Origin of the sequence: Pseudomonas sp. SED1, assembly GCF_034044025.1 — a bacterium.
Lineage (GTDB): Bacteria > Pseudomonadota > Gammaproteobacteria > Pseudomonadales > Pseudomonadaceae > Aquipseudomonas.
Genome location: NZ_JAXCIS010000226.1, coordinates 1 through 47340 on the forward strand (window position 1 = coordinate 1; position 47340 = coordinate 47340).

Here is a 47340-nt window from a genome sequence, read left to right on the forward strand (position 1 = left end):
TTGCTTTCAATGGCGGCGTGGCAGGTCGACAACTACCTTTAACCCGCCCAGCTCGCTCTCCTGCAACAAAAGCACCCCGCCCCACACCTCAACAATATCCCGCACGATCCCAAGCCCCAGACCATGCCCGTCAGTCTGCTCATCCAACCGCGTGCCTCGGCTGAACACCTGGTCGCGCTGGCTCTCGGGAATCCCCGGCCCGTCATCTTCCACCACCAGCCGAAAGCATTCCGGGGTTTCGCTGATGCTCAACACAATCTCCTCGTCCGCCCATTTACAGGCGTTGTCCAGCAGGTTGCCCAACAACTCCAGCAGGTCTTCGCGGTCCCACGGCAACTGCAAACCAGGCGGTACGCGGTAACTCAAATCCAGGTGTTCGCCATGGATCATGTTCAGGGTCGCCAGCAACCCCGGCAATTCGCCATCGCAGTCAAACAGGGCCCCGGGCAGCGTCTCGCCGGCCAGGCGCGCACGATTGAGTTCGCGATTAAGCCGTTGTTGCACCTGCTCCAGCTGTTCGCGCAGCAGCTTGCTCAGTTGCGGATGGTCCTTGAGCTGCTCACTGGATGCCACGCTCAGCAACACCGCCAATGGGGTTTTCAACGCATGGCCAAGATTGCCCAGGGCATTGCGCGAACGTTTAAGGCTGTCTTCGGTGTGGGCCAGCAAGTGGTTGATCTGCGCCACCAGCGGTTCCAGCTCTACCGGCACCTGGGTGTCCAGTTGCGAGCGCTGACCTTGCTGCAGTTGCGCGATCTGGTTGCGCGCGGTCTCCAGCGGGCGCAAGGCGCGGCGCACGGTGACCCGTTGCAGAAGCAGGATCAGCAACAGCGCCGCCAGTCCCAGCACCAGGCCGATCTGGCGCATCAGGCGAAAGCTTTCCCTGACCGGGGTGTAGTCCTGGGCCACGCTGATGGAAATCGATTGGCCAAAACGCTTGTAGTCCGAACGCAGTACCAGCAACTGCTGGCCTTCCGGCCCCAATTGCAGGTTGCCCTTGAGCCCGGCTTGGGGCAGTTGTGGCAGTTCCTGGTCCCATAACGAGCGGGAACGCCAATGGGTGTCGGCAAAATCGATACGGAAATAGTGCCCGGAAAACGGCCGTTGATAGGCGGGAGACAGCCGCTGTTCATCCAGTTGCACGCCCATAGGCCCGCGCACCAACGCCACCAGCAGGTTTTCGCTGTCGTTGCGCAACCCCGATTCCAGGTAGCGTTGCAGGCCCATTTCGAACAGCCACAGGCTGGTCTGGGCCAGCACCAGGCCGACAATCACCATTACGCTGATCAGCCCAAGGCTCAGGCGCCGCTGGATCGACTTCACGCAGGGCTGGCGCCGAAACGGTAACCCTGGCCGCGCCGGGTCTCGATCACGCTGCGGCCCAACTTGCGGCGCAGGTGATTGACATGGACCTCAAGCACATTGGAGTCACGCTCAGTCTCGCCATCATATAAATGTTCGGCCAAATGGCTTTTCGAAAGGATTTGCTCGGGGTGCAGCATGAAATAGCGCAGCAGCCGAAACTCGGCGGCTGTCAGTTGGATCTCCTCGCCATCGCGCATCACGCACTGGCGGCCCTCATCCAGGTGCAAGCCGGCAGCTTGCAAGGTGGGCTGATTGGCCTGGCCATGGGAACGGCGCAGCAAGGCCTGAACACGCAGGTGCAGCTCTTCGGGGTGAAAGGGTTTGCTCAGGTAATCGTCGGCGCCCGCCTTGAGGCCTTCGATGCGCTCGGCCCACGAGTCACGAGCGGTGAGGATCAATACCGGCGTGGCCAGGCCGGCGGCACGCCACTGTGTCAACACTTCAAGCCCGGGCAAACCCGGCAGGCCGAGGTCAAGAATGATCAGGTCGTAGGGTTCGCTGCGCCCCTGATACACCGCGTCGCGCCCGTCCGCCAGCCAGTCCACGGCATAGCCCTGGCGATTGAGCCCGGCCATCAGCTCATCGGCCAGGGGTACGTGGTCTTCCACCAGAAGCAGGCGCATCAGTCGTCTTCCTTGTCTTTGAGCAGTTGACCGGTGTTGGCGTCGAGTTCGATCTCGCGCACCACGCCTTCGACCGTTAACAGTTCGATTTCATAGATAAAGCGCACAGGACGATCCTTGTGCTCTTCAAGCTCTGCATCCAGCAGCTTGGCGCCCGGGTAGCGCTCGAAAGCCGGGCCCAGCAGATGCTCAAGCGGCGCGATCACGCCCTTCTGGCGCAGGCGCAGTGCTTCATCCTGGCCCAGGTCCCGAGCGGCCAGGCCTGAGCAAAATGCCAGGAGCACCAGCGCCACTTGAACGCTGGTGCGTAGATTTACCTTCATTACGTATCCTGATGATCCTTGAGGACGGCGCCGGTGACAGCGTCCAGTTCCAGGTCCCACTCAACGCCCTGGGCGTCGCGCAGTTCAACCTGGTAAAGGTATTTGCCGTATTCCTCTTCAAGCTCGGTTTCATGCACGGTGGCACCGGGATGTTTGGCCAGTGCGATAGCATTGAGCTTCTCGAAAGACACAATGGTACCAGCGTCGCGCAACTTCAGTGCTTCGTCCGGCCCCAGGTCGCGAGCCTGGGCGACGCCAGCGGTGAGGGCAATGATACTGCTGGCGATCAAGGCTGTGAGGGTTTTCATGGTGAGTCTCCGTTTCAGGATATTTTGCCTACGGGGCTCACCGTACTGGATCCAACTTAACTGAAACTGAATTGCCACCATGGCAATTCTCTGCGAGACCTTTGCCTGCAACCAGGCCAGATTTTCTATACTGCCCTGCTCGCGGTAAATGAGACCGGTATGACTGCTATCCATATGAAGTTCCCCGCCTTGACCCTCAAGGCCGGTAAACGTGCGTTCTCGCGCATTCGCGAACAAGGGCTTGCGCCTGCGGACGTCGGCATCCTTCCCGGCGCCGCCGGTGGCCCCAAGGCCCTGGGCATCCAGGGTCTGGACCTGGCGCTGTTCGGCGACTGGCTACCCCGCGCGCCACGGGAACGCGCGCTGATCGGCGCCTCGATTGGCTCCTGGCGGTTTGCCAGTGCGTGCCTGCCCGACCCGGTACAAGGCCTGCTCGACCTGGGCCGGCTGTACAACGAACAGCGCTTTGCCAAAGGCGTGACCATGGCCGAAGTCAGCCAGAGTTGCGTGCGCATGCTCGATGATTTGCTGGCCGGCCGTGATGCCCGGGTGCTTGATAACCCGAACTACCGGCTGAACATCATGGTGGTCAAAAGCCACGGCCTGCTGGCGGACGATCATCGCGGTCGCCTCGGTTTGGGGCTGTCATCGGTGATCGCCGACAACCTGCGGGGCCGCGCGCGGCTGTCCCGGCACTTCGAACGGCTGATCGTCCACGACCCACGCCAGGCGCCTCCACTGCATGCGCTCAAGGATTTCCCCTCGCGGTTCCTGAATCTGGAACTGGGCAACCTGCGCCAGGCGTTGCTGGCGTCGGGCTCGATCCCCATGGTGATGCAAGGCGTGCGCGACCTGCCGGGCGCCGGTGCTGGCACCTATCGCGATGGCGGCCTGCTGGACTATCACCTCGACCTGCCCTACCACGGTGATGACATTGTGCTGTACCCGCACTTCACCGACCGGGTCATTCCCGGCTGGTTCGACAAAGGCTTGCCGTGGCGCCGCGCCAATCAACAGGGACTGCAGGATGTATTACTGCTGGCACCGTCGAAGGAATACCTGGCCCGCCTGCCCCACGGCAAACTGCCAGACCGCAGCGACTTCAAGCGCTTCATGGGCGATGACCCGGGCCGCAACAAGTACTGGCAAACCGCGATGAGCGAAAGTCAGCGGCTGGGGGACGAGTTTCTGCAACTGGCCGAAACCGGGCAATTGGGCGAGCGCCTGCAGGCCCTCTGATCAAGCGGTGTGCGCGGCGAGGTCACAAACTGTTAAACTCGCCGCCTGCCAGACACCTCACCGAGCTGAAAAACCCTGTGGAAATCTTCAAAGAGTTTACCTTCGAGTCCGCCCACCGCCTGCCCCACGTTCCGGAAGGCCACAAATGCGGGCGCCTGCATGGCCATTCGTTCAAAGTGGCGATCCACCTCAGCGGCGACCTCGACCCGCATACCGGCTGGATCCGTGACTTCTCGGAGATCAAGGCGATTTTCAAGCCGCTCTACGAACGCCTCGATCACAACTACCTCAATGACATTCCGGGCCTTGAAAACCCCACCAGCGAAGTGCTGGCCAAGTGGATCTGGAATGAGTTGAAACCGTTGTTGCCGGAACTCAGCGCGATTCGTATCCATGAGACTTGCACCAGCGGATGCATCTATCGCGGCGAATAAGCCGGCGAGGTAAAAAAACCACCCTTGAGGTGGTTTTTTTATGCCAGCGAGTCCCTTACAGTCGGGGCCTCTTGTACAGAAGGCGCACGCTGCGATGCCACCCCTTATCCGCCCCGCCACCGTTGACGATATCTGCGCTATCGAGGCCATCGTCCACGCCGCCTACTCCCCGTACATCGAACGAATCGGGCGCAAACCTGGGCCGATGCTGGATGACTATCACCAGCAAGTTACAGCCGAACGCGTGCATGTGCTGGAGCACGCAGGCCAGGTGCACGGCTTTGTCGTGCTGATCCATCACGAGAAGTACCTGCTGCTGGACAACCTGGCCGTCGCCCCCGGCGCTCAGGGTTTGGGTTACGGCCGTCTATTGCTGGAGTTCACCGAATGCCAGGCCAGGCAGGGCGCCATCCGTCTCTACACGAATGAGGCGATGAGCGAAAACATCGTGCTGTACACCCGCAAAGGCTATGTGGAAACCCATCGCGCCGAGGAAAACGGCCTGCGCCGGATTTACATGCAAAAAGACCTCACCGCCTCGCACTGAAGGAGTTCCCATGGAAAACACCTGGCTGGCCCAGGCCAAGCGCTTGCAAGCATTGGCCTCCACGGGGCTGCACTTCTGCACTGATGACTTCGAGCGCGAGCGCCTTGAGGAAATCGCGCAGATCGCCCACAGCATGCTGGCGCAATTGGGCGAAGTGCCGCTGGAGCGCATCACCGGCCTGGTACCGGATTTTGCCAAGCGCTATTCAACGCCGATGATTGATGTGCGGGGCGCGGTAATTGACGGCGACCGGATCCTGTTGGTGCGAGAGCTGACGGATGGCTGCTGGGCGTTGCCTGGGGGTTATGCGGATATTGGCCTGTCGGCGGCTGAAAACATCGTCAAGGAAATCCGCGAAGAGGCCGGCCTGACGGTCACCGCTCGGGCGCTGTACAGCGTCACCCATAAGGCCAAAGGCTTGTACCGGCCCGATATCCGGGATTTCTACAAACTCTACTTTCTGTGCGAACGGGTTGATCAACTGGCGCCGATGGCCGGTTTCGAAACTACGGAAGTCGGGTTCTTCAGCCTCGACGACCTGCCCCCGTTGTCCCGTGGCCGCACGATTGAAACTGACCTTGAGGCGGCCTTCGCCTTTCATCGCGGCGAGACCACTCACACCCTGTTCGATTGAATAACCGGTGATCCAATTTGTATCACCGCTGCACCGCTTTCGCGCCTGACTGGGCAGAAAGACCAATCCCTCCTGCGTGTCACCCCTGTTTGGCTATAAATACTGTGCAACGTGCACAGTCCTGACCGTGCGCTCGTCACTGCCCTGCACTTGGCACGACGGGTGCAATAGGCCTGCGTCACTCATTCAGGGAGAACGGCACATGACGCAGAACGAACCGGGCAATGACTACCCTCTCAGCGAGGTGCCCATGCATGCCCGCAAAGGCCTGGCCTCCACCGCCATGGTGCTGCTGGGCTTTACCTTTTTTACCGCGACCATGTTCGCCGGCGGCAAGTTGGGGGTAGCCTTCAGCTTTACCCAGATGCTCGGCGTCGTGGCCCTGGGTAACCTGCTGTTGGGTATCTACGCCGCAGGCCTGGGTTACATCGCGTTCAAGAGCGGTTTGAACTCGGTGCTGATGGGGCGTTTTTGCTTCGGTGAAGTGGGCAGCAAGCTGAGCGACTTGATCCTCGGATTCACCCAAATCGGCTGGTACGCCTGGGGCACCGCCACCGCTGCCGTGGTGCTGGGCAAATATTTCGAGTTGAGCCAGGGCAGCGTTCTGGGGTTGATGGTGCTATTTGGAATGGTGTTCTGCGCGACGGCCTACGTGGGCTATCGCGGGCTGGAGATTCTGTCCTACATCGCGGTGCCGGCTATGGGCATTTTGCTGTTTCTGTCGATGTGGGTTGCCACGGTAAAGGTCGGCGGGCTGGACGGGCTGCTGGCCGTGGTACCCACCGGTGAGCTGGACATGTCCACCGCCATCACGCTGGTGTTCGGCACCTTCGTCAGCGGCGCGACCCAGGCCACCAACTGGACGCGGTTCTCGCGCTCGGCCAAGGTCGCGGTGCTGGCCAGCCTGATCGGCTTCTTTATCGGCAACGGCTTGATGGTACTGATCGGTGCCTACGGCGCCATCGTCTACCAGCAGCCCGACGTGGTCGAAGTGTTACTGCTGCAGGGTTTTGCCATGGCGGCCATGGCAATGTTGCTCCTGAATATATGGAGCACCCAGGACAACACCATCTACAACTTCGCCGTTGCCGGCTGCAACCTGCTGCGCACCAAGCGCCGCAAAACGGTGACCCTGGCCGGTGCGGTGATCGGCACCCTGCTGGCGCTGCTGGGTATGTACGACATGCTGGTGCCCTACCTGATCCTGCTGGGCACGGTGATCCCACCGATTGGCGGGGTGATCATGGCGGACTTCTTCTATCGCTATCGCGGCCACTATCCGCGCTTGGCCGATACGCGGCTGCCGGCTTTCAACTGGCCAGGGCTGATCGCTTACGCCGTGGGCACGGTGCTGGCGTTTCACTCACCTTGGGTGGCGCCGTTGGTGGGGATTGTGGCTGCGTCGCTGACCTACATCGTGCTGACCAGCGTCCTGCGCGTGCGGGCACCGTTGGCTGACGTCCAGGCATGAGCCTGACGATAGCCGATGTGCTGGCCTTGCCCGGCCTTGAGTCGATGTGCCTGCGGGCCGGGGAAGCCGGCCTGGAGAACACGGTGCGCTGGCCCTATGTCGCGGAAAACAGCGGCATTGCCGAATGGGTGTTGGGCGGCGAACTGGTGTTCGTCACCGGCATCAATCACCCACGGGATGAGGCCAACCTGCTGGTGTTGCTGGACGAAGCCTGTCAGCGCCAGGTCGCCGGCCTGGTAATCCTCACGGGGCCGGACTATATCCAGGCAATTCCCCAGCGCTTGCTGGAAGCGGCGCACGATGCGGGCATGCCGCTGATCGAACAGCCGTACTCGTTGAAGATGGTGCTGGTGACCCAGGCCATCGGTTCGGCATTGATCCAGTCGCAACAGCTGGGGCGCTCGCGACATGATGTATTGGAACGCCTGCTGGCCGGTGATTACCAATCCCTGGATTTGCTGTTGCACCGCGCCGCCCAGCTGGGCATGCCGTTGGCCGGGCACTGGCAGCTCGTCCAGCTGCAACTGGACGGCAGCGATGCACTGTTTGCCCAAGGTGAAGCGCCGGTGGTGGAGGCACAGCTTGCCCGTCAGCACGATGCCATTACCCGACGTTTGCGCCAGTTTTCGACGCAGCATCCGTCGCGTCTGCCTGTGCTAGGGCGTGCCGGACAATGGACGTTGCTGTTGCCGGCGATGGACGCGGGTGCGGCATTGGCCAATCGCCAGTTGTTGGCAGGTTGGTTGAAAGCACTGAACCTGCGCCTGGCGCCGTTGAAACTGTTTATCGGCCTGAGTGCTGCCGCGCACCCACCCGCGCGACTGGCCCAGGCCCTGGATGAGGCGCGCCAGGCGTTGGCCGCTGCACGACGGTTCAGTGAGCGCGCCGGGCTGTGTGTCTACGACGAGTTGGGGGTACTCAAATTGCTCAGCGGCGTGCGGGATCGCGCCCTGCTCGACCAGTTTCTCAACGAACGCCTGGGGCCGCTGCTGCGGCACGACCTGCACCACGGCCCAAGCCTGATGCCGACCCTGGAGGCCTGGTTCCACGAGAATGGTAACCTTGTGGCCGCCGCCCAGCGGCTGGCGGTTCACCGTAACACCCTGACGCACCGCGTCCAGCGCATCGAAGCCCTGTGCGGGCTGACGCTGGACAATTCTTATGACCGCCTGGACATCGGCATTGCGCTGATGATCTGGCGGCTGTCTGCCTGACTGTTTTTTGCCAAGAGGAACTTGCCCATGCACATCATCAACGCCCGCCTGCGCAACCGTGAAGGCCTGCATGATCTGCACCTGGAACACGGCCGGATCGCCAGCATCACCCAACAAGGCGCGGCTCCCATAGCGGGCCCCGACGACCTGGACGCCGCCGGCAACCTGGTGGTACCGCCCTTCGTCGAGCCGCACATCCACCTCGACGCCACCCTGACCGCCGGCGAGCCGCGTTGGAACATGAGCGGCACACTGTTTGAAGGCATCGAGTGCTGGGGCGAGCGCAAGGCCACCATCACTCTGGAAGACACCAAGACCCGCGCCAAAAAAACCATCCAGACCCTGGCTGCCCATGGCATCCAGCATGTGCGCACCCATGTCGACGTCACCGACCCGGGCCTCACCGCGCTCAAGGCCATGCTCGAAGTGCGCGAGGAAAGCGGCCACCTGATCGACCTGCAAATCGTCGCTTTCCCCCAGGAAGGCATAGAGTCCTACCGTAATGGACGCGAGTTGATGGAAGAGGCTATTCGCCTGGGCGCCGACGTAATCGGCGGGATCCCGCACTTTGAATACACCCGCGACCAGGGAGTGAGTTCGGTGAAGTTCCTGATGGACCTGGCCGAGCGCACCGGTTGCCTGGTAGACGTGCACTGCGACGAAACCGACGACCCGCATTCGCGTTTTCTTGAGGTGCTGGCCGAAGAAGCCCGCAGCCGCGACATGGGTGCCCGCGTGACGGCCAGCCACACCACGGCCATGGGCTCTTACGACAATGCCTATTGCGCCAAACTCTTCCGCCTGCTGGGGCATTCGGGCATCAGCTTTGTCTCCTGCCCCACCGAAAGCATCCACCTGCAGGGCCGCTTCGACACCTTCCCCAAACGCCGCGGCGTGACCCGGGTCAACGAACTGCTGGAGGCCGGCATGAACGTCTGCTTCGGCCAGGACTCCATCGTCGACCCTTGGTATCCACTGGGTAACGGCAATATTTTGCGGGTGCTGGAAGCCGGGTTGCATATCTGCCACATGCTCGGCTACCGCACCCTGCAAAGCGCCCTCGACTTGGTCACCGATAACAGCGCCAAGGCCATGGCCTTGGGGGATCGTTATGGCCTGGAGCCAGGGCGTCCGGCAAACCTGTTGATCCTGTCTGCGGACAGCGACTATGAAGTGATTCGCAGCCAGGGATTGCCGCTGTATTCGATTCGCGCAGGCAAGGTGCTGATGAAGCGTCAGCCGGCGCAGGTGGAGTTTTTGTAAGCTCATACGATTGAGTCGATATCGAGGGTTTGCGGCTTTCCCCAGCCGTCATCCGGTTGTGGCGGGATGCTCGCCACTTGGGTGAACTCACGGTTTTGCGGGTGGGTGAACCAGCGTTTCAGGCTAGATTGAAGGATGGGTGATGAAGCTTGGCTGCCGTAGACGTCGCGAGCCTGGAGGCGGCGCCAGCGGAGGGTTTCCAGGCGGTCGCGACTGTCCTTCAGCCGGTCTACTTCCTGGCTCATGGGGTCGTGGTGTTCGTAGCCACGCTGGTTGGCAGGACGATGCAGATCCAGCTTTTTTCGTTGTTCCCGTAGCTGGTGCTGCATGGTGAACAAGGCTTTGTCGATCAGTTCGAATTCACGGGCAGTTACGAGGGTACCATGGGTGTCGAGTGTTTGTTGCCAGCGGCGCAACGTGGCCCAGGCGGCGGGGATGTAGCTGACGACCATGGAGTGATGGGCACTCTGAACAAGCTGTTTGATCAGGTTGGCGCGATCCGGCATATCGCCATTGAGCCTCAATGCGCGTTTGCAGGCCGCGTCCTCAATGGATTCACAGCCAGGGGTCCACAAGACGGAAGACTGTGTACCGTCCGGTAGCAGTATCGGCATGAAGTGCTGCTGCGCGCCGTGGTGCTGGTAAGGGTTGCCGGTCAGCCGTACCAGGCCCAAGGCAAACAGCAGGCCCCCGGGCGCAGGGTTGCTGAATAGCACCACGGCGCCAGGAATCCAGATTTTGGCGGTGGTGTTCATCCAGGGCGCAGGCACACTCGGGACAGGGTCGTTGTGGTTGACGATGCGGTGATGCACCAGAGCGGAGGCACCGTCGGTGAACTCGGAGTCGGCAGCTCGGGGGGCTCCGTAGGTGTATAGGAGGATGTTGTAGTGGGCATCTTCGGTTCGACGTAATCCCTCAGCCAGTAACAAGGCAATCGCACCGCCGAGGCTATGGCCGCAAATGACGATCCGCTGCCCCGTATAAAATTGGTCAAGGTAGCGCAGTACAAAATCACGCATGGCCTGATAAGCCTTGTGAAAGCCTTCATGAGCCTTGCCTACGCCCTCGACAAAGGCCACTTGATGGGCATTTGCATCCCGCAGTTTATCGGCGCCACTGGCCGTGCCCCTTATCGCAACAAGGATCACTTCATCGTGATGGCAGATATAGGCCTGGGTGTCAGTGCCGTGCTTTTTATCATCGAAAAAGTGCAGTCGTTCCGGATGTTCCTGCTCTTCCCCTAACTCAATGCGATTTTGCTGATACAACTCAGCGTCGAAGGGCAAAATTTCGAAACGTCGGGAATACGGTACGTCTTCATAAACGGGGTAAAAATGTTGCACCAGCTCAACATCGACTTTCCAGGGTTCCTGATAGCCCGATAGCCTGTCGGCAAAGAAATGACCAACGCTGGGCTCCAGTGGAAAGCTGACTTGATCGATGGGTTTTGTTGGAGGCTCTTGTCCAAAATCGCAATAGCTCAACGTGGACATCAGTGCCAACTGATAGAGGTTCAAGGCACAGAATTGATCCTCGGTTGACAGCATAGGGCGCAGTGCTCGCAATGGGCGAACCTCAAGTACTGTGTGCCGGTTGGGAAATAAAACGACGCCGACCAACGTCGGCTGGGGTGGCCCGAATCCAAGGTCAGCCATCATTTTTAGAGCATGCCGCGGGGGCCGATGAGTGCGGGATGCCACGGGTGGCAGGTGAGCTGCATGTCGGACCAAATCACGCACTTCAACCTGATAGAAGTGGTCCGTCTGACTCTTCGTAACACTTCGTTCCACACGTTGACCGTCGGGGCGTAGAAAGCGGGTTTTTTCCGCACGAACCTGGAGCTCGGTGATGGGTAGCTTGTAAGCCACACGCGTCATCAGTTCGGTATATGGCTTTTCCGAGCCGGAGTAGCGCGCATCTAACTTAACGATTAGCGGGCCACAATAAAAATCGTCTTGTCTGGCGAAGCCCTCACCATCCAGGCGACCGAAGTACTCACGCCCCGCACTATCATAAAATGTGTAAGGCAGACCGCCGTAGGCCTTTCCGTCCCCCGACTCATCTACTAAGCAGAAACTTGCCCAATGTCCTCGTAACGAACAAGCAGGCGCCTTGTCACTAAAAAACGGTTGCTTCCATGCATCCTGTTTCATAAATAAGCTTCCTATTCTTTACACGTGGGATAGACGTCGCATACGCGTCCATCCGGCATTTTGATAGCTTTGAAATCAGTAGTATTCCCACGGCAATACGCAAACACATCGTCCAAACTTTCCCCCATACAACGTTTCCAGCCTCCCGGTACGGCCACCCAATTGTCGTCTACAGCAGGTAGTTCCTCGTTAGTCACTGCTAGTACCATTCTCAGTGTTTTCCCATTTAACTGGTCCCTTTGTGCAAAGCCTCCTGCTCGCGATTTACTCGGTTGTCCAATAGCGTCCAACGAGTTACACATGAGAATTTTCCTGATCGCATGCAGCGGTCCGATCGTCCTGAAAAACCACTGACACCGCCCCCGTAACTCCTGAACACCCGACTCAGGCATTCCGGCCATCCCGTCTTCTAACCGATCCCGCACATTAATAATTGCGAAATCCCCCCCGACATCCGCCGACCGCTCTCCCCACTTCGCATACATATCAAACGTAATACTGCGCAACACCAACGGGCACCCATCCACCCTCTCCGTCAGTGGTACCTCAAAGCTCACCCGATGGGCCACCGGCTTGCCGAGGGTGTCAAACACCTTGTCCTCCCGCCACTTGCCCTGTCGTTTGGGTAGGGTGCAGGTCTCACCCGTTGCCGGCCGGTAAGCCGCATCACTCTTGAAGCGAAAATTCGCCGGCAAGTCGACCTCCAGGGTAAAACTATCCGCCGGCTTCATCACGCAGCCAGAAACAGCCAACACGCCACAAACGAGCAACCCTCGCCGCACTCTCAACATAACTCCCCTACGCATCCTGCTTCTCCCGCTCCACCCGACTCCACTCCCCAACCACACGCTGAAAATGATCCTCCGCCACTTCCCCACGCATCGGCTGCCATCGAATAAGCACGTCCCCAGTGGCTTCTACCAACCACCGCACCACCAAAAACTCCAGCTGTTCCGGCCTCTCCCATTGCCAACCCCGCGCTTGTTCCAGCACCTGTTCCAGCCAGATTCTCGGGTCCTGAAATTCAGCCAGTTGACTGAGCGCCTCGCTGTACTCAGCCAGCAGATAACGCAGGATATTGGCCTGCAAAATCGCTCCCGCCTGAGGATTCGGAACCTCCAGCCACGGTGCAGGGCCAGGCACCGGATAAATCCCAGGAGCCGGGTTATCACCACGGCACCAACGCTCACCCTGCCAGTAACACACGCTGATCAGCGGACCGAGAAAAGCGGGCCAGTCCTGAGCAGGCAGGTGAACCAAAGCCCGCGCCAAGGTGCGGTTATCGTGGAAGCGGTACAGCGCCTGGCTCCCCGGCGCTCCCACCACTAACCTGTCGCGCCAATGCCGGGTAACACCCGATAAATCATCACCAGGCAGGCTGCCCAACCATCCCCAATTACGCTGAGGGTTTTGCAACAAGCCCACCAATCCGGGCTCGTTGACATGGTCGAGCAACAGGAGCATCGGCCCGTCCGCCGCCATTTCCGATGCGATGGTTTCACCATAGAGGCTGCGATACTCAGCGACCGTGCGTGTCGCCAGCAGTACCCCGCGCGCATCGCTTTCACCCTGTAGAACCAGGCAAAGCCGGCGCCCTGCCTGCTGCTGTTCAGCCATCCACTGGCCAGGCGCGATCTCCATCAAGCCGCCCTCCCCGTGGATTCGCACAGGCCTTCGCGGCAGCGCTCGCACACTGGACAGAAGTCCGCATCCAGTCGTCTGGCCAGCTCCATGATTGCGCCTTGGATAACCGAAACCTTTGGCCCGTCCGCTACAAATGCGGCTGAGGCAGTCACGTCACCCGGCCCGACAGGGTTAGCTGTGCGCGTCCCGGCAGGCACACCGCCCAGCGTGATCGGGCGACTGCTGAAGATCCCGCCGGCCTGAATCAGCAAATGCTCACCACCGGCCTTGAAGCTCAACTGCGCGCCGGCATCGATAACCAGGTTGGCACCCGCCTTCAGATGGACCTGTTGCCCCGCTTCGATCACCAGGGTATGGCCTACATGGGTTTGGCTGTTGCCCTGCACGTGCAGGTGATCATCCGCCTCAAGCCGGACCTTGCGGTGCCCGGCAATGCTGCGATGTTCCTCACTCCCAAGAGTGGCCGCACTCAAGCCGTGAATGGTTTCCTGGCGTTCGCCCAGCACCTCCAGCCGACTGTCGTGGCCGACCTGCTGCTCCAGGTCGCGCTGGGCGCGCAGGTAGATGAGCTCCTGGCCGCTGCGGTCCTCGAGGTGCAGCTCGTTAGCTCCCGACCCGCCCGGCGAACTGCGGCTGCGCAGAACGCTACGGGTCTTGTGTTGCGGCAACGGATAGGCGACCGGTTGCAACGTGTTAGGCAGGCAACCATTGATCACTGGCCGGTCCGGGTCGCCCTCCAGGAACGTCACCAATACCTCCATGCCCACGCGCGGGATCATCACCGCGCCAAAGCTGTCGCCCGCCCAACCGGATGCCACCCGCACCCAGCAGCTGCTCTTGTCGTCGTTCTTGTCCAGCCGGTCCCAATGAAAGCGAATTTTCACCCGCCCGTGTGCGTCGCAATGCACGTCCTCACCCACGGGGCCGGTGACGGTTGCGGTCTGGCTGCCGCTGATACGCGGTTTGGGGTGCTTGAGCGGCGGGCGGTAAGCGGCGCGCCAGGGCGTTGCGGTAAATCGATTGCGATAGCCTTGGAATGCCTCGGTATCCACCACCGCCTCCTCCAGCACCTGCGGCTGATAGCCTTCGTGGCGCACGCTGGTGATCAGCCACAAGTCATTGCAGGAGAGGTCCGGGTGGCCGCGCAGTTCCAGGAAATGCCCACTGCGCAAAGCCGGCTGATCACTGCGGCCCAACGCCCGATGACGGTCCCGCTGATGACGTTCCAGGCCCCGACGGGCCAACTGCGAACCTCGCAGGTGCCCCGTGAATCCCGCTGGGTATTGATAGTTCTCAAGTGCCGGGGAAGATCCGGCCTGCTCGTGCAGGCGCGACGACGGATGTTCAAAGTCATAGTCACGCAGAACAACTTGAGCGCTGCGTGTGGCCAGGCGCACATCGAAACGCTGGATCACCAATGCTTCGGCCGCTGGGCCACCGGCCGCACAATAGTGCTGCGCCGGCAAACGACGAAACACCGTCTGATCATCACCAAACACCAGTACATGGCCGTCCGCACTGTGGCGAAAGTGGTAGTGGATGCCCTCTTCCTCGCACAGCCGCTGGATAAAATGCAGATCGGTTTCCGCGTATTGCACACAGAACGTACGTGGCGGGTACACCACCGGCCCTAACTCAAACGCATAGGCATCGGCGAAAATACCGTGATGCTCAAGCACCGCCGCGATGATTTGCGGCACGCTGCGCTGCTGGAAAACCCGCTGGTCGCTACGGTGGACCAGGTACGCCAGACGCGGAGCAAGGGTCAGGTGGTAGCGGGTCAGGCGCCGCCCCGGGTCGTCCCGGCCAACGGCATAGATCTGCCCGTGAAGGCCTTCACCCGGCTCACCAAAATCCAGATAGGCCGGTTGGTGAAGCAGCTCCTCCAGATCAAGGCCGGGGTTTTCACTGACCCACTGCACTTCAATGAAAAAAGGCTGGTCAATACTCTCGCTGCCTTTAAACGCCAGTACCTGAAGTTCCTGTTTTATTCCTGCGACGATCAATTTGAAGCGTGACGAAACAAGCGTGTTAAACATCCGTTGTTACCCGCCATTCATTGTCGAATTGAAATACCCCCTTCAGAAAACGAAGAGAAAACCACTCAATTCGAAGCCGATTAAAAATGCCTGAGCCCCAGGAATACTAGCGCCTTCAGGCAAAAATCGACCGCCTCAAAATAAAAAAGAAGATTCGTACATTGATATTGGAAGAGTCTTTTATGAATTACGGAAATACAGTTAAACAGCCAGCATTCAACAACAAGAATACTCCTACACGACTATTCACCAAGATTACTTATTTATAAGGAACCGACCGACAAAGATAATTAAGCCAGTCATTCCTCTTTCAGAGTTCTTGCACCCGCGCCGTCCCGAACAGGCTAACGCTCAACACTTCACCCGCCTCAGCCTGCAGCCGCACCGGTGCAGTACCGCCCGGCATCACCACCGCCACCTCACCCGCAGTCACCCATCCTACAGACCAGGCGGCGCAAGCCACCGCACTGGCGCTGGTCCCGGACGACGCCGTCGGCCCCTCACCACGCTCGAACACCCGCGCGATGACGCGGTTGCCTGAATCCCGCGCAACCCATTGCAGGTTGACCCCGGAAATACACGGTTGGCCGGCCCCGGCAGGGGGTGCAAAAGCAATCGCCTTTAGCGGATCGAACAACGCTGGCCGATGCATCTGCGCGTTGTCCGGCAACGCCGACGCATCCTGTACCAACGTCACACAATGAGGGTTGCCCACCCGTACAAACTGGCTGTGACGCCACTCCGGATTAAGCGTAGCCAGTGGCAAAACATGGCTCACCTCGGTTCCCTCAAGCGAGACCAAGCCAACGCCAACAGCCCCTACCGCCACAGGCCCGAATTCGGGACGCCCCAACGCCAGCCAGAAGCCCTGCACCTGTTCATACTCCGCAGGCTCAACTCGCGTAACCACTGGCGACAGTGCATCCGCCTTGTCGTGATGCACCCGCAGGTCGCAGCCTTGCGCCATCAATCCCAGGTCGGTCAACGACTGCGCAAAAATCGTCAGGCCATTGCCACTGCGTTCGGCCAGGGAGCCATCCGTGTTGACGATCAACAGGTCAAAGGGCGGCGCTGCCTGAAACGGCCCCACCAACAAGCCGTCACAGCGATGCTCCTTGGCCTCTGCCGGGCGCGGCAAAGTACCCCAACCGCACTCGGCAGCAATCGCCGCCGATGCCCAAACACCCCGGGTACCAGCGGCCAAGTCGGCGCGATCCGGCACGTCGATTCCCTTGTTGCGTAACTGCGCCGGGCTTACCACACCGTAGATGTTGCCGCGGGCGTCGTAGAACACAGTCATTGCGCAGTCCGCATAAAGATCCGTACCACTTCCTCCAGATGCTTGCGCATGGCCTGTCGCGCACCTTCCACGTCCCGTTGTTCCAGTGCATCAAGGATCTTGCGGTGCTCGTCTTCCGAGCGATGGGGCATGTCGTCCGAGGTGTAATGCGCCTGCAACCGCTGGAACATGCTGCCGTAACGATGCCCCAGCAGGTGCGCAATCATCAGCGCATAGGCCGGATTGCCCGAGGCCTGGGCGATGCGGATGTGAAACAGGCGATCGCCTGGGTGGGTGTGGGAGCCTTCGCGGTTATCCTGCACGTTGCGCTCGAAGGCCTCACGGATACCCGCGAGTTCCTCGTCAGTGGCGTGTTTGGCCGCCAGGGCGGCAGCTTCCGGCTCAATCAGGCGACGGGCCTGGAGCAAGGAAAACGGCGGAATCTCGGCATTGAAATCGACGTGCAGGTTGAGTTCCGGATCGAACTCTTTCCATTGATCCCGGGTGGCCTGGGCCATTACCGGTTCCTGGCTGACTTTCGGCTGCACCGGCTCACACACCAGCACGCCGTTGCCCACCCGCACGTCCACCAACCCGATCACCTCCAAGGCAATCATCGCTTCACGAACGGAGGCGCGACTCACCCCCAACAGCTTGGCCAGTTCGCGTTCAGCCGGCAGACGGCTGCCCGGCGGAAATTCTCCACTGTCGATCAACGCCCGCAACTGGTCGGCGATTTGTCGATAAAGACGTTGGTTATCAATCACTTGAAATGGCATCTAGGCTCAGCTCGATTCATGCACAGCACGGTCAACGTGATCAACCCGCGAAAAAGCCGCTTGTTGACCGGGAAGACCCATGCTAAAAATTGGATCAATGGCCTGACCATTGGATCGTTTCCAGTGTGCTGATCATAGCAAACCCTCCGGGGTTCGCTATGCCACAGATGCAGGCGTTTTACGCCCTCAATGGCCTGACCATTGAGCCAATAATAACAATCAAGGGAATCTGTCATGGACCTCACCGGTAAACGCGTGCTGATCACCGCCGCCGCCCAGGGGATTGGCCGCGCCAGCGTCGAAGCCTATCTGGCGGCCGGCGCCGAAGTGATTGCAGCCGACATCAATCAACAGGCGCTCGCCGACTTGCCGGGCGCGCAAACGGTATTACTGGATGTCACCGACGCCAGCGCCATTCAACGCCTTGCTGCCGAAATCGGCCCGCTCGATGTGCTGTTCAACTGCGCAGGCGTGGTGCACGCCGGCAATATTCTTGAATGCCCGGAAAGCGACTGGACGTTTGCCCTGGACCTGAACGTCACCGCCATGTACCGCATGATCCGCGCATTTCTGCCGGGGATGCTCGCGGCGGGCGGCGGTTCGATCATCAATATGTCGTCGGTAGCCTCCAGCCTCAAGGGCGTGCCCAACCGCTTTGCTTATTGCGCCAGCAAGGCCGCGGTCATCGGCCTGACCAAGTCGGTCGCGGCGGATTTTGTCACCCAACGCATTCGCTGCAACGCCATTTGTCCCGGCACCGTGGAGTCGCCTTCGCTGCAGCAACGCATCATCGAACAAGCTAGCCGTGAAGGTCGCCAGCAGGATGAGGTATACGCCGCCTTCACCGCGCGTCAGCCGATGGGACGCTTGGGTACACCCCAGGAAATTGCCCAGTTGGCGCTGTACCTTGGCTCCGATGCCAGCGCCTTTACCACCGGCACCACCCAGATCATTGACGGCGGCTGGAGCAACTGACCGCCCACTTCCAATAAGAGGATTGCTCATGAAACTGCTGCGCTATGGTGAAAAAGGCCAGGAACGTCCGGCCCTGCTGGACGCTGATGGACGTCTGCGTGACCTGTCCGCTCACATCAGCGATGTCGCCGGTGACGCCCTGCTCCCGCAAAACCTCGCTCGCCTGCAAGAGCTCGACCCCGCGAGCCTGCCCTTGGTACCGGGCAATCCGCGTTTGGGTGCCTGTGTCGGCCAAGTAGGAAAATTCATCTGCATCGGCCTGAACTACGCCGATCACGCCGCTGAAACCGGCGCCCCCATCCCTGACGAACCGATCATCTTCAACAAATGGACCAGCGCCATTGTCGGCCCCAACGACAACGTCGAAATCCCCCGCCACTCCACCAAGACCGACTGGGAAGTCGAACTGGGCGTGGTGATCGGCCAGGGCGGTCGTTACATCGACGAAAGCCAGGCCATGCAGCACGTGGCCGGCTACTGCGTGATCAACGACGTCTCCGAGCGCGAATTCCAGCTGGAACGCGGCGGCACCTGGGACAAGGGCAAAGGCTGCGACACCTTCGGCCCGTTGGGCCCGTGGCTGGTCAGCCGCGATGAAATCGCCGACCCGCACCAACTGTCGATCTGGCTCGAAGTCGACGGCCATCGCTACCAGAACGGCAACACCCGCACGATGATTTTCCAGATTCCCAAACTGATCAGCTACCTCAGCCAGTTCATGAGCCTGCAACCAGGAGACGTGATTTCCACCGGCACCCCGCCCGGTGTCGGCCTGGGGATCAAGCCCACGCCGGTCTACCTCAAACCGGGGCAAAAGATCCGCCTGGGCATCGAAGGCCTTGGCGAACAGAACCAGATCACGGTCGACGCCTGACAAGAACCAAGGAGCCGTTCATGACCACCATTACCGCGATTCGCGTCGAAGATATCCGCTTTCCTACGTCCCAGTCCCTGGACGGTTCCGACGCCATGAACCCGGACCCGGACTACTCGGCTGCCTATGTGATTTTGCAGACCGACAACCCGGCCCTTGAAGGCCATGGCCTGACCTTCACCATCGGCCGTGGCAACGAGATTTGCTGCGCAGCAATCCAGGCCATGCAGCCGCTGCTGGTGGGCTTGACCCTGGAATGGATCGCCGAAGACATGGGCCGTTTCTGGCGCCATGTCACCAGCGACAGCCAGTTGCGCTGGATTGGCCCGGACAAGGGCGCCATCCACCTGGCCACCGGCGCGATCGTCAACGCCGCGTGGGATTTGTGGGCCAAGGCCGAAGGCAAACCCCTGTGGCGCCTGGTGGCCGACATGAGCCCGGAACAGTTGGTGCGGTGCATCGACTTCCGCTACATCACCGACTGCATCACCTCCAGCGAAGCCCTGGCCTTGCTGCGCCAACGCGCCGAGGGCAAGGCCGAACGCATGGCCGACCTGCAAGCCAATGGCTACCCCTGCTACACCACCTCGGCCGGTTGGCTCGGTTATGGCGACGAAAAGCTGCGCAGGCTGTGCCAGGAAGCAGTGGATGCCGGGTTCAACCACGTCAAACTCAAGGTCGGCCACGACTTGCAGGACGACCTGCGCCGCGTGCGCATCGCCCGCGAAGTGCTGGGGCCGGACCGCCAACTGATGATCGACGCCAACCAGGTGTGGGAAGTCGACACCGCCATTGATTGGGTGCGCGAATTGGCGTTTGCCAAGCCGTGGTTTATCGAGGAGCCCACCAGCCCCGACGATATCGAAGGCCATCGCAAGATTCGCCTGGGTGTGGCACCGGTCAAAGTCGCCACCGGCGAGATGTGCCAGAACCGGATCATCTTCAAGCAATTGATCATGCGCGAAGCCATCGACGTGGTGCAGATTGACGCCTGCCGCCTGGGTGGGGTCAACGAGGTGCTGGCAGTGATGCTGATGGCGGCCAAATATGGCCTGCCGGTTTGCCCCCATGCTGGTGGCGTAGGGCTTTGCGAGTACGTGCAGCATTTGTCGATGATCGATTACCTGTGCATCGCCGGCACTCACGAAGGCCGGGTGATCGAGTATGTCGACCATTTGCACGAGCATTTCGAGGAACCGTGTGTGGTGCGCGATGCGGCTTATCTGCCGCCCAAGGCACCGGGTTTCTCGATCCAGATGAAAGCCGCGTCCCGGGAGCAATTCCGCCACCGGCCGTGACCTGAAGCACACATTTGATTGGACGGAGCACAATAATAATGTCGTCCCCATCACCTCTGAGGCTCGATGCGCACCAGCATTTCTGGCGCTACCGGGCCGCTGATTATCCGTGGATCGGTGCGGCTGAGGCTGACCTGCGGCGGGACTTTCTCCCACAGGATCTACGGCCGTTACTCGACGTTGCCGAACTGGACGGCTGCATTGCGGTGCAGGCCCGCGCGGGTGAGCAGGAAACCGACGCGCTGCTGGATATGGCGCGGCAGCACCCGTGGATACTCGGCGTCGTCGGCTGGGTCGACCTGTGCGACCCAACCCTGGAACAACACCTGGAACAGTGGCGCGACGCACCGAAACTCAAGGGCTTTCGGCATCAGATTCAGGACGAACCTACACCCGCCAGTTTCATGGCTGACCCGGGATTCGCCCGCGGCCTGCGTCATCTGCAACAACAAGGCTACGTCTATGAGGTGCTGATCCGCTGCGCCGACCTCGATGCCGCCACCGCCATGTGCCAACGCCACGACCAGCATCATCTGGTGCTGGATCACCTGGGCAAGCCCGACATCGCCAACGGCCCGGCCGGTTGGGCAGAACACCTGGCGCCCCTGGCCGCCCTGCCCCACGTCAGTTGCAAGCTGTCGGGCCTGCTCACCGAAGCCGGGCCCGATCAACGCAACGCGCAGGCATTGCGCCCTTATATCGAACTGGCATTGGAACTGTTCGGCGCCGAGCGCTTGATGTTCGGCTCGGACTGGCCGGTGTGCCTGCTGGCAGGCGAATACCAGGGCACCTGCCAATTGCTGCAACAGACCCTCGGCCAGCTGTCGCCCAATGAACAGCAGGCGATCTGGGGCGGCACCGCCCAGCGGGTCTATCACCTTGAAGGAAACTGCCCATGAATTTGCATTTGCAGGAACGCGTGATCATCGTCACCGGCGGCGGCTCGGGGATTGGCGCCGCCATCTCCATGGGGCTGATTGCCGAAGGCGCGATCCCGGTGATTTTCGGTCATCAACCGTTGTCGCCAGCGTTCGCGGCCGAGCTGGAACAGCAAGGCCAAAGCCACTTCATCCGCGTCGAGTTGCGCGATGAAGACGCCTGCCGCGCGGCCGTCGACGAAGTGTTGCAACGCTTCGGGCGCATCGACGGCCTGGTGAATAACGCTGGGGTCAATGACGGTGTGGGGCTGGACGCCGGCCGTGCTGCCTTTGTCGAATCCCTGGAAAAAAACCTGATTCACTACTACCTCATGACCCACCTGTGCCTCGACGCCCTCAAGGCCAGTCGCGGGGCGATCGTGAATATCAGTTCCAAGACGGCCCTCACCGGCCAAGGTGGCACCAGCGGTTATACCGCCGCCAAAGGAGCGCAGCTGTCCCTGACTCGGGAATGGGCAGCCTCCTTGCTGGAGTTCGGCATCCGGGTCAATGCGGTGGTGCCTGCCGAGGTGCTGACGCCGTTGTACCAGCGCTGGATCGACGGCTTCGACAACCCAGAGGCCAAGCTCGCCGCCATCGTCGAAAAAATCCCGTTGGGCAAACGGATGACCACCCCCGAGGAAATTGCCGACAGCGTGCTGTTCCTGCTCTCACCTCGCGCGTCTCACACCACCGGGCAATGGCTGGTGGTGGACGGTGGCTACACCCATCTGGACCGGGCGCTGACATGAGCGGCCAACGTTACTGCCTGGCCCTGGACCTGATCGACGATGCGGCATTGATCGACGAGTACCAGCAGTTGCATCAACGCATCTGGCCCGCCGTGGCCGAACATCTGCGCAGCCAGCACATCGTAGAGATGCAGATCTGGCGCCTGGGCACGCGGCTGTTCATGGTCATGGACACTGCGGCCGGTTTCAGCTTCGAAGGACTGGACCACGCCGCACGCGCCAACCCTGAAGTGCAAGCCTGGGAAACCCTGATGTGGCGTTTCCAGGCGCCCACGCCATGGACTGATCCTGGCGGCAAATGGCAGCCGCTGACGCAGGTTTTCAGCCTCACCGACCAACCCTAGCACCCGCTGCATCGCACGCCTTGATCCCATAAAAACAACAGGAGAAGCGTCATGTTAAGCAAAGACACACACCTGGCAGGCACCCGTGCCGTGCCGACCTATCGCTGGGCGCTGATGCTGGTGACCAGTCTGTTCTTCCTGTGGGGCTTGTCCTACGGTTTGCTGGACGTACTGAACAAGCACTTCCAGGAAGTGCTGCACGTCAGTAAGGCCCAGTCCGGGCTGTTGCAAAGCGCGTATTTCGGCGCATATTTCCTGATCGCCCTGCCGGCCGGATTACTGATGGACCGCCACGGCTACAAGGCCGGGATCCTGCTGGGCTTGTGCCTGTATGCAGCGGGCGCGTTGCTGTTCATGCCCGCGGCAGCGGCGGCGAGTTTCCCGTTCTTCCTGTTCGCGCTGTTCGTCATCGCCTGCGGCCTGGGCTGCCTTGAGACCGCTGCCAACCCGTACGCCACGGTGCTGGGCGAGCCCCAGGGCGCCGAGCGGCGGTTGAACCTGGCGCAATCGTTCAACGGCCTTGGTCAGTTCTTCGGGCCGCTGATTGGTGGCGCAATGTTTTTCAGCGTCGGCAGTACGCCGGCGTCGGACATGAGTTCGCTGCAAACCACCTACGTGGTGATCGCCGTTCTGGTGTTGCTGGTGGCGCTGTTGATCGCCCGCACGCCGCTGCCGGACTTGCGCGCCCAGGAGCAGGCACTGCAACCGGAGACTGGCAAAGGGCTGTGGCAATATCCGGAATTCGTCGGTGGGGTGATCACGCAGTTTTTCTACGTGGCGGCCCAGGTCGGGGTCGGTGCATTTTTTATCAACTACGTCACCGAGCACTGGGCACAGATGGGCAATCAGCAAGCGGCTTACCTGCTGTCGATCGCGATGCTGGCCTTCATGTTCGGGCGCTTTTTCAGTACCTGGTTGATGGGACGGGTCAGCGCGCAGAAGCTGCTGCTTTTGTATGCGTTGATCAATATCGCATTGTGCGCGCTGGTAGCGATTGGCCTCGAAGGCATCTCGGTGATCGCGCTGATTGCGGTGTTCTTCTTCATGTCGATCATGTTCCCGACGCTGTTCGCCATGGGCGTGAAAAACCTCGGGCCGCATACCAAGCGCGGCAGTTCATTCATGATCATGGCGATTGTCGGCGGTGCCCTGATGCCCTACTTGATGGGCAAGGTCGCGGATAACAGCACGGTGGCGCTGGCTTATTTATTACCTATGGGCTGTTTCGTGATTGTGGCGGTGTATGCCCGTAGTCGGTTGCGCCATCCATGAAGTACCGCCCCGGCGTCGTCCCGAACGTGCGTCGGAACATGGCAATAAAGGCACTGACGTTTTCATAACCCAGGTCCAGCGCAACCCGAGTGACCGGTGCATGGGCCGCCAGCAACTCCAACGCGCGCAACAATCGCGCGCGCTGGCGCCATTGGCTGAAGGTGAACCCGGTCTCGGCGACAAACCGTCGGGCCAGTGTGCGCGCAGAGAGTCCGGACCACTGCGCCCACTGTTCCAGCAGGCGGTTGTCGTCGGGGTTGTCGGCCAGCGCCTGGGCGATGCGCAGCAGGCGTGGGTCCTGGGGCAGCGGCAAGCCGAATGGCTCCTGGGGCAAGCCGGCGATTTCATCAAGGATCACCTGGGCAATCCTTACCTGTGGCTGTTCCAGCATGGGCTCGGCCCAGGTTGCCGCGCGTCTTACAGCCTCCAGTAACAAGGCCGACGTGCCGATAACGCAGGTCTGTTGCGGCAGACCGGCACACGCCTGAGGGTCGACATACACACTCCAGCCATCAAACGGCCCGTGGGAACGCAAGGCGTGGGAACAACCGGGGGCAATCCACACCGCGTGAGTGGCCGGCACCACCCAATGCTGGTGCGCCGCCTGCACCGAGAGCAACCCGCGCTGGGCCCCGAGCAATTGCCCCCGGGCATGCTGATGGGGCGCGGTGGTGCGCTCGACGGGACTGCTCCGCAACGTTGCCACCAGCAAGGGACCGCCGATTGCGTTGGCGAGTTGAGGTGAAACGAAGGTTGGCAGCATATGGCAGCTTTACCGTATTGAATGGCCCGGATAAGGCAGTGTAGCCATATGTGTACGCCTAGACTGCGGATTCATTCATTGAGGACTGCGTCATGCGTGCAGAAGACCTGCTTCCCGATCATCTCGACCAAGGCCAGTTCAATGGCGTGACAGTGCGCAAAGGCACGGTGGGGGCATTCCTTGCGAATGCCAGAACCTGGTGCGATCCGGCCACCCCGGGTGAACAGCGATTAGTGGCCGAACAGGACATGCTGCAGGCCCTCCCCGCGTTGCAAGCCCTGGGCTTGTTTGAAGTGTTGCAGGTGCGGGATCCCGAGTTGGCCCGGCTGCTGAAGTGAGAGGATCGGCCTGGAAGGTGGTAATCCACCGCAAGAATCCCGGGGTTCGCCAGTTCTCGCGGGGATTACGCACCTTCCAGACCACCTCGCACAGCAGGCGATTACTCGTCCTACAGGCTGATAGTGGTTGCAAAGGCCGATCGCGTTCCATGATCCAGAAAAAATTGTTGCCCCGTGTTCAGGTACACCAAAGGAACCCGGCTCGCTCGATACGGCCTGATGTGCAAGGATGTTGCGCTGCACATCGTTCGTTGAACGCAAAACCAAGGATTTTTCATGACCGCCATCAGCACCCCAGCGCCCGTGGTACCCGGGCGGCTGGAACAAATGTCGACCCGTATCGCGTTTTTTATCGCAGGTTTCGGCATCGCCGCCTGGGCACCGCTGGTGCCTTATGCCAAGGCCCGCGCCCAACTCAATGAGGGCACCCTCGGCCTGTTGCTGCTGTGCCTCGGCGTGGGATCGATGATCGCGATGCCGGTCGCGGGTGCCCTGGCCTCGCGCTACGGCATCCGCCGAGTGGCCACTGGCGGGACGATCCTGATTTGCCTGGGCCTGCCGATGCTGGCAACGGTCACTTCGATTCCGCTGTTGATGGCCGCGCTGTTCGTGTTTGGTGCCGGCCTCGGCACGGTGGACTCCACGGTCAACCTGCAAGCGGTGATGGTCGAACGGGCCAGCGGCAAGACCATGATGTCGGGCTTCCACGGGCTGTTCAGCCTGGGCGGGATTGTCGGCGCGGCGGGTGTCAGCGGGTTGCTGGGGTTGGGCTTGTCGCCATTGCAGGCCACCCTCGCCGTCATCGTCGTCATCGCGGTGGCCTTGCTCAAGGCCGGGCCGCACTTGCTGCCTTACGGCAGTGAAAGCTCCGGGCCGGCCTTTGCCATACCCCACGGCGTGGTGCTGTTTATCGGCTGCCTGTGCTGCATCGTGTTTCTCGCCGAAGGCGCCGTGCTGGACTGGAGCGCGGTCTTCCTGAGCGCCGAGCGCGGCCTTGACGAAGCCTATGCGGGCCTCGGCTATGCAGCCTTTGCCTTGACCATGACCGTCGGCCGCCTCACCGGCGACAGGATTGTTCGCCGCCTGGGCGCAAGCCGGGTGATTGTATTCGGCGGCGCCCTCGCGGCGGCCGGCATGCTGCTGGCGACGCTATTCCCGGCGTGGGAAACCGCCCTACTGGGGTATGCGCTGGTCGGCGCCGGGTGTTCGAACATCGTCCCGGTGCTGTACACCGCCGTCGGCAAGCAAACCGTCATGCCGGAACACATTGCCGTGCCTGCCATCACCACCCTGGGTTACACCGGCATTCTCGCCGGCCCTGCGGTGATCGGCTTTATCGCCCACGGAAGCAGCCTGAGCACAGCCTTTGTGCTGATTGCCGTGCTGCTGATCGGCGTGGCGATCAGCGGGAAAATACTGCGGGTATGACGGGCAACCCCGTAACGCCTCATTCGTTGAGGCGTTACCCGGGCTATCGGGTTTTGTTGTGCTCGAGCCAGCGATCAAGGGTTTTATTACTCAGCCAACCCTCTTGGTGATAGCTGCCAAAAATACGCCGACCGCCGCTGTGGGCGTTTTCCAGGGACTGCAATAACCCGGGCCGATCCACAATATTCTTCGCCATATACACCTGCTGTTCATCGTATTTTTTTCGCGCCAGCCCGGTGGTTGGGTCCAGGAGAGGTTCACCCTGGCTGTCGAGTTCGTCCGGGTCCTTGCTCATGGCAACCAGCAACTCGATGTTGACGTAGCCGATCTGCTCAAAGAACCCCTTGCGGTCCTGGGACCTGTCACGCAACTCGGTAAACATTGCCTTGAATACCTGGACAAGTTCGGCGTTGCTCTTGGCGTGGAAAGGATCCGGGCTGAAGGCGCTTGGATCGCTGTTGCCGAACACCACATTTTCGGCCTTCGAAAGGCTTTCCCGGGTGATGTAACCGTCTTGATCGGTAATCGCATCGATCAAGCGCGGGCGCTGGACAAGCGCCTTGGCCAACAGAATCGCAGCGTTGAACACCGGGTTGTCGCCGATTTTTTTGCCGGCGATTCGCTGCAGTGAAGACAGTGTCAGCCCGTCACTTTTCATGGAGTTCTTTCAACGTGGAAAAACTGGTTTTCAGCGCTTTTACCAACTCGCTGTCTGGTAACTGAAGGTTGGGATTCGGTGACCCGGCACGAGAAGCAACACCGTTTTGCAGCGTACGATGATGGGGCACCACCTCATAGGGCCTGGCCGAGCGCAAAGGAGGCCGGTAACCGGAAGACCGAACAGCCGAGGCACCAGATTGATGATTGGCTTGCCGACCCGCATCGCCAGTTTCACTTGACGCAGCCTGAGCGGGACGCAGCCCATCATCCGGTTTTACGTCAAATCGGCCTGTACTACCGTGCTGCAAATAGCCTGACCCGCCATCAATTCTCATGATTCATCTCCACCAATTTTAGACCCACGCCTGCCTGGTCATCTCCCGGGCAGCGACCGTATCGCTCGCGCGACAAACAGGCCAAAAGTGTGTGGTGTGTTGCAGGCAATGGTTCCTCTGCCGCGAAGTGTTCCAATGACAACATGTAAAAACCAAAAAATCAGTCAGCTTTCCCGGGCCCTCGCGAGGTCGGCGTCGCTTGCTGCCAAAGGCCTTTGATCGCGCCGACCATAGACCCGATCGCTGCGCAAAAACGGCGTAATACACAAGCTTCAGTCGCCGGCATCTGCCCATCGGGCAACATGCCTTTGATGAAGTCGTCGGCAGCCGGCACGTGAAACGTGTGCTGCCCGGTGAAGTTCTTCACTCGCCGGGCCTCGGCCCCCTGCTCGCGATTTTTACCCGGCGGCGAAACATCACCACCCGGCGGCGGATCGCTTGCTGGCTGGGGGCCGGGATCGCGCGGCCCAAACGACATTGACGTCATGTCTAAGCCCTGGCTGGGAGAGTAAAGCAACGGAGTGTTCAAGACGTCATCACGCCACGGAGGACTCGCGGCGTGATCGGTCATGAAAGGGTTAGCGAGACAACTCACGCAGCGCGTGCTTGTTGATTTTGCCGTTGGCATAACCGCTGCCCGCCTTGTCCATCGCCTCCAACACGCTTGAACGCTGAGTGACTTCCCTCGCCAGTTGAATGAGTGCGTCCGTCTGCGGGCGACCGGTCAGCGGCATGGCAGCCAATCGATTCAGCTCATTGGTTTTTATCGAATTGCTGAAAAATCCTCCCTTCAAGGCATTGAAATTCTGAAGCATCAGTTGGGCAAGCTCCTTGTCGTCTTGATACTTCAAGGTGTTGTCGGAATGAACGAGCGCATCGATGTCTTGCCGGGTGAACCGGTCGTCCATCTGGCCGGTCGAGCCGCTGCGATCAAGGCCTAGCATGAGGTCCGGGCGTCGCAGAATCTCTCTGGCCAGGAGGATGTTCTGGTCATCCGCCGGGTTGCCTGTCAACCGCTTGCTGGCCATGTTTTCCAGGCCTTGCTGCGTAATGTGTTGCGTTCCCCGGTCCCTGAAAGCATTGAAGCCGGTCAGAAGTTGTTCGGCCAACTGGTCATTGCTTCTCCTGGAGTAATGCGGATCCGGCCTTCCATAAACTGGCCCGCAATTTCCTGGATCCGGCTTCGGCGGTTTACCGATACATGGCCGGCACGGCTCTGGATCTGGCTTTGGCGGTTTACCGATGCCTGGCCGGCATGCCTCTGGGTCTGGCTTTGGCGGCCTGCCGATACCTGGCCGGCACGGTTCTGGATCCGGCCTCGGTGGCTTGCCGATGCCTGGCCGGCATGCCTCTGGGTCTGGCTTTGGCGGCCTGCCGATACCTGGCCGGCACGGTTCTGGATCAGGCCTCGGTGGCTTGCCGATGCCTGGCCGGCATGCCTCTGGGTCTGGCTTTGGCGGCCTGCCGATACCTGGTCGGCACGGCTCTGGATCCGGCCTCGGTGGCTTGCCGATGCCTGGCCGGCATGCCTCTGGATCTGGCTTTGGCGGCCTGCCGATACCTGGTCGGCACGGCTCTGGATCCGGCCTCGGTGGCTTGCCGATGCCTGGCCGGCATGCTCCCGGGTCCGGCTTTGGCGGTTTAACGATACAGGGTCGGCACGGGGGCGCAGGGTTGTTGTGAATTGAGGCGGTGGTCTGATTGGACATGGATACCGACATAGGCATCTCCTGTGCGGCTGGTTTCAGGGAGCGCCTCATCCTCCAGAGCACCACGACGAAATGATCGTCCAGGTACTGTATGAAAAGTGGGCAAACCTGTGTGGCCGAACGGTCGGATTCAGTTCCTGTGAAAGCGAGGAAAGGTCACAGCCCGTGCCGGCAATGCCGGAGCAGGCTGCGACCGCTTAAATCAACTGCGAGTCAAAACCCCACGCTGGCCTGCACAAAGAACGTGCGCGGCTGGCCCAGGTAGATCCCGGAGTTGTTGTCGCTGGAGCGCGTGTAGTGCTCCTGGTTGAACAGGTTTTTAACCCCGGCGCCCAGCTTCAGGTTCGACAGACGCGCACCGAAGTCATAACCGCTGCGCACGTTGACCGAGACGTAACCGGGAATATCCCCGTACTGGCCGTCAGCGGTCGGCTGGGTGATATAGGTGGTGCCAGTGCCCGGCGCACGCTGACCAGATTGGGCGTAGACGTCCAGGTTATGGGTCCAGTGGTTGACGTCGTAACGCAGCCCCAGGGTAGCCACTTCACGGGAGTACAGCGGCAAGTCGCGCCCCTTGAAGGCAACGTCGCCTTCGGAGGTGGCCTTGGTGTAGGTGAAGCCGGCGTTGGCGGTCAGGCCATCGAGGCGTGGGTCCAGGTTCGACAGGTCGTAATGGGCCGACGCTTCGATACCTTCGTGCTTGGTAGCGCCGAGGTTGGTCCAGCCCACATCGTTGCTGACGTATTGCAGCTCGTCCGAGAAGTCGATGTAGAACAACGTCACTTCACCGCCCCAGACGTTGTCGTTGTAACGGGTACCGATTTCGTAGGTCTTGGCTTTTTCCGGGTTCAGACCGTTCGCGGTCTGGTCTCCGTTACCGCCCTGACCCAACTGGAAGTACTGCAGGCTGCCGAAGGACGTTTCGTAGTTGGCGAACAGTTTCCAGGCATCGGAGACGTGGTACATCACGCTCAGGGCCGGCAGCGGTTCGTTGTTGTGGATCTCGCGACGCTTCTCCTGGACCGTGGTGCCATTCAGGGCGACTACCGGACGGTCGTGCCATTCGGTACGGATCTGCTCAAAGCGTATGCCCGGGGTAACGGTCCATTTGCCGATATCAATCTTGTTATCGATATAGAACGAGTTGGCCTCGGTACCACCGGTACGGTCCTGGTAAACGTGGCCGTCATTCTGGCCCACCGGCGTCGGCACGTTATTGACCAGCGCCAGGCTGGTGGCTTGCTCGTGCATGCCTTCCTTGAGGTAGCGATAACCGACGCTGACTTCCTGGGTACTCGGCCCCAAATCAAACACATGGGACACCCGCGGCTCGATGCCGAAGGTGTAGTAGGTGCGCGGGTAGGAACCCAGGGTTTTCAGGTCGCGGTTGGCGATGTTGCTGCCGCGAAAACTGTCGGAGTAATACGTCAGCACTTCAGCCTGGGTACGGTCGTCGATCTGCCGGACGTACTTGAAGGACATATCCTTGCGCCGACCGCTGAAGTTGTCCCAGTCACGCACCGACTGATACGGGTTGGCGTCGTACTGCTTCTGGGTCAGGCCGCCGGGCATGTCGGCGCTGGCGTCGTAGTAGTGGAAATTCAGCGAGAAATCGTCTTGGTCGGTCGGTGCCCAGTGGGTCTTGAAGATCACGTCGTCGATGTCGTTGGAGTTGTTGCGGTCGCGGTAACCATCACCCTTGGTCCCGGAATACAGCAACGCCGCGCCGATACCGTTGTCAGCGGTGCCGCCGATGAAGGCGTTTTCAATGTGCTTCCAGCCGCCGTGGGCCGCGGTTTCCAGGGTGGTACCGACCTCACCGGAGAATTTTTCCGGAATGGCGCGGGTCACGAAGTTGATCACACCGCCGACGTTTTGTGGCCCATAACGCACGGAGCCCGCGCCGCGGACCACGTCGATGCTGTCGAGGTTGCCCGAGGAAATCGGTGCCATCGACAACTGCGGCTGACCGTACGGGGCAAACGCCGCCGGTACGCCATCGATCAACACCGTGGAGCGTGGCGACAGCCGCGAGGTCAGGCCGCGCACGCCGACGTTGAGGGAAATATCACTGCCGCCGGTACCGTTGGCTTCCTGCACCTGCACCCCGGGAATGCGCCGCAGCACATCGCCGACGCTCATCGCGCCCTGCTCCACCATGGCCTCACGTCGGACCACGGTGCGCGCGCCGGGGTGATTCTGCACCACTTCGGCATTCGCGTCGCCCAGCCAGTCGCCGACGACCTTGATGTCGGTGGCACCCAGCTCCAGCGGCGAACCTGCTTCGCCGGTGCCTTTGCCAAGCGGGCGCAGGGTCACGGAGCCAGCGTCGATCTGATAATCCAGGCCGCTGCCTTGCAGCAATTGGCGCAGGGCTTGTTCTGGCGACAGGTTGCCGTCGACGGCCGGGGCTTGTTTGCCGGCGACCAAGTCGGGGCTGAAGAACACTTGCAGCGACGTCTGCTGACCCAACTGGCTCAACGCCGAACCCAGGGACTGGGCCTGGATATGAATGGCGTCGTCAGCATAGGCCGCAGGCACTGCGGCGCTGACGGCCAGCGCCAGCGCAAGCGGTGCCCAGCGGGATGATTTATTGTTTTTCACGGCGAGTTTTTTCACGTCGAACGGAGTCCTGTGATCGCAAGAGAGTGCGGCTGTTAATGCAAACCAGTTGCAGTTGCACAAGAAGACGAAGAACTCGGAAAAAACCTGAATCTATCGTGAAATTATTTCCTGGCTACCGTCGGGCAAGGTGCGCAAGGCCACCGGAAGAATGTGCGGCAAGGCCTTGAGCAAGGCATCGGTGTCGTTGGATTTGAACACGCTGGTCAAGCGCAGGTTGCTCACCGCTGGTGCGCTGACCCGCAATGGTTGCTCGCGGTAACGCGAGACTTCACGGGCCACTTCGCCGAGGGTGGCGTTGTTGAACACCAGTTTGCCGGTGCGCCAGGCCGTGAGCTCTTCGGGGTTGACGGCGTAGGCAGCCGCCACCTGGCCCCGGGCATCCACATGGGTGCCCCGCCCGGCCGTAAGCATCACGATCTCATCGGGTGCGCGCCCTTGCACTTTCACCGTCCCGGCCTCGACCACCACGCGGGTCTGGTCGTCATCGCGGCGCACGTCGAAACGTGTACCGGTGACCGTCACCTGCCCTGCCCCGGCCGCCACCACAAAGGGCCGGCTGGTGTCGTGCTCGACACTGAACATCGCCTCGCCCTGCTTGAGTTCGATGCCGCGCTGGCCTTTTTCGTAGTGCACCGCCACCACACTGCGGCTGTTCAAATCCATCAGCGAACCGTCGGGCAGCGCCACCTGCCGGCGCTCCCCCAGCGCGGTGCTGAATTCAGCGTTATACGTCGCCGGATGATCCAGGCCACTGAACAAGCCAAGGCCCAGGGCCACCGCCAGCACACTCGCCGCCACCCCATAGCGCAGCACTGACCGGCGCTTCGCACGCGGTTCCGGGGAATCGCACAACGCCTGCAAGCGTGCCTTTGGCACCAGGTCGGTGGCACTCCACAAGCCTTGCAGCACATCAAATTCGTACTGGTGTGCGGCATGCTCGGCGCGCCAGGCATCAAACCGTTCGCGTTCTTCAACGCTTAACGGGCTGTCCTGCAGACGCACAAACCACTGCGCTGCCTCATCGCGGGCCACCGCACTGCCGCAGGCACACTCACGGGTATCCATCATGGAAGGTCCTGTTTCAAAGCGGGCATTGGTCATGGGGCCATCGCGTCCAGGCGGTCACGTAGATGCCGCAGGGTGCGGATCATATACTTTTCCACCATGTTTTTAGACAGGCCCAGGCGTTCGGCGATTTCCTGCTGGGTCAGGCCCTCGATTTTCTGCCAGATGAAAATCTTGCGGCAGTTCAGCGGCAACTCGGCCAAGGCCCGCTCGATGGAGTCCGCCAGCTGGATCGCGTGCATGAAATGCTCCGGGTCGCCGCTGTTGGGCGAGCTCTGATCAAAGGCTTCCAACGCCATCGCTTCCCGGCGGTCTTCGCGACGATACGCGTCAACTGCGATATTGCGCGCCGTTTGATGCAGATAGGCGCGAGGTTGCTCAACCGCGGTAGGCTTGGCCTCAAGCACCCGTACAAAGGTGTCGTGGGCCAGGTCCTCGGCCTGCTGACGGTTTCTCAGGCGCCGCGTCCAGGTCCCGATCAACTCTTCGTAGTGCTCGAAAAAGCCTGTTCTGCGGGGCGGCTGGGGAGTCATCAAGGGAGCACTGGGGAGGCGGGACGTGAATAGTAATGCTTCCTATTAAGCGGGGCAATTGCTTCCTGTCGTCCTCTTTCGTTATCGTTTTTTCACTGTCCCACCCCATTACTGCCGGGGTGGGCTCAAGCCCCCCAGGACAGAGGCATTGGCTACGGATCGCCAAGCGAGGGTAATGCCCAACCCTGCACCCGTGACCAGGCAAAAGACAATGCAAATGGTCGCGGCGATAAATGCCTGGGTGATCGCGGCCGGATCGGTGCGCGGACCGAGGATGGTATAGAACACCCCGCCAATTACAGCGACGCTGAGGGCGGTGCTGACTTGCAGGGTCGAACTGACAATGCCGGCAATCATGCCCGAATAGGCCGGCGCAACGCGGCCGGTGACCATTCGCATCAACGTCGGCATCGTCAGGCCTTGTCCGAGGCCAATCACGAACAGAATGGCGCCAAGGATCACCGGTGCCAGTTGCACCCCGACCGGTGTCGCGACGATGAGCCAGACCAGCCCAAGTAACCCGATGGACTCCAAGGCCATGCCGAGCGGATTGATATAGGCGCCGAGCATGCGCCGCCCCCACGGCGTCAGCAGTGGTCCCACCAGAAGCCCTGCACCAAATGGCAGGAACACAAGGCCGGCGCTCAGCGCGGATACGTGCAGCGCCTGCTGCAGATAGACTGAGAACAACAGAAAGAAGACCGCGATCGAGTAAAACAGCAATGCGATTATCAGCGCGCGGCCAAGCCCCGGTGCCGTCAATGCAGCCGGGACGATAAGAGGCACGCCGCCCGAACGGTCCAGGCGAGCCTCGTAAAGCCAGAACAGGCGCCCAAGCATCGGTACAGTAAGAAGAGACAACCACGACCACCACGGCCAACCTGCTTCCCGGCCCACGATCAGCGGTACAATGAGCGCACCGAGGCAGGCTATCGACAAGCCCATGCCGCCCAGGTCCAGCCTGGTTGCGTGGCGCACGCGCATCTCCTTCAACAAGGGGATGCCAAACAGCGCGACCAGCGCCACCACCGGCAAGTTGACGAGGAAAATTGCTCGCCACCCCAGCCCCATGAGATCAAGGGAAATCAGGATGCCGCCCAGGGCCTGCCCGATTACAGCGGCCAAGCCGAAGACAGCACCATAGAGGCTGAGCGCAAGGGGCTTTTCCGAATCAGGGAAAATCGCCTGCACCGACGCGAGCGCCTGCGGCGCCATTACGGCCGCCGTCACGCCCTGCAAGGCGCGTCCGACAACCAACACCCAGGGCGACCCTGCGAAGCCGCAAAGCACCGATGCGGCCGCAAAGCCGACCAGCCCGAGAAGAAACATACGGCCTCTCCCGTACAAGTCCCCGAGCCGCCCGCCAGTGATCAGTGTCACGGCATAAAGCGCAGCATACGAAGAAATGACCAACTGTTCAGCAGAGGCCGAGGCACCCAACTCCTCACGGATCGACGGGAGTGCAATATTGACGATAAAAAAATCCAGCGGTGGAAGGAACGCGCCGACAAGCAGAACCACGAACATTGCCCAACGGCGAGGGTCAGGTTTGGAAACATCATTGCAGAACATGGACAGTCTCCATATACAACCAATCGATGATGGGCCTCGCGTTATCCGCCAGGCGGCCAGCGGATGAGTCCCGAGCAGGTTTCTCGTTCAAATACCGACAAACGTTTCCGAACCAGCAATGGGCTTCCAGTTTTCCAGCGGTGTGAGGAAGTGCAGTTCGAAACGTCGCGCGGTGAATCGCCATTGGCCTTCGCGGCGCTCGAAGTGGTCGTGATACAGGCCGCTGACCTGTACCGGGCCTTTTTCGATGTCATGAAAGAGGCAGTCAGCCGCGACGGTTGCCGTGGCTACGCCCCCCTCGATATGGATCAGCGGGTTGGACATCCAATGGTGCATGTGGGGCATCTTTCGCCAGCTCTCTTCAGCCATCGCTACAACACCCTCCGGGCCGGCACCCTCGCCAAAACCCGGCAGTTCCAGGGTCGCGTCGGCATGCCAAATCGTGCGTAACAGAACGGGGTCAATGCGATCGAACGCATTGGCATATGTGGAGATGAGCGATTCGATTGCCGCGCGGCTTTCCAGCGCCTCCAGGCGAGCAGCCAGGGTTTCAAGGGTCATGGTTGTGTCCTTCAGTGGGTGCATGCGTCAGGCCTGATCGCCGGTTGCCTCTGCCTGGGTTCTTGGGTCTATTGTGCGAGCCGAAGGGGTTGCGGCGGGACTGCCATTACTGCATCTTCACTGTTCACTTTTGTACGGGGCAAACCATGGAGTGGAATGACTTACGCGTCTTCCTGGCCATCGCGCGGGGAGGTTCGCTGGGCGCTGCAGCCAAGCTGTTGGGCGTCAGCCACCCCACCGTGGGGCGACGCCTTCAGGTGCTTGAGCAGGCCGGCGGCGAGGTGTTCTTCCGCCGTACCGCGTCAGGGCTGGTGCTGACCGACAGCGGTGAACGCATTTTCGAGCTGGCCGAAGAAATGGAACGCAGTGCACTGACGATTGAGCGGCGCATCGCGGGCGAAAGCGACCAGCCTGAGGGCCAGTTGCGGATATCTTCGGCAGACTGGTTCGCCAGTTACGTGCTGGGGCCCGTCCTGGGTGAGCTCGTCAGACGTCATCCATTGATCGTGCCCGAAGTGATTGCGGGGCACAGGTTGTTCGACCTGACGCGCAGGGAAGCAGACATTGCCTTTCGGATCATTCCTTTCACCGAGCCCGACATCGTCCAGAGGCGACTCGTTACGCTGAGCTACGGACTGTACGTGAGTGCCCAGGCGTCATTCCTGCCGCGAGATAGTGGTGAAGGTGTCGGCCTGATTACCATGAACACTGCCCAAGCGCATTATCCGGATGTGCTCTGGTTACAAGCGCTGTACCCTCAAGCCAGAACCGTGTTCACCAGCAGCAGCCGCACGGTTCAGGCACAGATGTGCACGCTGGGCCTGGGCGTTGCCGTCCTGCCTCGTGTTCTGGGCGATCAATTGCCCGCACTCAAACTGTTAGACACCGGCGAACCGCCGCCCGGACGCGATATCTGGATGGGTTATCACCACGATATGCGGCAGATGGAGCGGCTTCGCGCCCTTGCAGACCTGGCAGGCGAGATGATTGGGACGGGCTGATTGCCCCACGCGCACCGGTCACACCAATCGGTCATTTCAGGTTGAGTTAACCTTCCAACTGGTAGATAGTTACTTTCGACTCAGGGAATTCGTCAGCGCCTGATCATGAGGATCTGTTATGACCCGTATTTCCACCCTGCCGCCGCTGCCTTATGTTTTATCAAAGACCACGCAGCCCGCTGATAATCCGAACGGGAAGGCCACTGCCCCAGACTTCCCGGCACTGTTGAAAGCGCAGTTCAAGCCCGCCGCAGGCGCAAACCCACAAGCGGAGGCCGCCACGAACCTGTCGCGTCGACCAGACGTCGAAGTGATGCTGCAACAAATGATGGCATGCCGAAAGATGATGCCCGTCGCCACGAGCAAGAGCGGGCGAGCCCTAACGGGAACACTCGCGGTCCTGGAGGATGATTGCGCCGATGAGGCTCCAGACGAAACCACTGGCATTGGGGAGCAGAGCACCGACCATGCGCAGGCTGCGACCGTGTCACGCAACCGCGCCTGTGGCAGCGTGTATATCGTCGGGGTGCCCTTCGAATGCGCAATAAACCTGTCCACCACTGCGCTGGCGCAGCCTGCCAGCGTGCTCACATGGGTATCAACCGAAGCGGTTCAAACGCCATCGCCCCCACAGCGGGCTCGGCCGTTACGCCAGCGTAAGCCCTTATCTGTCGATGGGGATCAGCCGGAACCGGGGAACTCAGACTTCAGCCTTGAGTGATGACAAGCCTGTCCAGCAATGGCTGAGTGATCGCACCAAAGGTTTCGGCATCGCCGTACGCCCGGGCAGAAAGCATTGCGCCATGTACCGTTGCCATAAACATCTCTGCCTCGGCGCGGGCATCACAGGATAAAGCGAATTTTCCTTGCTTGGCCCCTCGCTCCAGCACAGAAGTAATCCAGGCAGAGAGCGCTCGAAAATGAGCCCTCACTTCCAGAACCACCTCTTGAGGCAACACGGGAATCTGGGTAGCGAGCAAGGCACACACGCAATAGCCCTTGGTCACATCACCGACACAGTCGAGCCAATAACCGATATAGGCACGCAACTGGTCTGCGGGATCAGGGTAGTGACGCTCCAGCGCCGCAATCCCGGCCTCGGCCTCTTCGCGATAACGCTCGACCAGCGTGCGGACGAGATCAACCTTGGTGGGAAAGTGATGGTGAATGCTTGCCTTGCGAATGCCCACGAATTCAGAGATGTCGGCGTAACTGAAACCGTTGTACCCACCTCCGATAATGAGTGAGCGCGCGCAGTCAAGAATTTCATTGAAGGTACTGGAAGGATTATTCATCGCGAAAATCTATCTTCCAGTAGGTTTGGAGTCAAGCCTTCAGATACCGCTGAACCAGTTGTAACCTTGATCTTCCCAGTAGCCGCCGGGATTGTCATTTCCAATAAAAATCTCGACAACATGCTTGGGATTCTTGAAGCCCAGCTTGGTGGGCACGCGGATTCGAAGCGGATACCCATACTCCGGAGGGAGTGCGACTTCGCCGTAATCCAGCGCCAGCAGGGTCTGCGGATGGAGTGCGGTCGGCATGTCCAGGCTGGAGTAGTAGCGGTCAGCGCACTTGAAGCCCACATACTTGGCGCCAGTGTCCGCGCCGATGTGCTCCAGGAAGGTCTTGAGCGGCACACCCCCCCACTGTCCGATAGCACTCCAACCCTCCACGCAGATCAAGCGCGTGATGTCGGTACGTTGGGGCAGCTTGCGCAAACCTTCCAGCGTCCAGGGCGCTTTGTCCCGGGCCAGGCCAGACACGGCCAGCGAATAACTCGACAGGTCGACTTCAGGGATGTCGTCCTCGCCGTAGAACGCGTTGAACGGAAAGGGTGTGGTCATTTGCGCCTTGCTGAAGGTCGGTGCCAGTTTCTGCCCACTGAACAGCCAGGCCTGAACCCGATCGTTCCAGCGCGACATGGCCCACAACACCTTGTCCACCTGGTCGCCGTCCTGCAAATTGCAACCGGTCAACATGGCCATGGCCCCGACGGTCAACCCGCCGCGCAGGAAGTGCCGACGCTGGATATTTTCCAGTTGACGCTGCTGAGCGGGCTCAAGCCTGATGCGCTGGGTCGTGGTTTTTTTGGGTTCATTCATGATCGGGCCTCCCGTTTTCAATCGGCCGTACGCCACCTGTGATCATGGGCACCAGGGTTTTCGGCACCAGCAGTACGAGCACCAAGTGCACGACGACAAACGCGCCAATGGCAGACATCGCCACAAAATGTACATAGCGTGCACTGTCATAGCCGCCAAACAACGCGACCAGTTCCTGCAGCTGGATGGGCTTCCAGATCGCCACGCCCGAAACCACAACCAACGCCCCAGCCCCCAGGACAACCCCATACATCAGGCGCTGTACAGCGTTGTAGACACCCGTCTTATGGGCCAGCCGAAAATGCAGGGCATCGTTCAAATCACGCTTGACCGCCTGGACGGTGACCGGCAGGAAATCACGCTGAAAATGGCGACTGAACAGGCTATAGAGCACGTAAACAAGGCCGTTGATAACCAACAACCACATAAATGCAAAGTGCCAGGCGAGCGAGCCGCCCAACCAGCCACCCACCGTCAACTGAGCTGGGAACCGGAACCCAAACAGCGGGGACGCGTTGTAGATCGCCCAACCGCTCATAAACATACACACCATACAAATGGCGTTAAGCCAATGGGTGAGGCGCACAGGCCAGGGATGAATACGACTTCGTTTCATGCTGCTCCCTTCCGCCAAAACAAGGAGACGCCTGCGGGAACGAGGCCGCCGGGCCTCGCTGCCACAGAGCCGCCGTTTTACATAGGCGGCTGGAAGCCGTCTTTACCGACCGCAACGCCGCGCGCGCTGCCGTCTTGCGCAGGGAACACGACAATTTTGGCGCCTTTGACCAACTCATCGGCCTTACCAGGCTCGACATAAGCAATCGGCACATTCGTCGGCACAACCAGCTGTTTCTCACCGCCTTTGTAGTTGACGGTCAGCGTGCGGCCGCTGGCGTTGGACAACTTGCCCACGGTGCCATTGGTCATGGTGCCCGTCGTGCCATCGGCATTTTGCCAACCGTAGTGACCTTCGCCGCTGCCCTTAAGGCTGGATTCGAATACCGTGACCTCCAGCGCCTTGAGCGTACCATCAGACTGCGGGATGGCTGCCGAACCGACAAAGCTGTCGGCCTTGATCGAATCAATATCTGCCTTGGAGACCCTGACAATACCGGTCTTGTCAGTCAGGCCGATGGTTTGGTGGGCACCGGTGCGAGAGGTAAAGGTCAGGGTATTGTTGTCGACACTTTCGACCACGCCCCGTAACGGTTTGATGACCGGCATATCAGCTGCGGCTGCGATCGCGGCAGCACCGACCATCAATAAACCAAACGTGGTGGACAGAGCACTCTTGAGCTTCATGTTGGGGATTCCTCACTGGTTTAAGTGCATCCATCCTCCAACCTCAGCCGGGCCTCCACGATGACCAGCAGATGACATTTTTGTCATCTGCTGCCCCCTTACCACGAATGACAAAAATGTAACCCGCAACTTTCCCATAGCTGGTTAAACTTTGTTTCATACAAGTCTTGTAGCTATCTGGTATCTGCTCCGGACCCCACAGTTTGCGCACCTGGCAGAGAAAGCCGAGCCCACCTGAATGCATATTTTGCTGATTGAAGACGACACGAGTACCGGCGAGTACTTGAAAAAAGGCCTTGGCGAGTCCGGCTATAAGGTCGACTGGACCCAGCACGGCGCCGACGGCCTGCACATGGCACTCGAAACGCCCTACGACCTGATCGTGCTGGACGTGATGCTTCCGGGCATCGATGGTTTTCAGATCATCGAACTGTTGCGTGCACGGCAAGACGTGCCGGTGCTGTTCCTGACGGCTCGCGACCAACTGCACGACCGTATTCGCGGCCTGGAACTGGGGGCCGACGACTATTTGGTCAAGCCGTTTTCCTTTACCGAGCTGCTGTTACGCATTCGCACTATTCTTCGGCGCGGAGTGGTCCGGGAGATCGATCACTTTCACCTTGCCGACCTGGAGTTGGACTTGGTCCGTCGTCGTGTCACCCGCCAGCAGCAAGTGATCGTCTTGACCAACAAGGAGTTCGCCTTGCTGCATCTGTTCCTGCGCCGGGAAGGCGATGTGCTGTCCAGGGCACAGATTGCTTCGGAGGTCTGGGATATGAATTTCGACAGCGACACCAACGTGGTAGATGTCGCCGTCAAGCGCCTGCGCAGCAAGGTCGACCTGCCCTACCCGGTCAAACTGATCCATACGGTGCGTGGCATCGGCTACGTGTGCGAGGTACGGCCATGTGGCGCCGACGCCAGCCGTCCCTGACCCTGCGCTCGACGCTGGCGTTCTCACTGGTCGCCATGCTCGCAGTGGCCGGGGCCGGGTTTTACCTGTACGCATCCATGAGGGCGTCGGTGCTGATGAACACCGACCATGCGGTGATGGGACGCCTGGATCACTTTCGTAAACTGCTGCACTACGAGCTTGCCCTGGACAAGCTGCGCGACAGCCCGCAAATTTTCAAAAACATGCTCGACAGCGAAGACGACATCTTCATCATCGGAGAGCCTGGCCAGGAGCCCGTAATACAGGTCAATCCGTTGGGCGTCGTGCTACCGGACCTGCCAGTGATCACTCCGGACACGGCGCTGCGCGTAGAAGACTTGCGCAGCGGCATGACCGACGCAGGTGTGCCGCTGCGCGCTGCTACCGTGCAAACCACCTCCGGCGGGCGCGATGTACGGCTCACCGCCGCGCACCTCATGGATAAGGAAATGGCCATGCTCAAGGCCTTTCGCGAGCGTATCTACCTGGCAGTGAGCCTGGCCTTCCTGGTCACCGCCCTGCTCGGCTACATCCTGCTGCGGCGCGGCCTGCGCCCGTTACGCCAGATGGCGGCGCACGCGGCGAACATAACGCCCCAGCGGCTCGACAGCCGCATGAACAGCGCAGACACGCCGGTTGAGCTGCAGCAACTGAGTGACGCCTACAACGCCATGCTCGACCGCCTCGCCAACGGTTACCAGCGCCTGATACAGTTTTCTGCCGACCTGGCTCACGAAATACGCACGCCGGTCGGCTCATTGATGGGGCATTTCCAAGTGGCGCTGCGTCAGTCACGCACCCCGGACGAGTACCAGACACTGCTTGCTTCAAACCTGCAAGAGCTGGAGCGCATTTCACGGATCGTAGAGAGCATTTTATTCCTCGCGAGGGCTGACGAAGCGCAGGCGATGGTGGAGCGCCAATCGCTGTCTCTGAATGACGAAATCCAGCGCATCTGCGAATACTTCGAGGGGCTGGCAGAGGAGCGCCAGATCACCCTGCGGACCGTCGGCGATGGCGTGGCCAACGCCGATCCATTGCTGCTGCGCCGAGCATTGAGCAACCTGGTGGCCAATGCCATTCGCTATGCCGATGAAGGCAGCGAGATCCTGCTGCGTGTAGTGGCGACCGGCTCCGGCTGGCGCATTGATGTGGAAAATCAAGGCCCAGTGCTTGCCGATGAAATCCTGCGCAAGCTGTTCGACCGCTTTTACCGTGGTGACGCCTCTCGTCACCAAAGCTCGGACTCATACGGCCTTGGCCTCGCGATCGTTGCGGCGATCATGCAACTGCATGGCGGTGAGGTGAGTGTGGAACAGCCAACGCCTGGGACCATCCGGTTTTCGTTGTTATTCCCCGCTGACCGGGCCACCAACCGTCAGTAACGAGACCACGCGCAGCTATTCACAGGGGAACTGCGCAAGCAATTCGGCCAACCCAAAAGTCAATCGCGCGCCGCCGCGACAACTCCCAAGACAGTTGCTTGACAGCCAGACTACCAACTAGTAGGTTTGCGCTGACTCGTTATCTTGTCTTCAGAGAGCTACCCATGACTCATCCCATTTCGTCCCTTGGTGCGATTCATACGGTTATTAGTTTGGTCCCCGTTCTTGCAGGCCTCTACAGCTTCGCCCGCTATCTGAAAATCGACTCGCTCACACGCTCCGGCAAGGTCTATCTCGCCGGGTTGACGCTAGCGGTTATCACCTCCTTTGGAGTGTCCAGCACGGGAGGCTTGAACCCCGGGCACGTATTCGGCATCGTGATCCTGCTTGTAGCCTTTGGCGGCGTCTACGTGCGGCGCGTGCCATTCCTGGGAAGACTTCGTCCGTATCTGTCGAGCTTCGGGCTGTCTTTCAGCTTTCTCCTGTCGCTGGTCCCCGGCGTCAACGAAACCCTGACCCGGCTACCCGCTACCCACCCGCTGGCCGACGGCCCCGGCTCCCCACCCGTGGTAGCCACACTGCTGGTTTTGCTCGGCCTGTTCGCCATGGGTTTCGCTGCCCAGTGCTGGCAAATCCATTCGCGAAACCGCGAAATGACACAGGCATAAAAATCGCGCTGAACCCGGTACCGGGCGAGACCGCGTTAACGGTGATTCCATCGCCGCCACGGCCGTGGACGATGACCACAGCGTTCTTCAACGCGAGTTTCCTGGCGATCTGACGACGCTGGAAAACGCCGACCAATCCTGGTTGCCCAGGCCATTGGCCATCGCCGTAATCATTCTGGAGCGCACGATGTCGGCGGCCGGCAATTGCAAACCCTTGTCGCTGCCCGCTGCGATCGCCAGGTTGATGTCTTTAAGCCCCAAGGCAAGCTTGAAGCCCGGCTCGTAGCGCCCGTTCACAATGTTCTGCCCGTAACGCTGGTAGCTGGGGCAGGCAAAAAGCGTTTGGGTCATGAGCTCCACAAAGCGAGCGGCATCCAGCCCATAGCGCTGGGTCAGCGCCGTTGCCTCGGCGAGGGATTCAATGGCCTGCGTGATCATCATGTTGCCGGCAATTTTCGCAATACAGGCATATACCGGACGATGGCCCAGGTACCAGGTCTTTTTGCCGAGCACATCAAATAGTGGTTGAAGTCTGGCAATCGCTGCTTCCTGCCCTGCCGCCAGAATGTTCAGCTCACCCTTGCTGGCCGTTGCCGGTACACCGAACACCGGCGCGGCCACTAAGGCCAGCCCCAACTGGTCGTGCAGTGTTTGCAGTTGCTCCATGAGCGAGGGTGACAGGGTCGACATCACGACATGTGTGCAATGTTCAGCAGCCCCATGCAGCGCTCCGGAAGAAAGCAGCACTTCGTGAACGGCCTGGTCATCAGCGAGCATGCTGATGACTACCTCCTCCCTGAAAGCCGCTGCAGGCGTATCCAGGAGATGTACCCCCTCGACATTTTCCAGCGCCCGGGCGCTGCGGTTCCACACGCTGACGCGGTGGCCTGCGCGCACCAGCAGCGGCAACATGGCCTGTCCCATGCTCCCTGTACCTATGAATCCAATTCTCATCACTCACCCATTGCGTTGAACGAGACAAACTCGGGGCGTAAACCTGGGTAACCGTCAGATTTGCGAAAGACCGCCGTCGACCATCAGTTCCACGCCGTTGACATACTTGGCGTCAGCCGACGCAAGGAAAAGAGCGGATGTCGCGATTTCACCGGGTTCGGCCATGTAACCCAGCGGGACGATTTGCTCTACATGACTTCTGAGCGCGTCGATCTGGCTCGCGTCCATCTTCAGGCCGTTGTCCATTAACGGTGTTCTGGTGAAGCCAGGGCTCAGCACGTTGGCACGAATTTTCCGGCCTTTGAGCTCATTGGCCCAGGTCCGGGCAAATGAGCGCACCGCCGCCTTGGAGGCGTTATAGAGACTCAGGCCTTCCATGCCGTTGCTGGAGCAAATGGAGGCAGTCAACACGATCGACGCGCCATCTTTCATCAATGGCAAAAGGGTCTGAACCGTGAAGAACACGCCTTTGACGTTAATGTCGAACATCGAGTAGTAGGCCGCCTCGGTGGTTTCGCCGATCGGGTTTTTTTCGCATATGCCAGCGTTGGCAAACACCGCATCCAGTTGATCGTCTTGTTGTTCAATCAATGCCTTCAGCGCATCAAGGTTGGACTGAACGGCAACATCAGACACGACCGCTACCGCTTTACCGCCCAGTTTGGCAGCCGCAGCTTCCAGCGTTGCCGACGAGCGACCGGTGATGTAGACACGTTTAGCGCCCTCGGCAACCAATGCCTGCGCAATCGCAAAGCCGATTCCGGTGGAAGCGCCCGTGACTACTGCTACTTGGTTGTTGAATTTACCCGACATGTCTTGACTCCTCAGTTGTGCCTTGATGGTTTATTGCAAAGGCAATTGATCGACACAGTGTGGGAGTCAACGAACGACAGTGGCACTGCCAGAAATGTACGTTCTATGTGCATTTTTGTTGGGGCGTTGCATCTGGCTGGGACACGTTGATCTGCAGAGATTGAAAGCGATCGAATGGGTGACTCCGGCGTGGGAGCGCATACGCAAGCTGGAAAGCCCAGGCCCACGCACCGGAGGCCACCGCCTTTTCCTGACCCTTGTACAACGCCGGCAATCCCGGCAGCATTCGCCCGTGACTTTCACGGACGAGCACCTTATGACCCTGCCCTTTTTCGCCCCCGTTCTCCTCACCACCGAGCGCCTGGGCCTGCGCCCTCCCCATCAGGACGATTGGCGCGCGCTGTTTGCCATCTGGTCCGACCCCGAGGCCATGCGCTACTTTTCCTTCCCCACCATGACCCACACCGACCAGGCCGTTGAGCGCTTCGGCCAACTGATGGAAGCCTCGATTACCGGTGAAGACCTGGTGTGCATGGTGGAGTTGCTGGCCACCGGCGAGGTGATCGGCAGTTGCGACCTGTTCAATGTGGATGAGCAATGCGGTCGCGCCGAAATCGGCTTCACCCTGAACCGCCAGCATTGGGGCAAGGGCTACATGAGCGAGGCGGCCCGCGCGGTGATCGACCACGGCTTCAACACCGTCGGGCTGCGCCGCCTTGAAGCCGATATCGACCCACGCAACCTGGGCTCCGCTAAGTTGCTTGAGCGCCTGGGTTTTGTGCGCGAAGGCCTGCTGCGCGAACGCTGGGTGGTCGGCGATGAGATCTCGGACAGCGCGCTCTATGGCCTGCTCAAGCGTGACCGCCCTGCCTGACCCACAACGAGCGCCCCTTCTTCATTCCCACGATCAAGGCCAACAGAATCAACCCCATGGCCTGCCACTGGGAAACCCCGGGACGCTCACCCAGAATCAGCATTGAGCTGACGATGCCAAACACCGGGATCAGCAGTGACAGGGGCGCCACCCGGGAAACCGGGTACTCGCGCAACAACAGGTTCCAGCCCCAATAGCAGAAGTGCGTCGCGCCATACACCTGGAACGCCAGCGAGAACAACGCCACGCCATTCAACTGCCCCGGCAACGCGATAAAGGCTTGCGGGCCGTCCAGCAGCCACGTCAACAGCAGCAGCGGCAACGGTGCAAACAGGCTGGCCCAGACCACGAAGGCAAAGATCTCCCGCACGCCGGAGACCTTGATGATGATATTGCCGATGCTCCAGGCCAGCGCACTGAACAGCACCAGGGCAAACCCCAGCATCGTGGCCGTGCCCTGCACACTCAACAGCATGCCCACCAAGCCCATGGCCGCCAGCGCGACGCTGATCAATTGCGGCAGGGACAGGCTTTCACGAAACAGCAGCACGCCCCAGCCCATGGTGAAAAATGCGCTGAACTGGATCAGCAACGATGCGCTGCCGGGCGGCACGCCCATGGCGATCCCAAGGTTGATCAAGGCCCACATCGCCACGCCGAAGATCAAGCCATAGGCCGCCAGCCACTTCACCGCCACCTGGGGGCGTTTCACCAGAAACACCCAAGGCAACGCAGCCAGGGTGAAACGCAGGGCCGTCAGTAACAGCGGGTTAATCTCGGCCAGGCCCAGCTTGGTGATGGGGAAGTTGAATCCCCACACGGCCGTCACCAGGACGGCCAATAACAGGTGTTTGTGTTTCATGGTGACGGGGTCCATTTGCGGGTTGGCACGACAAAAGGCCGTGCATTCGGCAGATTTTTTCGCAAACCGTGATGGCCCGCCTGCGATTGTGGGTCAACAAAGGCTAGAATCAGGCCATGCCCGATATTCATCCCTACGAAAACACCCCACGTGACGTGGTCGTGACTGCCATCGACTATGCCGACGGCGAACTGTTCCCCGACCACGCGCACCCGCGCGGCCAGTTTGCGTATGCCAGCCGGGGCGTCATCACGGTCTACACCGCTACCGGCAACTGGGTGGTGCCGCCCCGCCGCGCGATCTGGGTGCCGCCGCATGTGTCCCACGCCATGCTGATGCGCGGGCCGGTGACGATGCTCAACACCTACATTCGCCCGCAGGCGGCGCGGCGGCTGGAGTTGCCGCAAACGTGCCAGGTGCTGGATGTGTCGCCGCTGCTCGGGCAGTTGCTGGAAAAAGCCGTGGAGGTGCCTGCGCGTTACGCGATGGGGGGTCGAGATAGCTATTTGATGGGCTTGCTGCTGCACGAGATTGCCCGGATGCCGCTGTTGCCGCTGTGTGCACCGTTGCCCGCCGAGCCGCGGTTGGCGAAGGCTTGCGAAGAGTTTCTGGCTGGGCCTTCGTTGGAGGTCAGCATTGATGCCATGGCGCTCGGCGCGGGGATGAGCCGCCGGACGTTTACCCGGCAGTTTCGTCAGGCCACGGGTATCAGTTACCTGCAGTGGCGCCAGCAAGCCTGCCTGCTGGCGGGGATTGTGCGGCTGGGCAATGGGGAACCGGTGACCAGGGTGGCGCTGGATTTGGGGTATAGCAGCCCGAGTGCGTTTGCGACGGTGTTCAAGCGTGTGTTGGGTGAGGTGCCGAGTCGTTATTTCACCAGAGAGTTGCGGGGGGTGGGTCGGGGTACATATCCGTAATTTTCGTAACGGCGACTATGGGTTCCGCTCTTACAGCCAGCCCTTTCAAGGTCTTTGGAAAAAGCCTAAAAACATGATCATTTTTTGACCAAAACAGATGCTGACTGAACCAAATTCAACTCGTTTTTTTCTTAATTTCAGCCTGGAATAGGCGTAGGACGCGATTTAGGCAAAGACCTTGAAAGGGCT

51 protein-coding genes are annotated in these 47340 nt (G+C 60.4%); 24 read left to right on the top strand and 27 right to left on the bottom strand.

The window, feature by feature from the left end; all coding sequences use genetic code 11:
- Window positions 1–6: 6 nt before the first annotated feature.
- From SNL23_RS27970 to SNL23_RS27985, 4 genes are read right to left on the bottom strand one after another with little or no spacing between them, the layout of a single operon-like run.
- Window positions 7–1323: an ATP-binding protein gene (locus tag SNL23_RS27970; protein WP_318304329.1), complete on the bottom strand. Its 1317-nt coding sequence runs from the start codon at window positions 1321–1323 to the stop codon at window positions 7–9.
- Window positions 1320–1988 (bottom strand): response regulator transcription factor, encoded by a 669-nt coding sequence (locus SNL23_RS27975; RefSeq protein ID WP_076016748.1) that lies wholly within the window; start codon window positions 1986–1988, stop codon window positions 1320–1322. Before SNL23_RS27975 ends, SNL23_RS27970 begins: the two co-directional genes overlap by 4 nt.
- Window positions 1988–2311 (bottom strand): PepSY domain-containing protein, encoded by a 324-nt coding sequence (locus SNL23_RS27980; RefSeq protein ID WP_003219549.1) that lies wholly within the window; start codon window positions 2309–2311, stop codon window positions 1988–1990. The genes SNL23_RS27975 and SNL23_RS27980 overlap by 1 nt, the downstream gene beginning before the upstream one ends.
- Window positions 2311–2619, bottom strand: coding sequence for a PepSY domain-containing protein (locus SNL23_RS27985; RefSeq protein WP_008432789.1), 309 nt, complete (start codon window positions 2617–2619; stop codon window positions 2311–2313). Before SNL23_RS27985 ends, SNL23_RS27980 begins: the two co-directional genes overlap by 1 nt.
- A 159-nt stretch (window positions 2620–2778) precedes the next feature.
- Between SNL23_RS27985 and SNL23_RS27990 the strand changes: the two genes are divergently transcribed.
- The 7 genes from SNL23_RS27990 (at window position 2779) to codA (ending at window position 9421) form a co-directional block, all read left to right on the top strand.
- A complete protein-coding gene (locus SNL23_RS27990; RefSeq protein ID WP_318304331.1) occupies window positions 2779–3858 on the top strand; it encodes a patatin-like phospholipase family protein in 1080 nt (359 codons plus the stop codon).
- Window positions 3859–3935: 77 nt separating this feature from the next.
- Window positions 3936–4292, top strand: a complete 357-nt coding sequence (gene queD, locus SNL23_RS27995; RefSeq protein ID WP_003190259.1) for a 6-carboxytetrahydropterin synthase QueD — start codon at window positions 3936–3938, stop codon at window positions 4290–4292.
- 94 nt (window positions 4293–4386) lie between these two features.
- On the top strand, window positions 4387–4839 hold the full coding sequence (locus SNL23_RS28000; protein WP_076016746.1) for a GNAT family N-acetyltransferase: 453 nt from the start codon (window positions 4387–4389) through the stop codon (window positions 4837–4839).
- A gap of 10 nt (window positions 4840–4849) precedes the next feature.
- The gene (locus tag SNL23_RS28005) at window positions 4850–5473 is read left to right on the top strand and encodes an NUDIX hydrolase (RefSeq protein WP_318304332.1); all 624 of its coding nucleotides are present in this window, start codon (window positions 4850–4852) and stop codon (window positions 5471–5473) included.
- Between the two features lie 202 nt (window positions 5474–5675).
- Window positions 5676–6944, top strand: a complete 1269-nt coding sequence (gene codB / locus SNL23_RS28010; protein WP_076016744.1) for a cytosine permease — start codon at window positions 5676–5678, stop codon at window positions 6942–6944.
- Window positions 6941–8158 carry a PucR family transcriptional regulator gene (locus SNL23_RS28015; protein ID WP_076016743.1) on the top strand — a complete coding sequence of 406 codons (1218 nt, stop codon included), beginning with the start codon at window positions 6941–6943 and terminating at the stop codon, window positions 8156–8158. The genes codB and SNL23_RS28015 overlap by 4 nt, the downstream gene beginning before the upstream one ends.
- 27 nt (window positions 8159–8185) lie before the next feature.
- Window positions 8186–9421: a cytosine deaminase gene (codA, locus tag SNL23_RS28020; RefSeq protein WP_076016742.1), complete on the top strand. Its 1236-nt coding sequence runs from the start codon at window positions 8186–8188 to the stop codon at window positions 9419–9421.
- Window positions 9422–9423: 2 nt separating this feature from the next.
- Here codA and SNL23_RS28025 read toward each other — a convergent pair whose 3' ends face one another.
- From SNL23_RS28025 to SNL23_RS28050, 6 genes are all read right to left on the bottom strand, one after another.
- Window positions 9424–11574 (bottom strand): lipase family protein, encoded by a 2151-nt coding sequence (locus tag SNL23_RS28025; protein WP_318304333.1) that lies wholly within the window; start codon window positions 11572–11574, stop codon window positions 9424–9426.
- A gap of 11 nt (window positions 11575–11585) precedes the next feature.
- Window positions 11586–12380: a hypothetical protein gene (locus SNL23_RS28030; RefSeq protein ID WP_318304334.1), complete on the bottom strand. Its 795-nt coding sequence runs from the start codon at window positions 12378–12380 to the stop codon at window positions 11586–11588.
- Window positions 12373–13215 (bottom strand): DUF4123 domain-containing protein, encoded by an 843-nt coding sequence (locus tag SNL23_RS28035; protein WP_318304335.1) that lies wholly within the window; start codon window positions 13213–13215, stop codon window positions 12373–12375. The genes SNL23_RS28030 and SNL23_RS28035 overlap by 8 nt, the downstream gene beginning before the upstream one ends.
- The gene (tssI, locus tag SNL23_RS28040; RefSeq protein ID WP_318304336.1) at window positions 13215–15257 is read right to left on the bottom strand and encodes a type VI secretion system tip protein TssI/VgrG; all 2043 of its coding nucleotides are present in this window, start codon (window positions 15255–15257) and stop codon (window positions 13215–13217) included. Before tssI ends, SNL23_RS28035 begins: the two co-directional genes overlap by 1 nt.
- A gap of 310 nt (window positions 15258–15567) precedes the next feature.
- A complete protein-coding gene (locus tag SNL23_RS28045) occupies window positions 15568–16557 on the bottom strand; it encodes a diaminopimelate epimerase (RefSeq protein ID WP_167663384.1) in 990 nt (329 codons plus the stop codon).
- Window positions 16554–17315, bottom strand: coding sequence for a FadR/GntR family transcriptional regulator (locus SNL23_RS28050; protein ID WP_076016736.1), 762 nt, complete (start codon window positions 17313–17315; stop codon window positions 16554–16556). Before SNL23_RS28050 ends, SNL23_RS28045 begins: the two co-directional genes overlap by 4 nt.
- 234 nt (window positions 17316–17549) lie before the next feature.
- Between SNL23_RS28050 and SNL23_RS28055 the strand changes: the two genes are divergently transcribed.
- The 7 genes from SNL23_RS28055 to SNL23_RS28085 are packed head-to-tail and all read left to right on the top strand — an operon-like array spanning window position 17550 to window position 23747.
- Window positions 17550–18290 carry an SDR family oxidoreductase gene (locus SNL23_RS28055; protein WP_076016735.1) on the top strand — a complete coding sequence of 247 codons (741 nt, stop codon included), beginning with the start codon at window positions 17550–17552 and terminating at the stop codon, window positions 18288–18290.
- Between the two features lie 28 nt (window positions 18291–18318).
- A complete protein-coding gene (locus tag SNL23_RS28060; RefSeq protein WP_076016734.1) occupies window positions 18319–19164 on the top strand; it encodes an ureidoglycolate lyase in 846 nt (281 codons plus the stop codon).
- Between the two features lie 20 nt (window positions 19165–19184).
- On the top strand, window positions 19185–20462 hold the full coding sequence (locus SNL23_RS28065; RefSeq protein ID WP_318304337.1) for an L-fuconate dehydratase: 1278 nt from the start codon (window positions 19185–19187) through the stop codon (window positions 20460–20462).
- Between the two features lie 38 nt (window positions 20463–20500).
- Window positions 20501–21361: an amidohydrolase family protein gene (locus tag SNL23_RS28070; RefSeq protein WP_318304338.1), complete on the top strand. Its 861-nt coding sequence runs from the start codon at window positions 20501–20503 to the stop codon at window positions 21359–21361.
- Window positions 21358–22131, top strand: coding sequence for an SDR family oxidoreductase (locus SNL23_RS28075; RefSeq protein WP_318304339.1), 774 nt, complete (start codon window positions 21358–21360; stop codon window positions 22129–22131). Before SNL23_RS28070 ends, SNL23_RS28075 begins: the two co-directional genes overlap by 4 nt.
- Window positions 22128–22475, top strand: a complete 348-nt coding sequence (locus tag SNL23_RS28080) for an L-rhamnose mutarotase (protein WP_076016730.1) — start codon at window positions 22128–22130, stop codon at window positions 22473–22475. Before SNL23_RS28075 ends, SNL23_RS28080 begins: the two co-directional genes overlap by 4 nt.
- Window positions 22476–22526: 51 nt before the next feature.
- Window positions 22527–23747 (top strand): sugar MFS transporter, encoded by a 1221-nt coding sequence (locus SNL23_RS28085; RefSeq protein ID WP_076016729.1) that lies wholly within the window; start codon window positions 22527–22529, stop codon window positions 23745–23747.
- On the opposite strand, the gene SNL23_RS28090 is transcribed toward SNL23_RS28085, so the two are convergent.
- Window positions 23689–24510 carry an AraC family transcriptional regulator gene (locus SNL23_RS28090; protein ID WP_336417749.1) on the bottom strand — a complete coding sequence of 274 codons (822 nt, stop codon included), beginning with the start codon at window positions 24508–24510 and terminating at the stop codon, window positions 23689–23691. The genes SNL23_RS28085 and SNL23_RS28090 overlap by 59 nt on opposite strands.
- Window positions 24511–24602: 92 nt before the next feature.
- Between SNL23_RS28090 and SNL23_RS28095 the strand changes: the two genes are divergently transcribed.
- Both SNL23_RS28095 and SNL23_RS28100 read left to right on the top strand, forming a co-directional pair.
- Window positions 24603–24848 (top strand): hypothetical protein, encoded by a 246-nt coding sequence (locus SNL23_RS28095; RefSeq protein WP_076016727.1) that lies wholly within the window; start codon window positions 24603–24605, stop codon window positions 24846–24848.
- A gap of 276 nt (window positions 24849–25124) precedes the next feature.
- Window positions 25125–26276, top strand: coding sequence for an MFS transporter (locus tag SNL23_RS28100; RefSeq protein ID WP_167663393.1), 1152 nt, complete (start codon window positions 25125–25127; stop codon window positions 26274–26276).
- Between the two features lie 43 nt (window positions 26277–26319).
- On the opposite strand, the gene SNL23_RS28105 is transcribed toward SNL23_RS28100, so the two are convergent.
- The 4 genes from SNL23_RS28105 to SNL23_RS28120 form a co-directional block, all read right to left on the bottom strand.
- Complete coding sequence (locus SNL23_RS28105; RefSeq protein WP_076016725.1) at window positions 26320–26934, bottom strand: type III secretion effector protein; 615 nt, start codon at window positions 26932–26934, stop codon at window positions 26320–26322.
- On the bottom strand, window positions 26924–27271 hold the full coding sequence (locus tag SNL23_RS28110; protein WP_143503657.1) for a hypothetical protein: 348 nt from the start codon (window positions 27269–27271) through the stop codon (window positions 26924–26926). The genes SNL23_RS28105 and SNL23_RS28110 overlap by 11 nt, the downstream gene beginning before the upstream one ends.
- A 160-nt stretch (window positions 27272–27431) precedes the next feature.
- Window positions 27432–27758 carry a hypothetical protein gene (locus SNL23_RS28115; protein ID WP_256576947.1) on the bottom strand — a complete coding sequence of 109 codons (327 nt, stop codon included), beginning with the start codon at window positions 27756–27758 and terminating at the stop codon, window positions 27432–27434.
- A 91-nt stretch (window positions 27759–27849) separates the two neighbouring features.
- On the bottom strand, window positions 27850–28380 hold the full coding sequence (locus tag SNL23_RS28120) for a hypothetical protein (RefSeq protein ID WP_318304342.1): 531 nt from the start codon (window positions 28378–28380) through the stop codon (window positions 27850–27852).
- 236 nt (window positions 28381–28616) lie between these two features.
- Here SNL23_RS28120 and SNL23_RS28125 point away from each other — a divergent pair, with 236 nt between their 5' ends.
- Entirely contained in the window at window positions 28617–28916 is a 300-nt protein-coding gene (locus SNL23_RS28125; RefSeq protein WP_318304344.1) for a hypothetical protein, read from the top strand.
- Between the two features lie 277 nt (window positions 28917–29193).
- Here SNL23_RS28125 and SNL23_RS28130 read toward each other — a convergent pair whose 3' ends face one another.
- The 5 genes from SNL23_RS28130 to SNL23_RS28150 form a co-directional block, all read right to left on the bottom strand.
- Window positions 29194–31599, bottom strand: a complete 2406-nt coding sequence (locus SNL23_RS28130; RefSeq protein WP_318304345.1) for a TonB-dependent siderophore receptor — start codon at window positions 31597–31599, stop codon at window positions 29194–29196.
- A gap of 96 nt (window positions 31600–31695) precedes the next feature.
- Window positions 31696–32670: a FecR family protein gene (locus tag SNL23_RS28135; RefSeq protein WP_318304356.1), complete on the bottom strand. Its 975-nt coding sequence runs from the start codon at window positions 32668–32670 to the stop codon at window positions 31696–31698.
- Between the two features lie 32 nt (window positions 32671–32702).
- Complete coding sequence (locus tag SNL23_RS28140; RefSeq protein WP_318304346.1) at window positions 32703–33203, bottom strand: sigma-70 family RNA polymerase sigma factor; 501 nt, start codon at window positions 33201–33203, stop codon at window positions 32703–32705.
- Between the two features lie 108 nt (window positions 33204–33311).
- The gene (locus tag SNL23_RS28145; protein ID WP_318304347.1) at window positions 33312–34775 is read right to left on the bottom strand and encodes an MFS transporter; all 1464 of its coding nucleotides are present in this window, start codon (window positions 34773–34775) and stop codon (window positions 33312–33314) included.
- A gap of 87 nt (window positions 34776–34862) precedes the next feature.
- Complete coding sequence (locus tag SNL23_RS28150) at window positions 34863–35336, bottom strand: nuclear transport factor 2 family protein (RefSeq protein WP_167663400.1); 474 nt, start codon at window positions 35334–35336, stop codon at window positions 34863–34865.
- A gap of 146 nt (window positions 35337–35482) precedes the next feature.
- Here SNL23_RS28150 and SNL23_RS28155 point away from each other — a divergent pair, with 146 nt between their 5' ends.
- Window positions 35483–36337, top strand: coding sequence for a LysR family transcriptional regulator (locus tag SNL23_RS28155; protein ID WP_318304349.1), 855 nt, complete (start codon window positions 35483–35485; stop codon window positions 36335–36337).
- A 118-nt stretch (window positions 36338–36455) separates the two neighbouring features.
- Window positions 36456–37058, top strand: a complete 603-nt coding sequence (locus SNL23_RS28160) for a hypothetical protein (protein ID WP_318304350.1) — start codon at window positions 36456–36458, stop codon at window positions 37056–37058.
- On the opposite strand, the gene SNL23_RS28165 is transcribed toward SNL23_RS28160, so the two are convergent.
- The 4 genes from SNL23_RS28165 to SNL23_RS28180 all read right to left on the bottom strand — a co-directional run bounded on the left by SNL23_RS28165 (window position 37045) and on the right by SNL23_RS28180 (window position 39744).
- Entirely contained in the window at window positions 37045–37632 is a 588-nt protein-coding gene (locus SNL23_RS28165) for a TetR/AcrR family transcriptional regulator (protein WP_076016716.1), read from the bottom strand. The genes SNL23_RS28160 and SNL23_RS28165 overlap by 14 nt on opposite strands.
- Window positions 37633–37671: 39 nt before the next feature.
- Complete coding sequence (locus tag SNL23_RS28170; protein WP_076016715.1) at window positions 37672–38442, bottom strand: molybdopterin-dependent oxidoreductase; 771 nt, start codon at window positions 38440–38442, stop codon at window positions 37672–37674.
- Complete coding sequence (locus SNL23_RS28175) at window positions 38435–39058, bottom strand: cytochrome b/b6 domain-containing protein (RefSeq protein WP_076016714.1); 624 nt, start codon at window positions 39056–39058, stop codon at window positions 38435–38437. Before SNL23_RS28175 ends, SNL23_RS28170 begins: the two co-directional genes overlap by 8 nt.
- Before the next feature lie 77 nt (window positions 39059–39135).
- A complete protein-coding gene (locus SNL23_RS28180) occupies window positions 39136–39744 on the bottom strand; it encodes a hypothetical protein (protein WP_076016713.1) in 609 nt (202 codons plus the stop codon).
- Window positions 39745–39982: 238 nt separating this feature from the next.
- Here SNL23_RS28180 and SNL23_RS28185 point away from each other — a divergent pair, with 238 nt between their 5' ends.
- From SNL23_RS28185 to SNL23_RS28195, 3 genes are all read left to right on the top strand, one after another.
- Window positions 39983–40678 (top strand): heavy metal response regulator transcription factor, encoded by a 696-nt coding sequence (locus SNL23_RS28185; RefSeq protein WP_076016712.1) that lies wholly within the window; start codon window positions 39983–39985, stop codon window positions 40676–40678.
- Complete coding sequence (locus SNL23_RS28190) at window positions 40651–42063, top strand: heavy metal sensor histidine kinase (protein ID WP_076016711.1); 1413 nt, start codon at window positions 40651–40653, stop codon at window positions 42061–42063. Before SNL23_RS28185 ends, SNL23_RS28190 begins: the two co-directional genes overlap by 28 nt.
- 164 nt (window positions 42064–42227) lie before the next feature.
- The gene (locus SNL23_RS28195) at window positions 42228–42731 is read left to right on the top strand and encodes a hypothetical protein (protein ID WP_076016710.1); all 504 of its coding nucleotides are present in this window, start codon (window positions 42228–42230) and stop codon (window positions 42729–42731) included.
- Window positions 42732–42818: 87 nt separating this feature from the next.
- Here the strand turns inward: SNL23_RS28195 and SNL23_RS28200 are convergent, their stop codons facing one another.
- Window positions 42819–43685 (bottom strand): NAD(P)-dependent oxidoreductase, encoded by an 867-nt coding sequence (locus tag SNL23_RS28200; protein ID WP_167663402.1) that lies wholly within the window; start codon window positions 43683–43685, stop codon window positions 42819–42821.
- A gap of 54 nt (window positions 43686–43739) precedes the next feature.
- On the bottom strand, window positions 43740–44498 hold the full coding sequence (locus SNL23_RS28205) for an SDR family NAD(P)-dependent oxidoreductase (protein ID WP_076016708.1): 759 nt from the start codon (window positions 44496–44498) through the stop codon (window positions 43740–43742).
- Between the two features lie 316 nt (window positions 44499–44814).
- On the opposite strand from SNL23_RS28205, the gene SNL23_RS28210 reads away from it, so the two are divergent.
- Window positions 44815–45372, top strand: coding sequence for a GNAT family N-acetyltransferase (locus SNL23_RS28210; protein ID WP_083676713.1), 558 nt, complete (start codon window positions 44815–44817; stop codon window positions 45370–45372).
- Here the strand turns inward: SNL23_RS28210 and SNL23_RS28215 are convergent.
- Window positions 45350–46234, bottom strand: coding sequence for an EamA family transporter (locus tag SNL23_RS28215; protein WP_318304352.1), 885 nt, complete (start codon window positions 46232–46234; stop codon window positions 45350–45352). The two genes, SNL23_RS28210 and SNL23_RS28215, sit on opposite strands and share 23 nt — an antisense overlap.
- A gap of 116 nt (window positions 46235–46350) precedes the next feature.
- Here SNL23_RS28215 and SNL23_RS28220 point away from each other — a divergent pair, with 116 nt between their 5' ends.
- Window positions 46351–47151 carry an AraC family transcriptional regulator gene (locus tag SNL23_RS28220; protein ID WP_318304354.1) on the top strand — a complete coding sequence of 267 codons (801 nt, stop codon included), beginning with the start codon at window positions 46351–46353 and terminating at the stop codon, window positions 47149–47151.
- Window positions 47152–47340 lie beyond the last annotated feature (189 nt).

Bases quoted from the DNA above. Each gene is read 5' to 3' on its own strand.
- SNL23_RS28155 (WP_318304349.1), top strand. From the start codon at position 35,483: ATGGAGTGGAATGACTTACGCGTCTTCCTGGCCATCGCGCGGGGAGGT.
- SNL23_RS28165 (WP_076016716.1), bottom strand. From the start codon at position 37,632: ATGAATAATCCTTCCAGTACCTTCAATGAAATTCTTGACTGCGCGCGC.
- SNL23_RS28060 (WP_076016734.1), top strand. From the start codon at position 18,319: ATGAAACTGCTGCGCTATGGTGAAAAAGGCCAGGAACGTCCGGCCCTG.
- SNL23_RS28015 (WP_076016743.1), top strand. From the start codon at position 6,941: ATGAGCCTGACGATAGCCGATGTGCTGGCCTTGCCCGGCCTTGAGTCG.
- SNL23_RS27980 (WP_003219549.1), bottom strand. From the start codon at position 2,311: ATGAAGGTAAATCTACGCACCAGCGTTCAAGTGGCGCTGGTGCTCCTG.
- SNL23_RS28140 (WP_318304346.1), bottom strand. From the start codon at position 33,203: ATGACTCCCCAGCCGCCCCGCAGAACAGGCTTTTTCGAGCACTACGAA.
- SNL23_RS27975 (WP_076016748.1), bottom strand. From the start codon at position 1,988: ATGCGCCTGCTTCTGGTGGAAGACCACGTACCCCTGGCCGATGAGCTG.
- SNL23_RS28115 (WP_256576947.1), bottom strand. From the start codon at position 27,758: ATGACGTCAATGTCGTTTGGGCCGCGCGATCCCGGCCCCCAGCCAGCA.
- SNL23_RS28125 (WP_318304344.1), top strand. From the start codon at position 28,617: ATGCCTCTGGGTCTGGCTTTGGCGGCCTGCCGATACCTGGCCGGCACG.
- SNL23_RS28215 (WP_318304352.1), bottom strand. From the start codon at position 46,234: ATGAAACACAAACACCTGTTATTGGCCGTCCTGGTGACGGCCGTGTGG.
- SNL23_RS28050 (WP_076016736.1), bottom strand. From the start codon at position 17,315: ATGCCATTTCAAGTGATTGATAACCAACGTCTTTATCGACAAATCGCC.
- SNL23_RS28200 (WP_167663402.1), bottom strand. From the start codon at position 43,685: ATGAGAATTGGATTCATAGGTACAGGGAGCATGGGACAGGCCATGTTG.
- SNL23_RS28030 (WP_318304334.1), bottom strand. From the start codon at position 12,380: ATGCGTAGGGGAGTTATGTTGAGAGTGCGGCGAGGGTTGCTCGTTTGT.
- SNL23_RS27985 (WP_008432789.1), bottom strand. From the start codon at position 2,619: ATGAAAACCCTCACAGCCTTGATCGCCAGCAGTATCATTGCCCTCACC.
- SNL23_RS28160 (WP_318304350.1), top strand. From the start codon at position 36,456: ATGACCCGTATTTCCACCCTGCCGCCGCTGCCTTATGTTTTATCAAAG.
- SNL23_RS28025 (WP_318304333.1), bottom strand. From the start codon at position 11,574: ATGAAACAGGATGCATGGAAGCAACCGTTTTTTAGTGACAAGGCGCCT.
- SNL23_RS28005 (WP_318304332.1), top strand. From the start codon at position 4,850: ATGGAAAACACCTGGCTGGCCCAGGCCAAGCGCTTGCAAGCATTGGCC.
- tssI (WP_318304336.1), bottom strand. From the start codon at position 15,257: ATGTTTAACACGCTTGTTTCGTCACGCTTCAAATTGATCGTCGCAGGA.
- SNL23_RS28070 (WP_318304338.1), top strand. From the start codon at position 20,501: ATGTCGTCCCCATCACCTCTGAGGCTCGATGCGCACCAGCATTTCTGG.
- SNL23_RS27990 (WP_318304331.1), top strand. From the start codon at position 2,779: ATGACTGCTATCCATATGAAGTTCCCCGCCTTGACCCTCAAGGCCGGT.
- SNL23_RS28195 (WP_076016710.1), top strand. From the start codon at position 42,228: ATGACTCATCCCATTTCGTCCCTTGGTGCGATTCATACGGTTATTAGT.
- SNL23_RS28110 (WP_143503657.1), bottom strand. From the start codon at position 27,271: ATGAGAATTGATGGCGGGTCAGGCTATTTGCAGCACGGTAGTACAGGC.
- SNL23_RS28105 (WP_076016725.1), bottom strand. From the start codon at position 26,934: ATGAAAAGTGACGGGCTGACACTGTCTTCACTGCAGCGAATCGCCGGC.
- SNL23_RS28145 (WP_318304347.1), bottom strand. From the start codon at position 34,775: ATGTTCTGCAATGATGTTTCCAAACCTGACCCTCGCCGTTGGGCAATG.
- SNL23_RS28210 (WP_083676713.1), top strand. From the start codon at position 44,815: ATGACCCTGCCCTTTTTCGCCCCCGTTCTCCTCACCACCGAGCGCCTG.
- codB (WP_076016744.1), top strand. From the start codon at position 5,676: ATGACGCAGAACGAACCGGGCAATGACTACCCTCTCAGCGAGGTGCCC.
- SNL23_RS28185 (WP_076016712.1), top strand. From the start codon at position 39,983: ATGCATATTTTGCTGATTGAAGACGACACGAGTACCGGCGAGTACTTG.
- SNL23_RS28170 (WP_076016715.1), bottom strand. From the start codon at position 38,442: ATGAATGAACCCAAAAAAACCACGACCCAGCGCATCAGGCTTGAGCCC.
- SNL23_RS28135 (WP_318304356.1), bottom strand. From the start codon at position 32,670: ATGGATACCCGTGAGTGTGCCTGCGGCAGTGCGGTGGCCCGCGATGAG.
- SNL23_RS28175 (WP_076016714.1), bottom strand. From the start codon at position 39,058: ATGAAACGAAGTCGTATTCATCCCTGGCCTGTGCGCCTCACCCATTGG.
- SNL23_RS28095 (WP_076016727.1), top strand. From the start codon at position 24,603: ATGCGTGCAGAAGACCTGCTTCCCGATCATCTCGACCAAGGCCAGTTC.
- SNL23_RS28100 (WP_167663393.1), top strand. From the start codon at position 25,125: ATGACCGCCATCAGCACCCCAGCGCCCGTGGTACCCGGGCGGCTGGAA.
- SNL23_RS28065 (WP_318304337.1), top strand. From the start codon at position 19,185: ATGACCACCATTACCGCGATTCGCGTCGAAGATATCCGCTTTCCTACG.
- SNL23_RS28220 (WP_318304354.1), top strand. From the start codon at position 46,351: ATGCCCGATATTCATCCCTACGAAAACACCCCACGTGACGTGGTCGTG.
- SNL23_RS28080 (WP_076016730.1), top strand. From the start codon at position 22,128: ATGAGCGGCCAACGTTACTGCCTGGCCCTGGACCTGATCGACGATGCG.
- SNL23_RS28090 (WP_336417749.1), bottom strand. From the start codon at position 24,510: ATGCTGCCAACCTTCGTTTCACCTCAACTCGCCAACGCAATCGGCGGT.
- SNL23_RS28035 (WP_318304335.1), bottom strand. From the start codon at position 13,215: ATGGAGATCGCGCCTGGCCAGTGGATGGCTGAACAGCAGCAGGCAGGG.
- SNL23_RS28045 (WP_167663384.1), bottom strand. From the start codon at position 16,557: ATGACTGTGTTCTACGACGCCCGCGGCAACATCTACGGTGTGGTAAGC.
- SNL23_RS28055 (WP_076016735.1), top strand. From the start codon at position 17,550: ATGGACCTCACCGGTAAACGCGTGCTGATCACCGCCGCCGCCCAGGGG.
- SNL23_RS28205 (WP_076016708.1), bottom strand. From the start codon at position 44,498: ATGTCGGGTAAATTCAACAACCAAGTAGCAGTAGTCACGGGCGCTTCC.
- SNL23_RS28150 (WP_167663400.1), bottom strand. From the start codon at position 35,336: ATGACCCTTGAAACCCTGGCTGCTCGCCTGGAGGCGCTGGAAAGCCGC.
- SNL23_RS28075 (WP_318304339.1), top strand. From the start codon at position 21,358: ATGAATTTGCATTTGCAGGAACGCGTGATCATCGTCACCGGCGGCGGC.
- SNL23_RS28000 (WP_076016746.1), top strand. From the start codon at position 4,387: ATGCCACCCCTTATCCGCCCCGCCACCGTTGACGATATCTGCGCTATC.
- SNL23_RS28180 (WP_076016713.1), bottom strand. From the start codon at position 39,744: ATGAAGCTCAAGAGTGCTCTGTCCACCACGTTTGGTTTATTGATGGTC.
- SNL23_RS28085 (WP_076016729.1), top strand. From the start codon at position 22,527: ATGTTAAGCAAAGACACACACCTGGCAGGCACCCGTGCCGTGCCGACC.
- SNL23_RS28190 (WP_076016711.1), top strand. From the start codon at position 40,651: ATGTGGCGCCGACGCCAGCCGTCCCTGACCCTGCGCTCGACGCTGGCG.
- codA (WP_076016742.1), top strand. From the start codon at position 8,186: ATGCACATCATCAACGCCCGCCTGCGCAACCGTGAAGGCCTGCATGAT.